The organism is Agrobacterium sp. FDAARGOS_525, from assembly GCF_003938925.1.
GTDB classification, from domain to species: Bacteria; Pseudomonadota; Alphaproteobacteria; order Rhizobiales; family Rhizobiaceae; genus Agrobacterium; species Agrobacterium pusense.
Genome location: NZ_RKIU01000003.1, coordinates 1,596,909 through 1,653,808, shown reverse-complemented (window position 1 = coordinate 1,653,808; position 56,900 = coordinate 1,596,909). Strand labels below are relative to the sequence as shown.

The following is a 56,900-nucleotide window of genomic DNA, read 5'->3' as shown; positions in this document are numbered from 1 at the left end:
CCTGATTGTTGAGGATTTTCTCCTCGATCGGGTAAAGGCCGCGGATGGCCTTCAGCGCTTCGAAAGCCTTGCCGGAGGCAACCAGCCCGTCGATGCGCTTTAGCTCCGCCAGGACCTCGTCATGCTGGAAGCAATTCAAGAGCATGCTCACGGACTTGCGGAACATGTTGGTGGACTGTTCCCGCCCCTCCGGATTGATGAGAATCATCTGCGCGATGAAATAAAGCTGTCTCAGCGGGGTGGTAGCCTGGTCGGGCTGCAATACGTGGTTCTCGAGCAGGAACGTGACATCGTTCAGGAATTCCAGCGCCACCTTGCGATCCACACGCAGAACTGCGCCGTTGATGAAAATCTTTTCGCCCGACTTCAGCGAAATTCGAAGTGTACTTTTCATTTCAGTCCATCCCTGATGATGGTTGTCACGTCAATTATGCCCTGGAAATTCGTCGACTGACGTTTCCGGATCAGTTCGCACTCTTTCAGTATCCAGATCGCGATCGAAATCAGATTGGCCCTCAGTTCCATGGCCAGTTGATTATCCGGCTGCTTGAGATCCTCAATGAAGCGGATCCAGACCCGTCGAGTGTAAAAAAGTGCTTCGATCGTGTGCCGCTGAGAAGAGGAGTCCTTCGCCTCCGCAAGCAGTTCGATCGATTTGGTCAACGCCTGTCGCTCGCGGTCTTTCGCGTTGGCGACACCATCCTCCATGATTTCGGCGTAGGAAAACTGGTACATTCATGTATCCTTTATCTGCCGCCACCCCTGTTCATCAGAGGTAGTTCACCAGACTCATTTTTTGCAGACGCGACGTGAGGCTGTATGCGATCTCAATCTGCTGCTGCAGCAGATCGAGACGGGTCTTGGCCTCGTAGGTATCGATCCCCTCGATATCCAACAGATGTGTTTCGATGATCTTCTTCTGGGCAGCCAGAGAGTCATTCGACTTTTTGACGCGCTCCTGCGAAAGGCCAAGACTGCTTGCCTGCTGGTTCAGCCCACTGATCGCCTTGCCGATAGTCGTCACCGACTGGGTGGCGACCGCCTCGCGGACCGTGCTCGAAACATTGTCCTTGAGGAAGGTCATCGCCGTGATTGCCGTCATCGCGAAGTAACGCATGCCCTGCGAATTGCTGTTGGTCGACGTTTCGACCACTTCGTTCTGGCTGATCCGGCTCGTCATGTTGGTATCGCTGGCGTTGGAACCGAACCTCGTCCAGAAATCGACATTCTGTCCCACAGCGAGACTGCTGTGTGGCGGGTTGGTTACGGTCGTCGTACCGTTGAATACGCCTTCCATATGCGTCATGAAGGCGTTGACCTGATCTTTGGACAGGTCCGAGATACTCCCCACGGCCGGCGTCTGTGTCGCCATGAAATGGTTCAGTTCGGCGTCATAGGCGGCTTTCAACGGCGAACCGTCGGCGAAATAGTCCTGGACCGGCTTCACATCCGTATTCGTACCGGAAAACAGATACTCACCATCCACGGCCGTGTTGGCAAAGCTGGTGAAATTGTTGAAGGCGATCGTGATTTTCTGGTTGACGGTGGCAAGCGTGGGCTGCTCGCTGCTCGTATTCGGCACCAGAACATTGAGGATTTCCTGGGCGGCCTTTGCCATGCCGTCCAACGCGGTCTGCGACGATTCAAGACGCTGTGTGGCGAAGGAGTTGACCGTGACGAGCGAGGAAATCCGCTCCACGTCCCTGTTGAGATCGAGGCTGCGGGCCGTATTGGCACCCAGCGTCACACCAAGATCCGCGTGCTTGCCCGTGGTCAGCTCGGTATTGAGATTCGTCATCTCAAGCTGAGCCTTGAGGATGGTGCTGCGCATGCTGTTCTGCATCGCCAGCGATGAAATGAATGACGTTTTCATCCTTTACCTCACCATGTCCATCAAGGACTTGAGCATTTCATCAACGGTCGTCACCAGTTTCGTGGCCGCCTTGTAAGACTGCTCGATATCCATGAGCAGCGACAGCTCCTCGTCCAGGCTAACCGCCGTATTGTTCGAATAGGATGTCGCAGAGCGCTCATAAAGCGCGCTTTTCGCTTCGTTTGCCGAAGTCGCACCGGACCGTTCCTGTTCGAGCCAACCCATCGAGTTGGTGCCGTATTTCAGGATGCTGGTATTCGTATCGATACGTGTCGACGCGGCGAAATTCATGGGCGCGTCGAATGCGGTCACATAGCTGTCGATCAGAGCGGAAAACCCGGTTCCGCCCGTAGCTGCGGGATTGACTATATAAGCGGTACCGTTGATGCCGCCGTCGCGCAACAATTCCGGATTGCCACCTTGCGAAATAATTAACGCGGAGTTGACGGTAATGGTCGCAGCGAGCCCCGGGACGACGACGCCGGCGGGAGGAATCTCGCTCGTTGCGGTTGCCGTCGACCAGGTGAAAAGGCCGGGCTTCGCCGTCAGAGGCGTCGCAGGCGGCGCCGGCTGGGTAATCGGCTTTTCCGCAAACATCGTGATCAGGCCGCGCGCGATTTCGTCGAGCTGGCTCTGCATGGTCGGCGCAAGTTCATCGCGAACCTGCATCAAACCCTGAAGCGATCCTTCCGCCGTCGTGTTGCTGCCGCTGCCGGCCTTGAGCGCCACACCGTCCACATAAATCGCGTTGCCGGTGGTCGTCGCGTCGTAGCCCGGCTGCGCCTTGAAGGTTACCGGACGCGGTACGATCTCGAACAGCGTGGCGCCGTCGGTCGTGTAAAGCGCGACGTCATTATTCGGGCGGTTGACGACATTGATGCCGATGATGGACGAGATGTCCTTCAGCAAGGTCTCGCGCTGATCGAGTGCGTCACTCGGATCGCCGCCGATCGCCGTCTGCGCCTTGACCTCATTATTGGCTTCCTCGAATTTCGCGAGCAGGCCGTTCAGCTTGTCGACCTGAAGGGAGATTTCTTTGTCGGCACGCAGACGCATCGCCTGCAATTCGGCAGACGCCTTGTTCAATGAGCTGGCGACATCCGCGGCGGACGTCACGGCCGTTGCGGCAAGAGCAGCATTGCTCGGCTTGGCGGCATAGCCGCTAAGGCTCTTGAGCAGTTCCTTCATGTAGGTGGACGGCGCGCTCTCGTAGTCGTTGCCGCCGAAAATGCTCTTCATCTCCTCGAGACCGGTCAGAACAGTGTTCTGCCCGGTGGCCAGCGAGGCGCTGGAAATCGTCTGCCTGAGAAGACTTTCATTCTGGGCACGGCCATTGGAGACGATACTCGCTCCGGCCATGGTCGTGCCGAGAATGGCGGTTCGCTTGACGTAGTTCGCATTGCCGACATTGGCAATGTTTTTCGAGGTAACGTCCGTCTGCTTACCTGTATTATTGAAAATCGACTGCGCAGTATTCATTGCTGACGTGAGCGACATTCATCTGTCCCCGTAGGAATTACTATCTCTTCAGATTGATCAGGACGTCCATCAAATCCGATCCAGTCTGGAAGACCTTCGAATTCGCGGTATAGATGCGCTGGGATTCAATCATGTCGGTGAGTTCGCTGGCGATATCGACGTTCGAGCCTTCCAGCGCGCCCTTCTGGACGTAACCAAAGCTGCCCGATTGCGGGAAGCCGATGGTAACGACACCGGACTCGTTGCTCGGAAGATAAACGTTGCCGTTCTGCGGGCTCAGGTTGTCGACGCTCGGCACGGTGGCCAGCGCCAGCTGGTAAATGTTGCGGCGGCCGCCATCCTGGTAAACTGCCGTCACTACGCCATCCTTGCCGATTTCGACATCCTTGATCTGGCTCGGACCGTTACCGTTCAGGATCGCCGTGCCGGGCGTGAACTTCGACGAAAACTGGGTCATGTCGGACAGGTCGATGTTGATCGCCTGCGCCACGCCGCTGTTGTTGTCGTCGATGGTGATGGATTTGGGAGACGTAGTCGTCAGCTTGTTGGTCGCAGGATCGAAGGTCAGCGTGACGCTTTCCTGCACAAGGGATGCCGGCGCAGTCGCCGTATAGGGGAAGCCACCATTGGTCGACTGATCCTGACGGTAGACCGCCACTTCCCAGGTGTTGTCACCGGTCTTGGTGTAATAGAAGTCGTAGAGTACCTTCGCGCCGCCGCTATCGAATGCGGTCAGCGAAGTCTTGTTGCCGAACTTCGCCGTTGCGGAGTTGGTGCTGGGGAGCGACGCCGCCGCTACGGCCGTATCGTCGCGATTGAGGTTGGCCGGGAAGCTTCCCTGCGTGGAGGGCGATGCCGTCAGGCCGAAATTGTTGACGTTAATGGCTTCAAGACCTGTGAAGCCGTTAACGACGGCAGCCGGCGGGTTGGAACCGTAGGGGTAACCCATCAGCTGGAAGCCAGCGGCGTTTTCCAGATAGCCTTCCGAGTTTTTCACGAAAGAGCCGGCACGGGTGAGATAAGGCGTGCCTGCACCATCCTGAACAACGAAGAAACCGTTGCCCTGAATGGCAAGGTCAGTACCCGAGGTGGTGTAGGAGAGGTTGCCCTGCTCCGAAATGCTGTAGCGAACGTTGGACTGCACACCGCCGGAAGCGTAGCTGCCCGACGAGGAGGGCAGAACGAGCGACGAGAACGACGTCGATGCACGCTTGTAACCGGTGGTGCTTGCGTTGGCGATGTTGTCGCCAACGGTGCCCAGCTTGTTCGCCTGTGCATTCATGCCGGACACGCCGGTTCGCATAGTGCCGAAAATACTCATTCAAAAACCCTCGTGGTCATCTTTCAAGGTGAAGGTAAAGCGTTTGGCTTGCGTGAAGCTGTCTGAAATACCGCGTTTGAAAAAGACCACGCGGGTCAATGAAAATCATTGCCAATCAATGCTGTAGCCGAGGAACCGCTTGGAATCGACCGGGTCGTAGCCAAGTTTCTTGCGCAGCTTCTTGCGCAGCTTGCTGATGTGGCTTTCGACGACGTTTTCTTCGACGTCATCATCGAAGATGCCGTAGATGGCATTGAAAATCTGCGCCTTGGAAACGCGGCGTCCGCGATTGGCGATCAAATATTCAAGAATGCGGCGCTCGCGGCGCGGCAGGGGAAATACCTCGCCGCCCACTTCCGGGTCGCGTCCATCGGAGAAGACCCGGATCGGACCGGCGTCGGTGAAATTCGAAATGACCTGCAGCCGGCGGCGAATAGCCGCCGCACGTGCGAGGATTTCCCGAGGGTGAACGGGCTTGCGCACGACATCATCGACGCCGCTGTCGAACAGCGCGAGTGTCGCTTCCAGCGAGGGCTGGTCGCTCACCGCGATGACAGGCGCCGTCGTGCGATCCCTGATCGCCTTTGGCAAGGAGAAGCTCCGGTCGCCCTGGCCGATCAGGAAGGCTTCCACAGCCGCAAGATCGCTTTCCGCCGCCGTCGAGACCCATTTCCCGAATTCGACCGGATCGAACCCGGTCGAGGGAATGCCCTCACGCCCAAATAGAGATGTATAGCCGTCTTTAACGAGCTCGCGCTCATCAACCACTACGATCATTCGTCCGCCTCCGAATCAGTGTGGTGTTTTCCAATGAGGCATTGGTACGAATCGGGGGATTCAGCGACAACTGTAGGAAATCATCGATAGTTATTAATAATTGATTAACCATTTTGTGCCGATTTGATCTATATATAGTGGGTATTAACCATATATGGCACAAAATTTTTGTGTAAAAATTTCCGAAATCGCTAAAAAACGCTTGAAACGCCTTTTTTCGGGCTTTGTCTCGCCACATTTCCGATAACGAGTCCCAACCCCTGATAAAGCAATTTCAGGTTGTTATCCTTCGCAGAAATTTTTAGCGTTGGGCGTCCATTTCCCGTAGCCCGTCGACACCAGATTGGCGATGACCCGGCAGACATATTTCTTCTGGGCCGGGTCATTATTGGGCCCTGCGTGATAGCGGGCAACCGCCATCGTCCAGGTCTCGTGCCTGTTGTGGAGGTTACGCAGGAACATGGCGGCATATTCGACATTGCGACGCGGATCGAACATTTCGCGCGCAGATGTGAAATTTTCGCCGTGGAAATAATGATTTATCTGCATGCATCCGAGGTCGATGAGCTTGGCGCCATTGCGTTTGGCAGCCTCAAAAGTCATCAAGGCCTCTTCGGTAGAGGCCGCAAATACCGGTTTTCCTTCGATATTCATGGCGTTGGGGTCGAGCCGCCCCTTGCGGCCAGTCTCCGTCAGGCCCACTGAATAGAGAATTCCCTCCGGCACGCCGTACTTGCGTGCCGCAGACTGGATCTCTCTTTCACACACGCCTGACGTTGCCGAGGCCGATGCGTTTTCAGAGATAGACGCCATTGTCAGCAGAAGTGCGGGCAGAGCCAAGAGCGCCGTCCATGCCTTCATTATGCACCCCCAAATTATCGCCATTGCCTTGCCGGCCGCCTCGTGCACCGGACTCGTCACGGTTGCGGCCCGCAGCCGCCTGCTGGCCCTGCTGCTGCGCCTGCTGATTTTGCTGATTGTTGGCTTGTGTGCCCGTTTGGTCACTCTTATCGGAAGAAGCGATGCTGATCGTGATGTTATCGACCGTCAGACCCTGCGCCTTGAGGCCATCAAGGATGCTCTTGCTGTCTTCCTGGAGCTTTTTATAGGCCGCGACGCTCTCCACAGTCATGTGCACGGCGAGTTCGTCACCGGCAAGACGCAGTGACATCGTCACCGATCCAAGCTCGATCGGCGTCATATGCAGCTTCAGCGTATGCACGACCTTGCCGGTGCTGCTCTGGGCGGCTGCGTTGGACAGCGCTGAACCGGGCTGCATGGCGCTGACCCATTCCGGATCATTGGCGATCAGGCCGGTCAGAGCCGAGGCATTGGAGGAGGGCGCCAGACCGATGAAGCGCCGGGAATCGAGAACCGTTATGGTGTCGGCCGCCTTGCCGCTGCTTTCCCGCGTGTCGAACTCCACGCGGCCTTCGCGCTGAACCGTGCTCATATCGAGAGCGCGGGCTGCACCCGAACGCGGAGACGCGAAGCGGAATGACGAGGCATCGCCTTCGTTTTCCGAAGCCGAACCCGCCGCATCATTGGCAGCTGCAACCCCAGTCGGCATGTCCTTGGCCGGATGTTCAGCCTTGCTGCGGACAGGTTCAGCCCTGTCGGACTTAACCGTGTCGGTCTTGCCGGCAATTGCCTGCGCAATTTCTTCCAGCGGCGTCTTGGCCGTGGCCATTGCCCCGGCGCTGGCCGTAACCAGCTGCAGTTCGGCGAGCTTCGGATCGAGAGTATCCGTTATCGCCTCGGCATCCTTATCCGCCTCATCCTTGAGCTTCTTGCCAGGCTTGCCGTCCCCCAATTGTGCCCGCGAGGATTTGACCGCGTTCTGGAACTCGGCAGCTGTGTCGTGAACTCGACCGTCCCCGGCATGCTCGTTGACGATGACATTCAGGAAGGCTGCAGGCCGTTTGACCGGGACATCCATCTTTTCCCCCTCGCCGTCGGCCTGTCCGTGCTGTTGCCCTGCTGAACCAGAATCGTCCGACCGCGAATGCGGCGCCTGCGGCGGTCGCTCGTCACGAACCGTGGAAAGGGCATCGCCAAAGCTGCCGCCTCTCGCCTCGTCACGTGCGGCAGCACTGCCTGCGCGCGGATCGGACGGTGGCGCATTCGTTAGCGCATTGATGGTTGCGTCGATCATGGTGCCCCCTCGCCTTTCTTCAACAGGCTGTCGATTTCATCGAGCTTGCTGCGGCCGCTTGTCACGAGCTGCCGGACATTCTCACCGCCATCGTCGGCCTTGTGGGTTTCAACCCGCCATATGCTTTTTTCCCCGCCAGCCACCGCATCATTTTTGGCTGCGTTCTGTCTGGCGCCCTGCGCCGCCGCGTCGACATCAGCACCTGATAGCGAGGGAGGACGAACCACCTGTTCGGCGATCGCCCTTGCGGCATCTCTGAGGGCCCTGTCCCGGTCCGAAAGCTGCGTTTCGGGAATTTGTCCGATCGTCTCGATCGCGCTCACCACATCGGGTGTTCCAATGTTGGAAAGGCTTTCGTAGAGATTGGCCTGCGCTTCCGGTTGATCCGGCGCGGCGGACGACAGCGTCTTCGCTTTAAGCGCCGCCATGCGGGCCAGCGAATCCTTGCCGCTGATCGCCGCAAGACGCGAAAGACGCAGATAGGCTTCCTTCTGCCTTTCCGCATCCATCATCGCGAAGGTCTCCACTATCGCGTCTTCACCGAGGGAATCAGAGCGTTTGACCACCAGCGAGACCAGAAGATCCGCGAACTGGCTTGCATAGGGCGAATGCAGGAACCGCCGCGCGTAACGCTGTGCGTATTCGACGCCGCGTTTTGCATCGCCGTCTTCAACCGCAATGGCGAGCGAGCGGCGCAATGCCGCCTCCTCAACGATTGTCCCGGGCGCTTCAAGCCGGGCAATGTCGTAGAAGCCGAGCGCGGCCAGAGGATCGCGCGGGATCGTGACATTGCCACCGATCAGCGCCAGATAGGCGCCTATCCGGGTGCCGCGATATTCAGGCACCATTGCCGCGATGCTCTGCGCCACCAGCGTCCCCTTGCCTGACAGATACTTGCGCAGGATATCGGCGACGCGGCTGTCGAAATTGCCGTCCACATCGCGCGCGACCAGCAATTCAAGCGTGGCGGGATTGCCGCCGCTCATCGCATAGATCAGCGCCGCATCGACATTGCGTGGGTCCTTGAAGATCGCCGAGGGCGCGCTTTTCAGCCGCTCGTCAATGGTCTGGAGCAGGAACCGCTGCATTTCCGTTGCCGAATGGTCTCCCTTGGCAACCGAATCCTGCACGAATTGCAGGGAGCGCAGCATGACATAGGGCATGAGATTGTCTTGCGACTGCGAAAACGCCTTGAATGGTCCGGCACCGAGACCACAAAGCGTCGCCGCAAGAAGAAGCCAGCGTTTCGAGGTTTTCGTCACACTCACCCCCGATCAGCCTCAAGCAGGATTTCGATACGGCGGTTGGCATCCGCCAGGGGATCTGCCGGGACCTGCAATCTGCGGTCCGCAAACCCAGAAACCTGCTTTACCCGATCTTCCGACAGGCCGCCGCGCACCAGCATGTAATAGGCACTGTGCGCGCGGTCCATGGAGAGCCGCCAATTGTCGTTGGCCTCGCCCTTGAACTGCCGCCCATCCGTATGGCCGCGGATTACCACGCTGCCACCGCGCTCCTGAAGCAGTTTGCCGATCTTTTCCATGGCGAGAACCATTTCGCGCCGGGGAACGGCCGATCCGATATTGAACATCGGTGTTTCCGTCTGGTCGGAAATGGTCAGCAGCAATCCGCCTTCCGCAGGCGTCACGACCAGCCCTTCCGAGAGCCTGCCGGTTATGCCGGATATCTGTTTCTCGATTTCTTCGCGCAGCGTATCGGCCTTTTCCCATTCAGCATCGCTCGCCTTTTGCTGAACATCCTTCGCCTCTTGCTGCCGCTCGGGCCTGGGCCGTACAAGCGCTGCCTGCTCGGCGGCATCCGGCCGTTGCTGCGGCACAACCGCGGCGACGTCCATGGGCCTGCCGTCTTGCGCCTTGTCTTCCGGCGTCTGAGACGATTTAACCGCAACGGCCTGAGCGCTGTCGGCAGCATTCTCCTGCTTGTTTTCGGCGGCCTGCTGCTCAACGAGTTTTTGTTGCTGATCGGCGCGGGTGATTTTCACCTGTTGCGTCCAGAAATCAGGATCGAAGGGATCGCGATAGGCCTCGCCGCCGCTTGCGCCGGTTGCAGGGCCGGAATCGGCAGCACCGCCCTCGCCCTTGGCGCTGACATTGGCCTGCTGACCGACCTGCTGGGCGATTTCCGCCAGCACGGAATAGGGATTTTCGAAAAAGTCCGCTTCGGAGAAATTCGACTGTTCACCTGTCTGGGACGTCAGGTCTTCGCCCGTCGCCGCGGCGGATCCCTTGGTCACTTTCTCTGCCTGAATGTTGGACTGGTCCTTTTTCTGGACGCCCTCTTCCTTGTCCACGGGCTTTTCCAGCCCCTTGGACGAGGGTTTCTCATCGGACAGTTTTATCGGATTGAAATAGCTCGCGACCGAGGCCTTGGTTTCCTCATTGGCGGCATTGACCAGCCACATGACGAGGAAGAACGCCATCATCGCCGTCATGAAGTCGGCGTAGGCGATCTTCCACGCACCACCATGCGCACCGTCGTGGCCACCTTTATGGCGCTTGACGATGATGATCTCGTTTTTGCCGTGGTGATGGTTTTCGCCTTCACTCATTTCATCACCTTGCGAAGACTGGAGGCCCAGGCGGACATGCGCGTCACGAAGACGCTCTCACCCAGCTCGACTGAAAGATCGATATCGGCGGTCTCGGTAAACTTCATCGTCTCTTCTTCAAAGCCGGGCTGGGTCTTCAACTGCTCGAACAAATCCTTCGGACCTTTCACGACAAGCGTGACGGCGTCACCATCCGGCATGGAAGCGCGCACCACATCCGCCAGCGCCGAGACTGCTTTAAGCGACAGTTCTTCCGTCAAAACCGGAGCAAGGATTGCGGCGGTCTGTTCGCTGAGGGTGGCGGCAATCGCATCAATGCCCTCTCGCAGCCCGCGCGACAGAAAGACCGCGATTTCCTCGAGATAGGCGGATCGCAGCGCCTCCAGCTCAGCCGAATGGGCGGCCAACAGCTCGTCGCGTTCCGCCTGCATCTTTTCGGTGATTTCGCGTGTCGCATCCTCATGGCCACGGGCGTAAGCGGCCTGCCTTTCACTCTCCACGTCGACGGATTCGAATTCATCGAAACCGGATGCAGCGTCGGCAAATGGCGAAACGCCATCGGTATCCGCCAGGGGATCGACGAAGGCCAGTCCTGCCGGCTGAGCGTCACCGAAGTCCTTCAGATATCTTGCGATGGAGGTGGTCATGCACGCCCCCGGCAAAACAGGGGACGAGACATGTTTCGCTGCCTGCGATCTGGAACGTTCTGTCGCATTTCCGGGCGGAAAACCGGAGTCCGCTTTTCCTGGAAATGCTCTAAGCCGTTTGGCGGCACCACCGTCATCCTTGCTACCCTGCCCGTCTCTTCCATGATTGCCGGAGGACCGCGCCATGCGATCCGCCCCATATTGCCCCGACGTTAGGTGTTCAAACTTGTGCGAGGATGAAGGCGGAACTGTTCAGCACGTCTGCGCCACGTTTCCGCGCATGCCCATGCGAGGAAGCTCCATTACTTGAAGAGCTGGAGAATATTTTCTGCGTTGGCGTTGGCGATGGAGAGTGACTGGATACCGAGCTGCTGCTGTGTCTGGAGCGCCTTCAGCTTGGTCGATTCCTCGTTCATGTCAGCATCGACAAGACGACCGATGCCCTTGTCGATCACGTCCATCAGGCTCGACACGAAGTTCTCCTGCATGTCGATACGGCTCTGCAGCGAGCCCAGGCTGGACGCCGCGCTGGTCATCGCTTCGAGCTGACCGTCGACAAAGGACATCATCGCATCCAGCACGTCGGCTTCGGTATATTGCTCTCCCGTCATCGTTCCCATTTTCTGGGCGAGATCGGTGAGCTTGTTGATGTCGAGCGTGGAGACGGAGATTCCGAGTTTACGATTGTCGGGGTCAATTGCCGCAGTGACATCGTAATACCAGTTGGTGCTCGGCGATGTCGTGGTCGCGACGGGGGTCGTGCTGTCGGTCGCCGGAGCGCCCGCCGCTGCCGGGTCGGTGGAGGTGAGCTTTACCCACACACCATCACCGATCTTCAAATAACCCTCCGTATTGGCGGCATTGGTATAGATGCCGGTCGCCTTCACGGAAAAACCTGCCAGTGCCGCCACTTCGCTATCCTTCAGCGTCGGAACGACATAATCCTTGTCGGTGACGGTGGGAGCGGCGGGTGCCGCGGGCGTATCGGTCGTGCGCATCGTCACGATCGTCTCGTTCTTGCGCAGGAATCGCGCTTCGGTATCGAGAATGCCGAACTTGCCGCCGCTCAGATCGAAAAGCACCGTGCTCGAATCGAGTGAATAATCGACCGTCGTCACCCCGACTGCGCCTGCGGCGGTGCGGGTAAATGAAGCGACGATCTTCTTGATGACCGGCTCTTCCGCGGGCGGCGTCTTGCCGTCGCCGATCTTCGCCTGGAGCCAGTTTTCGCCGGAGAAAGACGCCGATTCGGAGATGCTCTTCAGCTGATCCTGAAGCTGCTTGATTTCTTCCTGGATCTTCGTCCGGTTGCTGCCCACACCATAAGCGGCAACCAGCTTCGCCTTCAGCGATTTGACCGTCTCAATAGCACTTTCCACGGCTTCGAAGGCGGTGTCGACCTTGGCGGCGCCGAGACCAAGTGCGTCCTGAACGGCCGAAAGCGCCGCATTGTCCGAGCGCATGGTCGTGGAGATAGACCAATAGGCCGCGTTATCCGCTGCCGTCTCGACGCGGTAACCGGAGGAGACGCGCGCCTGCGTGGTCTCGAGGTTCTTGTCGATCATGCGCAAGGTTTGCAGCGCGGCCATTGCCGCCGCATTGGTCATAATGCTGGTCATGGGTTCCACCCAATTCAAAATGTAAGAAATAATCCGGCGCTGCGCCGGAAACGAGCAGAGGCATCATGCGCATCGGCGGTGGTTGAAATGATCCACCGCGACCTGCCGTTCGTTAACAAATCGTTAATTCGATAGGTACCAAACAACAACGCTGATTTGCAAGGCGTTCCTCGCTTTCCCATAACGGTTTTGCGCGCGGTGGCAGGCTTCGGGCAAGGTCGGGTGAAAAAGCGATCAGGCAAAACCGTCGCGACCGCCGTTTCGGCAGTCGCAACCGGTCATCGGCTGGATATTCGGCGGATGGTTCAGGCCGCTTCGCCCTGGTGGGTCGAAACGAATCGGGCGGCCATCAGGCTATGGCGGAGGAACTCGGTGTTTTCGTCCGGATTTTCCGAAGGGTTCTGAAACGACACATGATTGATTTCGACCGCCGCATGTTCATTGGCCAAGATCAATTGTGCATAGACCGTGGCGCCGATCGGTTTGATTTCGAGATCGAGAACGATCTCCGGCGCGCCTTCCCATTCGAGTTTATATTCGCCGCCGGCGCCGAAATTGATCGTACCGGGATGATAATAAAGCTCCGCAGCCGATGACACGAGATCGGCAATGCTGCCGTAGCACTCGAATCTGAGCAGCGAAATCAGGTCGGCCGGGTCTAGCAATCGTAGTTCTGTAGCGATCGGGTTGATCGCCTCTGCGACGATCATTTCCCGCTGTTCAGAATAGGCGGATTTTTTCATTGGTCTTATTGAACCCGTATTTTCGATGACTTCATGGCGTAAACCCGATGAACAAGCTCAGCCACAGCCTTGTAAAAGGCTGGTGGAATCACACTATCGATCGAGACTTGCGCAAACATGGAGCGCGCAAGCGGCGGGTCCTCAAAAACGGGGATATTATTTTCTTCCGCAATCTCGCGGATTTTCAATGCGATAAGGTCCTGGCCCTTGGCAACGACAACAGGCGCGTCGCTTTCTTCACGCACGTAACGCAACGCCACCGCAAAGTGTGTCGGGTTGGCGATGACGAGGGTCGCGCGAGGCACGTTGTTGATCATGCGGCGGCGGGCACGGTCGCGGGCAATTGATCGCTGACGGGATTTGACAACCGGGTCGCCCTGCGACTGCTTGTACTCTTCCTTCACCTCATGCTTCGTCATTTTCAGCTGGGTGAACCAGTGATGGCGCGTCCATAAAACGTCCACGGCGGCGAGCAATGCGGTCGAAAGCAGGATTACGATCATCATCTTTTTGACGATCTCGACGACCCGGACAAAAATAACCTGCGGATCGGAAAACATCAGATCGATGAGGCTGTAGAACTCGCCGCGCAGAGCGAAGAACATGATGGTCGAGACGATCATGATCTTGAAAACGGACTTTCCGAATTCCACGAAACCCTGCTTGCTATAGATGCGCGTGAAACCCTTGGCGGGCGATACGCGGGACCATTGCGGGCGCACCCGTTCCAGCACCGGCGACGGCAGGTTCTGGAAAAACGAAGAGGCGAGGCCGAAGACGATGAACATGATCATGGCCGGCATGAGCAGATAGGCCATGGACGTGCCGAGGAAGTACAAAAGCGACAGGGCGTCTGGCCTGGTGCTCAGGTCCCATTGTTCGGGCTGGCCGAACAGGTCCTTCAGCGTCTCGCCGATGCGGCTGGCACCGTCGGGCAGAAAGAAAACGAGATAACAGTAAAAGGCCAGTGACGACGCGAAGATCGGCACTTCACGGGAAAAGGGCAGATTGCCCTTTTCCGCCGCATCACGGAGTTTTTTCTCCGTTGGGGCTTCTGTTTTACTGTCCTTGTCCTGATCGTCTGCCAAGGCACGTTCCCGGGATAAAAAAAGGCCCGCCGATCCCGGCAGGCCGTCGTCCCGAAACTAGCGCCGGGGGCTGGCCACCGCAATGGCCGCCTGCAGCAGATGGGCCGGTTATCAACCGGCTTCCACTCAGGCCGCAGCCGATTGTTCTTCCGCGGCAGCGTCCTTCAGCTGGATCTGGCCGGAATTGGCCAGCCGGATCGCCTCCTGCGCAACGGCACGGCGGGCAATCGCCACTTCGCGGGTGTTGATCGAGGCCTGCGGCACCGCAAGGTCCGATTCGATCATGCGGCGCTGGCGCGGGCTGATGCTGGAAAGCACACATTCCTTGATTTCCATCGTGGCGCCGCGCAGCGCCATCGTCAGAACATCGGCAGACACATCGTTCAGCAGCATGACGCGGCTGCGCTGCGGCATGAACATGAGGTCGTCGAAGAGGAAGATCTTCGGCTTGACCTTGTTTGCGGCTTCCTTGCTGAGCGTCTCGAGCGAGCTGAGCAACGTATCGACCTGCGGCTTGTCCAGTTCGTTCATCAGGTCGGCAACCTTCGTGGAACCGCCGGCATTGCGCTCGGCTTCGATTTCGTTGATGAGGTTGACCACACGCTTCTCGATGATCTGGGCAGCCGTCGGGCTCACCTCCGTCATATTCACCGTGCGGTTCATGATATCGGCGCGCTGCTCTTCCGGAATGGTCAAAAGAACCTTGGCACCGAAGGACGAGGGCAGCATGGAGAGAATATAGGCGATGGTCTGCGGATGTTCGCGCAGCAGGAACTTGCCGACGAATTCCGGCTCTGCTTCCTGCAGGCGGTCCCAGATCGATGCTTCATAGGCCTGAAACGCTGCGCGGCGGCCGAGAAGGCTGTCCACTTCTTCAGGGGTCAGGCCTTCTTCGAGAATGCTCTCGATTGCCTTGGCATTGTCCATCAGACCCGTTCCTTCGGTGAACAGGTCCTCGAACTCGGCCACGATCTGCGCAAGTTCATCGGGAGGAATGACGCGAAGGGTCTGGGCCGAGGAAATGATCATCTGCAATTCGTGCTGCGTGAAAAACTTCAGCAGCTTGCCGGCGACGCCCTTGCCCATGGCAAGAAGCACCGCGGCCGCCTTGTCGGCCTGAGACAACGGCTTGCCCGCAATTGGGTTACCGAAATCTTCAAAGTCCATCATGGTCTTTCCTCTCCGTCCCCACAGGGATCAGGCTTTCTTCGTACTCAGTACTTCAATCAATTTTACGCCGAAGCGCGTATCGTCGTCTTCCAGAACCGTTATTTCACCGCGCGCAATACGGCGGCCATTCACCATGATCTCGACCGGCTCGCCGATCTTGCGGTCGAGTGCGATCGTCGCGCCCTCCTCCAGGCTCATCAGCCCCGAGACGAGCATTCGGCTGGTGCCGAGAACGATCTGGACATCGATCGGGATATCCATGATCAGGTCGATGTTTTCGGACAGGCCGCTGCCCAGCGGTGCCTTTACGCCCGCAACCTGCGGGGCGGCGGCAAAATCGTCCATCGCAAAATCGGCCGCTCCGCCACCGAAGGCGGAAAGGTCGGTATCCGTAGAAACCTCGTCCGTACTTCCGAAATCGCCGAAGTCGCCAAAATCGGAGAGCGAGCCTTCCGCATCCGTCTTGAGGACGCCACGCAGATCGCCGATAGCCTGGTCGAGGTCGCCGCCGTCTTCAAACGACGGCAACGCCGCATCATCGGTCACAGGTGTTTTCTTCGTAGCCATGCGCTGATTATTCCCTTTGAAACTTGCGTCAGCCTGCCCAAACCCAAAAAGGTCGGCAGGATTTTAACCCATCAAATGTCGTAAGATCTCGTCGTCCGTGCTGACATTGTTCTTGACCCGAACCATGTAGCGGTCGCCTGACTTGCCGAATTCGCAATTATATAGCTTGGAACCGTTAGCACTGACCTCAACGCCGATATCGTCCTGGTTGAGGGCCTGAAACGGAATGACATCACCGGCCACCAGCTTCGAAATCGTACGGAGTGTCAGCGTTTCGAGCTTGATGCGCGCCTCAAGCGTTACCTGCGATCTCTTCACCTGTTCCGAGATCATCTCCATCCACTCTTCCTGCTTCTTCAGCGCCTGAGCTGATGCCTTGGGAGCGACGATGGATGTCTTGAGCAACGGACGCTGCGGTATGATCAGCGAGAATTCCGACGACACTTTGCCAATGTCGATTTTCATGCGGATGTTAACGCCGTAGAGGCCCGCAATCATCTCGTCGAAGGCACTTTTGCCATTGGAATTGAACGGCGGCTCGATAGCCGCTTCAAAACCGCCCGGCGCATTGACTCCGGAACGGAGCACGCCGCCGATACGTCCAAGGACCATGGCAGCCAGATCGAGCTCGATATGGGAAAGACTGCGCTCATCGGGTTCGCCGATGCTGTCCGGTGCTGCACCGAGCATGCGCTCCATGAGCGCGATGACGAAGCCATTGCCGACCGTCATCATGAAGTTCGGGCACCAGTTGCGCAGGGAACAATCGGCCACCGCGACATTCTGCCCGACATTGGCGATCAGGTCGGTCATGAGCCCCGATTCGGAGCCGATATATTCGACGTCTATCGCAATGCCGGTCTCGCTGTGAAAAATATCCGGCAGGAATTCGCTGTAGAGGTGGCCGATATCGGAACCGATCTTCGCGATCGTCCTGCGGTCGGAGAGCCCGCCGGTGAGTTTCGCGAGCAAGGCGGTGTCGATGGCGGGAGCTTTTTGCGCTGCAGCTTTTGCCATGGTCATGCCGCCTTGTTCTCGCCGCCGGGATTCATCATCTCCTGCTCGACGGCGTCGATGGACGGCCGCTCGTAGTTGGAGATGGTCTTGCGGCCATATTCAAGCGCGACCTGCGGCACCGAACCGTTCATGTAGGCGATCAGCGTCTGCTTGACGATGATGTAGAGGCGATGCTGCTTGGTGCGGACGATCTTGACCTGCGAGGCGAGCGGATTGCAGATCGAATAGGACAGGATGATACCGAGCATGGTGCCGACCAGCGCGGCACCGATGAGGCCGCCCAGCACTTCAGGCGATTCATTGATCTTGCCCATCGCCTTGATGACGCCGAGAACCGCTGCGACGATACCGATGGCAGGGAAGGAATCGCCCATGGTGGTGATCGCGTGGTAAGGCTTCAGCTTGTCGTGGAGGATGGTCTCGATTTCTTCATCCATCAGCGCCTCGATTTCGTGGCTGCGGGCATTGCCGATGATGATGAGGCGGACATAGTCACAAATGAACGAGGTCAGTTCCTTGTTCTTCAGAACCGATGGCGCGCTCTGGAAGATCGAGGATTCCTCGGGATTGTCGATATGAGCCTCGATCTCGTTGCGCGATTTCGTGCGCAGGTCGCGCATCAGCGAATAAAGCACGCCGAGCACGTCGAGATAGTTGCGCTCCTTCGGAACCGAGTGCTTGAAGGCCTCGCCGAGCGCCTTGCCCGAATCCTTCACGACCTTCATCGGGTTCGCCATGATGAAGCCGCCGAGACCGGCGCCGCCGATGATCATCAATTCGAACGGCTGAATCAGCACGTCCAGATGACCGCCCATCGCCATGTAGCCGCCGATGATGCAGCCGAAGGTGATTATAAGTCCAATTACAATATTCATTGATCGACCACGCCCGAACAGTGTTCCATGCCGCCATGTCTAAAAAATGTGGCTTGCGTGAACCTGTCCGCAAAGCCTCTCCGCGCTTCAGCCTCCAGCCAGTTTCGCACAAGCAAGCCGCGGCACTATGCCGGCAAAGGCGGACGTGCGCCTTGAGATCGGGATCAAACGAGAGCGGCGGTTCAGTGACTTCCACCTACACCAGCTACAGACTGATCAGTCAGGATATCGGCAAGTCGCTTGAGCGGGTGTCGAAGCAGCCGGATGTGGCGCGTGAGACCGAATATTACCGCGCAAAGATCGGCGACGTGAAATCCATAGACGATTTCATGGCGGATACCCGCCTTTACAATTACGCGCTCAAGGCGCACGGGCTCGAGGACATGGCCTATGCGAAAGCCTTCATCCGCAAGGTCCTGACAGAAGGCGCGACCGACAAGAATGCCTTCGCCAACAAGCTTTCCGACAGCCGTTATGCGGATTTCGCGAAATCGCTGAATTTCGCGGATCTGGGTGCGGCGGCGACTTCGGTCGATGCAGCCCAGTCGGGCGTCATTACCAAATACACCCGGCAGACGCTGGAACAGGAAGCGGGCGACGACAATAACGGTGTTCGTCTCGCCCTTTATTTCGAGCGCAAGGCGCCGACGATCAAATCCGGTCTTGACTTTCTGGCCGACGATGCGCTCGCGCAGGTGTTTCGCACGGCCTATAACCTGCCCGACGAATTCGCCGGGGCAGATGTCGAGAAACAGGCTGCCCTCATCGAAAAAACCATCGGTGTCAAGGACCTGCAGGATCCTGAAAAGGTCGGCAAGCTGCTCGAGCGTTTCACCATCATGTGGGAAATGCAAAACCCCTCGACGACCTACGATCCCCTCGCCGTCTTCGGCTCCTCCAGCGGCTACGGTATCTCCGCCGATCTGCTGATATCCATCAACTCCCTGAAACTCGGAGGCAAATGATATGCAATCCGGACTATACGTCGCCCTGTCCTCGCAGATCGCGCTGGAGCGCCGTCTCACCACCATTTCCGACAATATGGCGAATGTGAACACCGTCGGCTTCCGCGGTTCCGAAGTGAAATTCGACGAAATGGTCGCCAAGAACCATAATGACATGAATGCCAAGATCGCCTTCGTGTCCCAGGGCAACGACTATCTCTCCACGCGCCAGGGCGCTTTCGAGCAGACCGGCAATTCCTTCGATTTCGCCATCAAGGGCGATGCCTGGTTCTCGCTGGATACGCCCGACGGTCAGATTCTGACCCGTGACGGCCGCTTCACCATGCGGCCTGACGGCGCGCTCATTTCCTCCAGCGGTTACCCGGTTCTCGACGCCGGCGGCGGCCCGATCCAGCTCAATCCGAATGGCGGCCCGATTACCGTGGGTCTTGACGGAGCCATCAGGCAGAACGAAAACATCGTCGCCACGCTTGGCATCTTCCAGGCGGATTTTTCGCAAGGTTTCCTGCGCCACCCCAATAGCGGCGTGAAGCCCGTGGCTCAGCCGGTCCCCGTCGTCAACAATCACGAGGTCGGCGTCGTTCAGGGTTATCTCGAACAGTCGAACGTCAACGGGATTTCCCAGATGACGCAGCTCATCCAGGTCAACCGTGCCTTCGAAAGCATCTCCTCTCTGATGCGCGATACCGAATCGACCTTCGGTGAGGGCATCAAGACGCTTGGTGGCGCGCGCTGAGGAACTGACCAATGACAATGCCGGTATCCATGCTTTCGGCTGAAGCCATTTCACCGAAGCTCGCCCAACTTGCCGGCCTTGCCGGACATTATGCCGATCCGGAATTTTCGGTGGCGCCGGGCGGCCACGTTCGCACCATCGCAGCCGGGCACTATACCGTGTCCGGCCTGTCCCGGCATGTGCGGCTCGGCGAGTTTGTTGCCCATCGCAGCCCGACCGGCATCCATCTCGGCGAAGTGGTGCGCGTTGAGCCGGATATCTGCTACGTGTGCCCTATCGAGCCGGGCGAACCGATCGGCATTCACGATACCGTCATCCGCAAGGGCGCCTTCCGTGTCGCGCCTGATGATAGCTGGTGCGGACGCACCATCAATGCGCTTGGTGAACCTATCGACGGCCATGGACCGCTTGCCGCGGGCCTTGAACGCCGTTCGATTTCCAACAATGCGCCACCCTCAATGACCCGCAAGAGGGTGGAGACCCCGTTCAAGACCGGGGTGCGGGCAATCGATATTTTTTCGCCGCTGTGTCTCGGCCAGCGCCTTGGCATTTTCGCCGGCTCGGGCGTCGGCAAATCCACGCTGCTGTCCATGCTTGCAAAGGCTGACGCCTTCGACAAGGTGGTGATTGCACTGGTCGGCGAGCGCGGACGTGAAGTGCGCGAATTCATCGAAGATACGATGGGCGAGAACATGGGCAAGTCCATCGCCGTTGTCGCGACGAGCGATGAAAGCCCGATGCTGCGCAAGATGGCGCCACTTTCCGCCGTCACCATTGCAGAGCATTTCCGCGATCAGGGCGACAATGTCCTCCTCATCATTGACAGCGTGACGCGATTTGCCCATGCGATCCGCGAAGTGGCCGTTGCTTCGGGTGAACCGCCGGTGGCGCGCGGTTACCCCGCCTCCGTCTTCACCGAGCTGCCGCGTCTTCTGGAGCGGGCGGGACCGGGCGCCGAAGGCACGGGCACCATCACCGCCATCGTTTCCATTCTGGTGGATGGAGACAATCATAACGATCCGATCGCCGATTCGACCCGCGGTATTCTCGATGGTCACATTGTGCTCGACCGCAGCCTTGCAGAAGAAGGCCGCTACCCGCCGATCAATCCGCTCGCCTCGATCTCGCGTCTCGCCAAGAAAGCATGGACGCCGGATCAGGAAAAGCTGGTCTCGCGCCTCAAGGCGCTGGTGCATCGCTTCGAGGAAACGCGGGATCTTCGCCTCATCGGCGGTTACCGGCCGGGCACCGACCCAGACCTCGACATGGCGGTGAAGCAGGTTCCGATCATTTATGAAACGCTGAAACAGCTGCCGAACGAACCGGCGGCACAGGATGCCTATGCTGACCTTGCGACCGCATTGCGCGGCGGCGCGCAGAACGGCCAGCCGCAGGTAACCCCGAGAATGAGAGGCTGACCGTGAAGAAAAAGCGGAATAACGATAGCTACGATGAAGGCGTGCTGCCCAAGCCCGTTTTCTTCACACCCGACCGTATTCTGGCATGGACAGGCATCACGCTTGCCGCTGCAGCGGCCTTCTTCCCCTGGTACGTGTTCTTCAACGAGGAAAAATTCGGCATGAAGGTGGCTGGCGGCGACCGCACCCGCGATCTGCCCCATACCGGCCCGCGGGAAGTCTTCAGTGTTTCTCCGATGGCGATGACCAATCGCAACAAGGAAGACACCCCACCGCCGGCCGAACTGCCCGACATGCTGACGACGGCGACCGTGAACGCAGGCGGCAAGGAAAAACAGAACAATCTCGCAGCCGGGGTCGAGGACCAGCCCTTCCCCGGCCAGACCGCCTTCCGTCTGCTGCATGTCTCCAACGGCCGCGCCCTGATCGAAGACGGTTCGGGCATGTATATGGTGAGGGTCGGCTCGACCCTGCCTGATAATGCGCTGCTGACGAAAATCGAGCAACGCAACGGCGAGTGGTTGATAGAGACATCCTCTGGAAAAACCTATCACCCCGAAAAATAAAAGAAATTTCTTCCGATCAAAAGGCGCGCGGCATCTGCTGGCGCGCCTTTTTTCTTTGTGCAGGCCGCGCATCCATGCGCCTTTTCCCGTCGTCGCAACCCTTCGTCTTCTCCGCAAGTCTGACGCAAGATTAGCCCCGTAGGTTCGGGGCATACGAGATGGAGAAGTCTATGCAACCGATTCAACTGTTCGAACTGGCATCCCGCCAAGCGGAATGGCTGAGCGTGCGGCAGGAAGTCGTGGCGACCAACATCGCCAACGCCAACACACCCAAGTTCCACGCCAAGGATGTCAGCCCATTCGAAGCGGTCATGCAGGCCACCAGCCAGCAGGTCGGCATGGCGAGGACCAACCCTGCCCACTTCGGCGAGAGCACACTCAGCGACAATATCGCGGTGCGCGACAACCCGGTCAACAACGAGATCGGCATGCAGGAATCGGGCAATTCGGTCGCGCTTGCGGAAGAAATGACCAAGACCGGCGAGATCAAGCGGCAGTACGAGCTGAATGCCAATCTCGTCAAATCCTTCCATCGCATGATGCTGATGACGGTTAAGAGGTAAGCCATGGATCCCTTGAGTGCGGCGAGCAAGATCGCCGGCAGCGGCCTGGAAGTGCAGTCCACCCGACTGCGCATCGTGTCTGAAAACATCGCCAATGCCAGATCGACGGGTGACACACCAGGCGCGGACCCTTATCGCCGCAAGACAGTCACCTTCGGTTCGGAACTCGACCGTGTCAGCGGCGTCGAGCGCGTGACGGTGAAAAAGCTCGGCGTCGATCGCGGCGACTTCATCAACGAATACGACCCCGGCAATCCGGCAGCCGACGCAAACGGCATGGTAAAGATGCCAAACGTCAACATCCTGATCGAAATGGCAGACATGCGCGAAGCAAACCGCAGCTACGACGCCAATCTTCAGGTCATCCGCCAGACACGCGACCTCGTCGCCTCCACCATCGACCTTCTGAAGGCATCGCAATGATCGACGGCATCAAACAACTCGGCTCTCTCTCGCTGACGCGCGGCGCCGGCAGTGTTTCCTCGCTCACCGACAATATTTTCGGCAGCGAGCAGACGACACCAGCGCAGCAGACCGGTCAGAGCTTCGCAAGCGTTCTCGGCAATGTTTCCGTTGACGCGATGAACAACCTCAAGAAAGCCGAAGTCGCTTCTTTTGAAGGCATTCAGGGCAAGGCGAATACGCGTGAAGTCGTCGATGCCATGCTTTCGGCCGAGCAGTCGCTGCAAACCGCCATCGCGCTCCGAGACAAGATCGTGTCGGCCTATCTCGACATTACCAAGATGCAGATCTAGCCCAGCAGGAATATTGACATGAGAGCTCTTGCCATCGCTGCCACCGGTATGGACGCCCAGCAGACCAATCTGGAAGTCATCGCCAACAACATCGCCAACATCAACACCACCGGTTACAAGCGCGCGCGGGCGGAGTTCACCGATCTTCTCTATCAGACCGAGCGCATGCAGGGTGTGCCAAACCGCGCCAACCAGGCGATCGTGCCCGAGGGCGCCAATATTGGCCTCGGCGTGCAGACCTCGGCCGTGCGCAACATCCACACCCAGGGCAATCTGATCGAGACCGGCAACAAGCTCGACGTCGCGATCATCGGTCAGGGCTGGTTCCAGATCGAGGCGGCCGATGGTTCGACGCTCTACAGCCGCGCCGGCGCCTTTAACAAGAACGCCGATGGTAATCTCGTGACGGTGGATGGCTATAACGTCATTCCGAATATCAATATCCCGACCGACGCGCAGGACATCACCGTTACCCGCACGGGTCAGGTGACGGCCCGTATCGGCAACGCCGCCGACTTCACCGAGCTTGGCCAGCTGACCATCGCCAACTTCGCCAACGAAGCCGGTCTGAAGCCGCTCGGCGACAACCTCTTCGCCCAGACACCGGCTTCCGGCGACGCCGTCATCGGCGTGCCCGACGATCCGAGCTACGGCTATATCAAGCAATCCTACCTCGAAGGCTCGAACGTCGACGCCGTCAAGGAAATCACCGACCTCATCACGGCGCAGCGCGCCTATGAGATGAATTCCAAGGTCATCACCACCGCTGACGAAATGGCTTCGATTGTCAGCAAGAACCTGAAGTAAGAACGGAAAGGCAGGCGAACATGAGGTTTGGCCGGAAAAATAACAGCTGCAAAAGGGCACTCGCCCGTATGTGCCTGGCGTCTGCCTTTTCAATCGGCGCTTTCGCGCCTGCCTTCTCCCAGGCGCCAATGGCGCTGGTTCCCGTGCGTACCATCTATCCGGGCGAGACGATCACGTCCGAACAGGTGAAGCCGGTGGAGGTGACCAATCCCAATATTTCCGCGGGTTACGCGAGCGACATCAGCGAAGTGGAAGGCATGATCTCCAAGCAGACCCTGCTTCCCGGCCGCACGATCCCCGTTGCCGCCCTGCGCGAACCCTCGCTCGTCACGCGCGGCACCAGCGTCAAGCTCGTCTTCACCATCGGCAATATGACGCTGATGGCTTCGGGAACACCGATGACCGATGGCTCGCTCGGCGAAGTCGTACGGGTACGCAACATCGATTCCGGCGTCATCGTCAACGGCACGGTCATGAAGGACGGAACCATTCAGGTGATGGCGAAATGAGAGTGCTTCGTATCCTGGCCGCGGCCATCCTGTTTTCGGCCCAGCCCTTCCTTTCCGTTCCGGCAGCCCAAGCGGATACGTCCCGCATCAAGGATATCGCATCGCTGCAGGCGGGGCGTGACAACCAGCTAATCGGTTACGGTCTCGTGGTCGGCCTGCAGGGCACGGGCGACAGCCTGCGTTCTTCGCCGTTTACCGAGCAATCCATGCGCGCGATGTTGCAGAATCTCGGCATCACCACGCAGGGCGGCCAGTCGAATGCCAAGAACATCGCCGCCGTGATGGTGACGGCCAATCTGCCGCCCTTCGCGAGCCCCGGCAGCCGCGTCGACGTGACAGTGAGCTCGCTCGGCGATGCCTCTTCGCTGCGCGGCGGCAACCTCATCATGACGTCGCTCTCCGGCGCCGACGGGCAGATTTACGCGGTCGCGCAGGGCGCACTGATCGTCAACGGCTTTTCGGCGCAGGGCGATGCGGCAACGCTGACCCAGGGTGTCACCACGTCGGCGCGCGTGCCAAACGGCGCGATCATCGAACGGGAGCTGCCGTCGAAGTTCAAGGATTCGGTCAATCTGGTCCTTCAGCTGCGCAACCCCGACTTTTCGACGGCCGTGCGCGTCGCAGACGTCGTCAACGCCTTTGCCCGCGCCCGCTATGGCAATCCGATCGCCGAACCGCGCGATTCGCAGGAAATCGCGGTGCAAAAGCCTCGCGTCGCGGATCTCACCCGGCTGATGGCGGAAATCGAAAACCTGACCGTCGAGACGGATACCCCGGCCAAGGTCGTCATCAACGAACGCACCGGCACGATCGTCATCGGTGCCGATGTGCGGATTTCGCGCGTCGCCGTCAGCTACGGCACGCTGACCGTGCAGGTGACCGAATCACCGCAGGTCATTCAGCCGGCACCCTTCTCGCGTGGCCAAACGGCGGTGCAGCCGCAGACGGATATCATGGCCATGCAGGAAGGCAGCAAGGTCGCCATTGTCGAAGGGCCTGACCTTCGCACGCTGGTTGCCGGTCTCAACAGCATCGGGCTCAAGGCGGATGGTATCATCGCCATCCTGCAAGGCATCAAATCCGCCGGCGCCCTTCAGGCGGAGCTTGTGCTGCAATGATGGAACGTCAGACCAAAAATCCGCTTTCGAATGGCCTCGTCCGCTTCGCGGCGGTCGCGTCGCTGCTGTTCCTGCTGCCGGCCGCCGGCGCGGAGAGCCAGCAGAACGTGGTTTCAGAACTCAGTACGCAGGATGAAATCCAGAAATTCTGCACCAACATTGCCGATGCGGCCCGGGATCAGCGTTACCTGATGCAGAAGCAGGAGCTCGAGAAGCTCCAATCCGACGTGAACGAGCGCATTTCCGTGCTGGAAAACCGCAAGGCTGAATATGAAGACTGGCTGGCGCGCCGCGAACATTTCCTCAACCAGGCCAAAAGCAACCTCGTCGACATCTACAAGACGATGAAGGCGGATGCCGCCGCACCGCAGCTCGAGAAGATGCATGTGGAGATTGCTGCTGCCATCATCATGCAGCTGCCGCCGCGTCAATCCGGCCTCATCCTCAGCGAGATGGACGCGCAGAAAGCTGCCACCGTCGCCGGCATCATGTCGCAGGCAATCGACAAAAACACTTCGAAGGATCCTTCATGAGCACGCGTCGTCTTCCGGCCCTCCTCCTGCCGCTCGCTCTCCTGGCAGGCTGCCAGAACAACCAGACCCTGAAGGAAATCGGTAACGCACCGGCGATGAGCCCGATCGGCAGCGGTCTGCAATTCAGCCAGACACCGCAGATGGGCATGTATCCCAAGCAGCCAAAACACATGGCAAGCGGCTATTCACTGTGGAGCGACAGCCAGGGCGCACTTTTCAAAGACCTGCGCGCGCTGAACATCGGCGACATCCTGACCGTCAACATCCAGATCAACGACAAGGCCGATTTCGACAACGAAACCGAGCGTAACCGCACCAACTCCAGCGGCTTGAACTGGAAGGCCAAAGCCCAGATCCTTGGCTGGACGCCGGACGCGGATTCCAACATCAAATACGGCTCCGACACCGATACCCAGGCCAAGGGCAAGACCAAGCGGTCTGAAAAGCTGACGCTGCTCGTGGCCGCCGTCGTGACGGGTATTCTCGAAAACGGCAACCTCATCATCAGCGGCTCGCAGGAAGTGCGCGTGAACCATGAAATCCGCATCCTCAACGTCGGCGGCATCGTGCGGCCGCAGGATGTGGATGCTCAGAACATGATCTCCTACGAGCGCATTGCCGAAGCGCGCATCTCCTATGGCGGTCGCGGCCGTCTGACGGAAGTGCAGCAGCCTCCGGTCGGGCAGCAGGTCGTCGACCTGTTCTCGCCGCTCTGACGCCGCACACGGGGAACGGACTGATCCATGGAAAACGAACAGGCAGAGGGCAAGAAGAAATCCTCCACTCTGATCATGACCATCGCAGGTGTTGTGATCCTCACCCTACTCGGCGTGGGCGGAGGCTGGCTCGTCGGCGGCATGATCGCACCGAAGATTGCCGCAACCGAGGCCCATGCCACCGCTGCGGCCGATGGTCATGGCGAGAAGAAGGAAGAGGGTGTCGAGAAAATCGCGGCCGAACCGAACGGTATCGTCCAGCTCGATCCCATCACCACCAATCTCGCCTACCCCTCGACGAACTGGGTGCGGCTGGAGGTGGCGCTGATGTTCAAGGGGCCGGTGGAAGTCGGACTGGCCGAGGATATCCATCAGGATATCATGGCCTATGTCCGCACCGTTTCCCTTCAGCAGCTGGAAGGGCCGCGCGGCTTTCAATATCTTAAGGATGACATTCAGGAACGAGTTGACCTGCGCTCTCAAGGGCGCGTATCCAAGGTCATGTTCCGGACCTTTGTCATCGAATGATTCGATTTCTTGTAACCATCGCCGTCCTCCTCGCTTTGCCGGGCCTTGCCAATGCCCAGCAATTTCCGTCCGATCTGTTCAACACGCAGATAGACGGGTCTGTCGCGGCATGGATCATCCGCACCTTCGGGCTTTTGACGGTTCTTTCCGTCGCGCCCGGCATCCTGATCATGGTCACGAGCTTTCCGCGCTTCGTGATCGCTTTCTCTATCCTGCGCTCCGGCATGGGGCTCGCTTCTACGCCGTCGAACATGATCCTTCTGTCGATGGCGATGTTCATGACCTTCTACGTCATGTCGCCCACCTTCGACAAAGCCTGGACCGATGGCGTGCAACCGCTGTTGCAGAACCAGATCAACGAGCAGCAGGCCGTGCAGCGCATCGCCGAGCCCTTTCGCACCTTCATGAATGCCAATACGCGTGACAAGGATCTGAAGCTGTTCGTGGATATTGCCCGCGAACGCGGCCAGGAAGTGATGACCGACAACTTCGTCGATTATCGAGTGCTGGTTCCGGCCTTCATGCTGTCGGAAATCCGGCGCGGTTTCGAGATCGGTTTCCTTATCATCCTGCCGTTCCTGGTCATTGATCTGATCGTCGCCACCATCACCATGGCCATGGGCATGATGATGCTGCCGCCGACTTCCATCTCCCTGCCCTTCAAGATCCTGTTTTTCGTGCTGATCGACGGCTGGAACCTGCTTGTCGGCAGCCTCGTCAGATCGTTCAACTGAAGGCGCCTGTGCCTAACTGACACCCATTAACCCTGTTTCTTAACCCCGCGTGCCCAAGGCCGCGGGGTTTTGGCGTTTTAAGACTTTGGTTACCAGCTTCGCTAGCGGATGAATAACTATAATTTTAAATTAAAAACTTACCTTTCATAGAAACAAACCAGTAACCATATGTATTTTCTAATATTTCTTCATTCGTAAATTAATAATTATGCAAGTTTTGACTGCGAAATTCGCCTCACACACAGCGGGTTTGGTTTCCAGAAGCAAGTAATTCTGAACCGAGTGGCATGAAGCCGAAACGTTGTGACCGGTAATACACAGTCCGGAATGTCCCCAACTCCAGTATCTCGTAAACACAAGGGACAAATACTATGGCAAGCATTCTCACCAACGCCTCCTCTATGGCTGCACTCCAGACCCTGCGCTCTATCGGCCAGAACATGGAAACGACGCAGGGCCGCATCTCGACCGGCCAGAAGGTAAGCTCCGCCGCCGACAACGCTGCTTACTGGTCCATCGCAACGACCATGCGCTCGGACAATTCCGCCCTTTCCACCGTTTCCGACGCTCTCGGCATTGGCGCCGCCAAGGTCGACACTGCCTATGCGGGCATGGAAGCCACCATCAAGGTCGTTCAGGAAATCAAGGACAAGCTCATCCTTGCCCAGGACCCGACCGCCGACAAGAAAAAGATCCAGAAGGAAATCGGCCAGCTCCAGAAGCAGCTGACCTCCATCGCCGACTCCGCAACCTTCAACGGCGAAAACTGGCTGAAGACCAAGGCGTCCAACGATGGCGTAGCGTTCGCTGCCGGCACCGACGACGCGGCTATCGCAAACCTGAAGAAGCAGGTTGTCGCATCCTTCACCCGTGACTCCGCTGGCGCCGTTAAGGTTCAGCGCGTTGATGTGCAGCTCAGCGGCTCGAACGTTCTGTTCGACACCGGCGCTGTAACGGACGGTAAGGGCACGGGCATCCTCGACAAGGCTGCAGTCGCAGACGGTGTAAAGCAGTCCATTTCGAACCTCGATATTTCGGACCTGTCGATCTACAAGGGCGCTGGCGCCACGATGCTCGGCACCGCCGCTGCCACGGACAACGACATCCTCGACAAGCTCATCAGCCACGTCGACAAGCAGCTTGAAACCCTCAACAGCGCCGCTGCTGATCTGGGTGCAGTCTCCAACCGCATCTCCATGCAGGAAGACTTCGTTACCAAGCTGTCCGACACGATGGAAAAGGGTATCGGCCGCCTGGTCGACGCCGACATGAACGAAGAGTCCACCCGCCTTAAGGCTCTGCAGACACAGCAGCAGCTGGCAATCCAGGCTCTCTCGATCGCCAACAGCGACTCGCAGAACATCCTGTCGCTCTTCCGTTAATCGGATCGTAAATGACGAAATGCAAGCCGCGCCCGAAAGGGCGCGGTTTTGTTTGTTGCATACTGCCAAATCCCCGGCAGAATTTGTTTACCATCCTTATTTTCGAAGGATTTACCACGATCCCAGCAAGGGCTTTGGTACTCGTCTAAATTAGTGATTTGGAAAGCACCGGCTGTCAGATTTTACCCATGGACAGCGGATAGCCGCGACCAGAATGACATGAATGACGCGATTGCAAGCGGGGGCTGACCGTCTCGCGATCGCGTGAATGGGGCGAGTGCAAGGGAGGCTGACCCGAGCACATCACCTGTCGACAAAGCCGCATCCGGCAACGGGTGCGGCTTCATTTTTTTTTAAACATTTCAGAATACGCGCGCGCACGCGTAAGGGTTGCAGAACAAATCTTCGGAATGCATTTTTTAGAAAATCCTTAGGTGTTCATTAACTATATAAAGGTTAGCTAAAGCCATCGAAACGGTGAGCTAACCTTTAAAAATCAGCCGGTTAGCAGGCATGATGCTGTGCGCCGTTCCCGGTGAGTCCGGAATGTCCCTTTTCTAATCAGCCATTCAAGGGGCAAATCTACCATGACGAGCATTCTTACTAACGTCGCAGCTATGTCTGCACTCCAGACCCTGCGTTCTATCGGCCAGAACATGGAAACGACGCAGGACCGCGTTTCCTCCGGCCAGCGCGTCGGCGAAGCTTCCGATAACGCTGCTTACTGGTCGATCGCGACCACGATGCGTTCCGACAACGGCGCCCTTTCTGCCGTGCAGGATGCCCTCGGCCTCGGCGCTGCCAAGGTTGATACCGCCTATTCCGGTATGGAATCGTCCATTGACGTCGTTAAGGAAATCAAGAACAAGCTGGTCGCTGCTCGCGAACCCGGCGTAGACAAGTCAAAGATCCAGGAAGAAATCTCGCAGCTTCAGGATCAGCTGAAGTCGATCTCCAGCTCCTCTTCCTTCTCCGGTGAAAACTGGTTGCAGGCAACCATCAGCAACGGTGCCGGCGAACTGAAGAACGTCACCAAGCAGATCGTTGGTTCCTTCATTCGCGATGCCGCCGGTAACGTCTCCGTAAAGACCGTTAACGTTGACCTGAGCCGCAACACGGTACTGTTCGACACGTCTTCGGGCGCTGCAAAAGACAAGCAGGGCGTTCTCGACTCCTTTGCCTACTTTTCTTCCACCGGCAGCTACAAGCTGTTCGAAATCACCAATGACTCGGACGGCGCTGGCGCCGCACAGCCGGTAACCAAGGTTGCCGCAGCCAAGGTTTACACCGAAGCTCAGCTGAAGGGCCTGAAGGAAGCAACTGCCGGTACCGCCGTCACCTTCACCACCGCCGCCGCAACGGGTATCGTCACGATCGCTAACGCCGACACGACGGTCCCCAACGTCAACGGCACCTACTTCAATCTTGGCAACGACCAGTACGTGAAAATCAACACGACTGCGCCGACAGCTCCGGCAACCAAGACCAGCATTGCCGTGGGCCTCGATGGCACCACCAAGATCTACCTGGAAGAAGGCGCTGACGCCCAGCTCGCAACGCAGCTCACCTACTCGCTGACGTCGCTGGACATCACCAAGGACCTGACCGGCACGTTCAAGAACAGTGACGGCTCGGCAGTCTCGGAAAACCAGTATCTCGACGCGATGGTTTCCTTCGTCGACAAGCAGCTCCAGAGCATGACATCCGCCGCCGCCGACCTCGGCTCGGTCAAGATGCGCATCGAACTGCAGGAAAACTTCGTCAACAAGCTGACTGACTCGCTCGACAAGGGCATCGGCCGCCTCGTCGACGCGGAAATGAACGAAGAATCCACCAAGCTGAAGGCCCTTCAGACCCAGCAGCAGCTCGCTGTTCAGGCCCTGTCGATCGCCAACAACGACTCCCAGAGCATTCTCTCGCTCTTCCGTTAATTCCGACACTCAATCGTCAAATGCGAACCGCGCCCGAAACGGCGCGGTTTTTTCGTTTTATCGCCCTCGTTTCAAAGCGATGACCGTGAAGGCCGCTCAAGGCAGCCCGTCCGGACACCGATGGCAAATATTACGTTTCAGTTTTTTAGATGGTATGCACGTATAAATTTTATCGAGAGATTTTTACTACTTTAAGTATTTGTTAACCATAAGGCAGTTAGCTAGAGCCATCGAAGCGGTGAGCTAACCTTTTAAAATCAGCAAGTTAGCAGGCATGATGCTGTACGCCGCTCCCGGTGAGCCGGAATGTCCCTTTTCTAATCAGCCATTACAGGGGCAATTTATTATGACGAGCATTTTGACAAACATCGCAGCGATGACTGCACTCCAGACCCTGCGCTCCATCGGCCAGAACATGGAAGCCACGCAGGACCGCGTGTCCTCCGGCCAGCGCGTCCGGGAAGCTTCCGACAATGCCGCTTACTGGTCCATCGCGACCACGATGCGTTCGGATAATGGCGCCCTTTCCGCCGTCCAGGACGCCCTCGGCCTCGGCGCTGCCAAGGTCGACACCGCCTATGCCGGCATGGAATCCTCGATCGAGGTCGTCAAGCAGATCAAGAACAAGCTGGTGGCCGCCCGCGAAGCAGGCGTCGACCGGACCAAGATCCAGGAAGAGATCTCCCAGCTGCAGGACCAGCTGAAGTCCATCTCCAGCTCCTCCTCCTTCTCCGGTGAGAACTGGCTGCAGGCCAAGATCAGCGATGGCACGGGCAACCTCTCCGACATTACCAAGGCGGTCGTCGGCTCCTTCATCCGCGATAACAGCGGCAACGTTTCCGTCAAGACCATCAATGTCGCATTGAGCAACGAGACGGTTCTGTTCGACACCTCGTCCGGCGCGGCAAAAGACAAGCAGGGTATTCTCGATGCCTACGCCGTCTATTCCTCGACGGGTTCATACAAGAACTTCGAAATCACGACAGGCGTCGGCGCCGCAAAGGCCACCACGGTTAAGGCAGCGGTGGTCTTCACCGAAGCACAGCTTAAGGGCCTGACCCCTGCCGCGGCTGCAACCCCGGTCACTGCGATTGCGGATGCGACTACCGGCTTGGTCGTTGTCGCCAACGCTTCGGCCGCAGAGAACGGCGCATACCTGAAAATCGGTGACGATCAGTATGTCAAGGTCATGGGCGACGGCACCGCAGCGACTGCCTCGACGGGCACCGGCGCCATCGACACAGCTCAGAAAGCGCTCGGCACCTCCGCAATCGGCACCACGAAAGATGGCCAAAACGTCTACCTGAGAACGGATGCCAACGGTCAGCTCGCAAAGTCACTGTCCTACTCCCTGACCTCGCTGGACATCACCAAGGATCTCGTCGGCCCCGCCACCGTGACCCTGACGCCCGAGCAGGCGCTCGACGCCATGGTTTCCTTCGTCGACAAGCAGCTCCAGAGCATGACATCCGCCGCCGCCGACCTCGGCTCGGTCAAGATGCGCATCGAATTGCAGGAAAACTTCGTCAACAAGCTGACTGACTCGCTCGACAAGGGCATCGGCCGCCTCGTCGACGCGGAAATGAACGAAGAATCCACCAAGCTGAAGGCCCTTCAGACCCAGCAGCAGCTCGCTGTTCAGGCCCTGTCGATCGCCAACAACGACTCCCAGAGCATTCTCTCGCTCTTCCGTTAATTCCGACACTCAATCGTCAAATGCGAACCGCGCCCGAAACGGCGCGGTTTTTTCGTTTTATCGCCCTCGTTTCAAAGCGATGATCGTGAAGGCCGCTCAAGGCAGCCCGTCCGGACACCGATGGCAAATATTACGTTTCAGTTTTTTAGATGGTAAGCGGCGGGCTGACCTTCAAGAAAGTAGCCGGTCAGCAGGCATGATGCTGTACGCCGCTCCCGGTGAGCCGGAATGTCCCTTTTCTAATCAGCCATTACAGGGGCAATTTATTATGACGAGCATTTTGACAAACATCGCAGCGATGACTGCACTCCAGACCCTGCGCTCCATCGGCCAGAACATGGAAGCCACGCAGGACCGCGTGTCCTCCGGCCAGCGCGTCCGGGAAGCTTCCGACAATGCCGCTTACTGGTCCATCGCGACCACGATGCGTTCGGATAATGGCGCCCTTTCCGCCGTCCAGGACGCCCTCGGCCTCGGCGCTGCCAAGGTCGACACCGCCTATGCCGGCATGGAATCCTCGATCGAGGTCGTCAAGCAGATCAAGAACAAGCTGGTGGCCGCCCGCGAAGCAGGCGTCGACCGGACCAAGATCCAGGAAGAGATCTCCCAGCTGCAGGACCAGCTGAAGTCCATCTCCAGCTCCTCCTCCTTCTCCGGTGAGAACTGGCTGCAGGCCAAGATCAGCGATGGCACGGGCAACCTCTCCGACATTACCAAGGCGGTCGTCGGCTCCTTCATCCGCGATAACAGCGGCAACGTTTCCGTCAAGACCATCAATGTCGCATTGAGCAACGAGACGGTTCTGTTCGACACCTCGTCCGGCGCGGCAAAAGACAAGCAGGGTATTCTCGATGCCTACGCCGTCTATTCCTCGACGGGTTCATACAAGAACTTCGAAATCACGACAGGCGTCGGCGCCGCAAAGGCCACCACGGTTAAGGCAGCGGTGGTCTTCACCGAAGCACAGCTTAAGGGCCTGACCCCTGCCGCGGCTGCAACCCCGGTCACTGCGATTGCGGATGCGACTACCGGCTTGGTCGTTGTCGCCAACGCTTCGGCCGCAGAGAACGGCGCATACCTGAAAATCGGTGACGATCAGTATGTCAAGGTCATGGGCGACGGCACCGCAGCGACTGCCTCGACGGGCACCGGCGCCATCGACACAGCTCAGAAAGCGCTCGGCACCTCCGCAATCGGCACCACGAAAGATGGCCAAAACGTCTACCTGAGAACGGATGCCAACGGTCAGCTCGCAAAGTCACTGTCCTACTCCCTGACCTCGCTGGACATCACCAAGGATCTCGTCGGCCCCGCCACCGTGACCCTGACGCCCGAGCAGGCGCTCGACGCCATGGTTTCCTTCGTCGACAAGCAGCTCCAGAGCATGACATCCGCCGCCGCCGACCTCGGCTCGGTCAAGATGCGCATCGAATTGCAGGAAAACTTCGTCAACAAGCTGACTGACTCGCTCGACAAGGGCATCGGCCGCCTCGTCGACGCGGAAATGAACGAAGAATCCACCAAGCTGAAGGCCCTTCAGACCCAGCAGCAGCTCGCTGTTCAGGCCCTGTCGATCGCCAACAACGACTCCCAGAGCATTCTCTCGCTCTTCCGTTAATTCCGACACTCAATCGTCAAATGCGAACCGCGCCCGAAACGGCGCGGTTTTTTCGTTATCGTTAATAGAAATTATTATTTCCTAATTTTATTAATACAGGTTTAGGCTTTGTTAACCATTCGCGCCCTAAAAACTGGTCATCGAAACGATTGGTTAACCAAGACGAAAAAGAGGTTAACAGGCATCAAGCCGCTCGATCGTTCCCGGCGGCAATCCGGAATGTCCCTTTTCATTTCAGCCAATCAAGGGGCAAATCATTATGACCAGCATTTTGACCAACGTTGCGGCCATGGCCGCCCTCCAGACTCTTCGCGCCATCGGCAGCAACATGGAAGAAACCCAGTCGCGCGTTTCCTCCGGCATGCGCGTCAAGACCGCATCCGACAATGCCGCCTACTGGTCGATCGCGACCACCATGCGTTCTGATAATGGCGCCCTCTCCGCCGTACAGGACGCTCTCGGCCTCGGCGCCGCAAAGGTTGATACCGCCTATTCCGCCATGGAAACCACCGTCGATGTCGTCAAGGAAATCAGCAAGAAGCTGGTTGCCGCCCGCGAAGCCGGCGTCGACAAGGCCAAGATCCAGGAAGAAATCCGCCAGCTTCAGGACCAGTTGAAGAGCATTGGCGAATCCGCCTCCTTCTCCGGTGAAAACTGGCTGAAGGGCAAGATCAGCGACGCCTCCGGCAATCTGACGCCCATCACCAAGCAGGTCGTCGGCTCCTTCATCCGTGACGGTGCAGGTAATGTCGCCGTCAAGACCATCAACATTCAGGTCGACAACAAGACCGCGCTTTTCGATACGACCACCGGCGCGACGAAAAACGGCATTCTCGACAGCGCCGCCTATTACTCCGATACCGGCGCTCTTCGCGATTTCGAGATCACGACAACGACGCCCGCAGGTGTCCCCACAACAACACCCTATACCGCAAAGGTGTTTACCGAAGCGCAGCTTCTCGGTTTCCCCTCGGGCACGACAACCACGGTTTCCGCCGCAGACCCGGTAACCGGCCTCGTTACAGTCGCTGCCGCCACCACTGCACGAAACAACGGCACCTACTTCAAGATCGGTGAAAACGCCGCCGGCGAAGCGCTTTACGTGAAGGCCAACAACACGGCGCCGACACCTGCCGGCACCACGGTAACCGCGATCGGCACCGGCGGAACGTCCGGCAACAATATCTATCTGGAAACCGCCGCAGCGGATTCGCAGATGGCGCAGAAGCTCGACTACTCGCTGATCGACCTCGACATCACGAAGGACCTGGCCGGCCTGACCAATTCAAAGGGACAGCCGCTGACCGAAAACGAAGGTCTCGATAACATGATCCAGTTCGTCAACACCCAGCTGGAATCGCTCATCAGCGCAAGCGCCGATCTCGGCTCGATCAAGATGCGCCTCGATCTGCAGGAAGACTTCGTCTCCAAGCTGACAGACTCCATCGACAAGGGCATCGGCCGCCTCGTCGATGCGGACATGAACGAGGAATCCACCAAGCTCAAGGCTCTCCAGACGCAGCAGCAGCTGGCGATCCAGTCGCTCTCCATCGCCAATACCAGTTCCGAAAATATCCTGTCGCTATTCCGTCAGTAAGCGGCGCCCGTTGGCTACGGGCGGTTTCGTCCCGCTCTGGCAGCAACAGAATATTCGGATGTGGAAACCGCGCTTCGCAAGGGGCGCGGTTTTCGCTTTTGCGAAGCTTTCACCAAGCGGCAACACTCCGGAATGCGGTGAGCAACATGCGGGGTGCAGGGCTTGAGTAAGCGCGCAACTTCTTGAATTGTTAAGGTAAAATGGTGCTGCTAGAGAGATTTGAACTCTCGGCCTCTCCCTTACCAAGGGAGTGCTCTACCCCTGAGCTATAGCAGCATCCGGTGCCGAAGCGATCGCTTCAGCATCAAGCGTGGCGGCCTATTGCCACAGGTTTTTGACGAGCGCAAGTCGCAAAACGATATTCTTCATCAAGCGGCGCAAAAAAGCGCCCCCCCCTGTTGAAAACAGCATTTTTCAGATATTGCTGAATCTATGACCGAACATCACGACAAACAGGTGAAGACAGCGCTCTGCGGGGACTTTTCCGCGGGCGCATCCGACGCGGCGGCCAGCGGCAAGCCGCAGGCGGGGCCCGGCGAAAAGGCGCGCCAGCGCGAGGCGGAACGGAAGGCGCGTGCCGCGAAGAAACTTCGCGAAAATCTTTTGAAGCGCAAACAACAGGTTCGCGCGCGCCGTGCCGGCGACGCAGACGACACCATTGGCCTGCCTGCCGCAAAAACGGACGAATCATCCTCATAGAGAATTCACAGCATAAAATTGAAACGCCGCGGAAATTCGTCTAAGGACGCGCCTTTCCGCAAGGCACGATAAAGAAAGGCGGGCACAGGCCCGTAGGGACGCATGGATCGCATCAGAATTACGGGTGGCAACAAGCTCAACGGCATCATCCCCATCTCCGGCGCCAAAAACGCCGCCTTGCCGCTGATGATCGCATCGCTGCTGACCAGCGATACGCTGACGCTCGAAAACGTGCCGCATCTGGCTGACGTGGAGCAGCTGATCCGTATCCTCGGCAATCACGGCGTGGATATTTCCGTGAATGGCCGCCGCGAAAGCCAGGGCGAAGCTTATTCCCGTACCGTGCATTTCACCTGCCGCACCATTGTCGATACCACCGCTCCGTACGAGCTGGTCTCCAAGATGCGTGCAAGCTTCTGGGTCATCGGCCCGCTTCTGGCGCGTGAGGGCCGCGCCCGCGTCTCCCTGCCTGGCGGCTGCGCCATCGGCACGCGTCCCGTTGACCTGTTCATCGAGGGCCTGCAGGCGCTCGGCGCGACGATGGAGATCGATGGCGGCTACATCAATGCCTCGGCCCCCAAGGGCGGCCTCATCGGCGCGGTCTATACCTTCCCCAAAGTTTCGGTTGGCGCAACGCATGTGATGCTGATGGCTGCAAGCCTTGCCCGCGGCACAACCGTCATCCACAACGCCGCCCGCGAGCCCGAGGTTGTCGATCTGGCGCACTGCCTGATCGCAATGGGCGCGAAGATCGAAGGCGCCGGCACCTCCACCATCACCATCGAAGGCGTCACCTCGCTTTCCGGCGCGCGCCACCGGGTTTTGCCCGATCGTATTGAAACCGGCACCTATGCCATGGCAGTGGCCATGACCGGCGGTGATGTGGTGCTGGAAGGCACGCGCGCATCGCTGCTCGACAATGCACTCGATACGCTCCGGCTCGCGGGCGCCACGATCAGCGAGACGGAAACCGGCCTGCGCGTGGTGCGCAACGGCAATGGCATTCAGCCGGTCGATGTCGTCACTGAACCGTTCCCCGGCTTCCCGACAGACCTGCAGGCGCAGTTCATGGCGCTGATGACCCGTTCCCAGGGCGTTTCCCACATCACCGAAACGATCTTCGAAAACCGCTTCATGCATGTGCAGGAGCTTGCCCGGCTCGGTGCGAAGATTTCGCTTTCCGGTCAGATGGCCCGCATCGAAGGCGTTTCCCGCCTCAAGGGTGCGCCTGTGATGGCGACCGATCTGCGCGCTTCCGTGTCGCTGGTCATTGCCGGCCTCGTGGCCGAGGGCGAGACCATGGTGTCGCGCGTCTATCATCTAGACCGCGGCTTCGAACGCCTCGAGGAAAAGCTCACCCGCTGCGGCGCGTTGGTCGAGCGCGTCAGCGATTGATCCATTCATAGCCGCTCATCCGTTTTCTACCCGTTGCACAGCGGGCCGGGACTGCCTATTTCCATTGTAAGTCATGGAAATAGCGGTCCGCACCGCACAAGAAGGAAGAAAAAGATGAGCGGCCTGAAATTGCTCGCGCTGGATACTGAAGATCTCTCCGTCATCTCGACCCATATGCAGGACAGTGTCTTCAAGCTGAAGGATGTTGCCTTCGAGCCGAAACACGGCCAGTTCACCTTTTCCGCCAACCGTTTCGTCTGGGAAAGCGCCGATAAAAAGCACCTGCCGCCGGAACGCTGCCGCACAGTTGTTTTCCTGAAGCGTGTCTCCGCCGTTCGTTCGCAGTCCATCAACCTGGCCGACAGGGAGCAGGTTCTTTCGCTTCTGGCGATACGTTTCACACCGAATGGCGAAGGCCCGGATGGCCTTGTGGAACTGGCCCTTTCCGGCGGCGGCACCATCGCGCTTGATGTCGAATGCATCGAGGCGCAGTTGACTGATGTGAGCGGTGCGTGGGAAACCGCCACCAAACCGCATCATCCCGACAGCGAATAAGCTTTCCGGACTGTCGGGACGGTTGCCTTTCCGTCCCGTTTCGATTTATGCCACATACCAGAGCCGCAATCGTTCTGCGGTAAGTCGTGCACCCCGTGGGGACAATGAAAGGGTAATGGCGTGGCAATCTGGCTGGAGCAGGCATCGGCTGATTTCGAAAAGAAATTCGCTGCCTTCCTGACAACCAAGAGAGAAGTTTCCGAAGACGTCAATGCGACCGTTCGCGACATCATCAATGATGTCCGACATCGCGGCGATGCGGCCCTTGCCCATTATTCCCGGAAATTCGACGGCATCGATTTTGCCGCGGTGCCGATGCGGGTAACGACTGATGAAATCGATGCGGCGATTGCCACCGTCGACACGAGCGTGATCGAAGCGCTTGAACTCGCAGCCCGGCGTATCGAAAAACACCATGCGCGACAGATGCCGAAGGACGATATCTACGAGGACGATATCGGCGTCGGCCTCGGCTCGCGCTGGACCGCAATCGAGGCCGTGGGCCTTTATGTGCCAGGCGGCACGGCCAGCTATCCAAGCTCAGTGCTGATGAATGCCGTGCCCGCCAAGGTTGCCGGTGTGGAGCGCATCGTCATGGTCGTGCCCGCGAATGGCGGCGCGGTCAATCCGGCCGTTCTGGCTGCCGCGCGTATTGCGGGCGTCGAGGAAATCTATCGCATCGGTGGCGCGCAGGCCGTGGCGGCACTGGCTTATGGCACTGAAACCATCGCGCCGGTCGCCAAGATCGTCGGCCCGGGCAATGCTTATGTGGCGGCCGCCAAGCGTCAGGTCTTCGGCACTGTCGGCATCGACATGATCGCCGGCCCTTCCGAAGTGCTTGTTATCGCCGACAGGGATAACGACCCCGACTGGCTTGCTGCCGATCTTCTGGCACAGGCGGAGCATGATCGTGGTGCACAATCCATCCTGATCACCGATGATGCCGAGCTCGGCAAGGCGGTGGAAGCAGCCGTCGAGCGGCAGCTGAAGCGTCTCTCGCGTTCCGAAACAGCAGCGGCGAGCTGGGCGGATTTCGGCGCGATCATTCTGGTCGAAAAGCTCACCGATGCCATTCCGTTGGCCAATCGGATCGCCGCCGAACACCTGGAACTTGCCATCGATGACCCGGATGCGCTAATGGCCCACATCCGCAATGCCGGGGCGATTTTTGTCGGGCGCCACACCCCCGAAGTGATCGGCGATTATGTGGGCGGTTCCAACCATGTTCTGCCGACGGCGCGCTCGGCCCGTTTTTCCTCAGGCCTTTCGGTGCTGGATTTCGTCAAGCGCACGTCCATCCTGCGCCTTGGTCCCGAGCAGCTGCGCCAGCTTGCGCCGGCAGCCATCACCCTTGCCCGTTCCGAGGGGCTGGACGCGCATGCGCGCTCCGTCTCCATCCGCCTCAACCCGGAAAGTTAAACGATGGCGTCAGGCGACTTCCGGCTCTGCGACGTGGTACTGGACGACAGCATCGGCCGGTCCACCCCCGACGTGGAGCATGAACGCGCCGTCGCCATTTTCGACCTGATCGAAGAAAATACCTTTGAGCCTGCCGGACATGACGGCGGGCCGTACCGGCTTTATATATCGCTCGTCGATTCCAAACTGGTTTTCTCCATCAAGACCGAGGACGACAGGGATGTCTCCACCCATATCCTGTCGCTGACGCCGTTCCGTCGCATCATCAAGGATTATTTCCTGATCTGCGAAAGCTATTACGAGGCGATCCGCTCTTCCACGCCGAGCCAGATCGAGGCGATCGACATGGGCCGGCGCGGCATCCACAATGACGGATCGCAGACGCTGATGGACCGGCTGTCCGGCAAGATAAAGGTGGATTTCGACACGGCGCGCCGGCTCTTCACCCTTGTCTGTGTGCTTTATTGGCGGGGTTAGAGATGAGCGATCCTGCCGCAGCGCCAAACGAGGGACGAGCGCCGAAATCGGTCCTGTTCATGTGCGGCATGAATTCCATCCGCTCCCCCATGGCCGAGGTGATCGCCAAACGATTGGTCGCGCCCGGCATCTACATCCAGTCGGCAGGTGTGCGGGCGGGCGAGCGCGACCCCTTCGTGGATGCGGTGCTGGAGGAGCAGGGTTTTTCGCTCGGCAAGCACAAACCGCGTACTCTGGACGAGATCGAGGATGATTTTTTCGATCTGATCATTACATTAACACCAGAAGCTCATCACGCCGCACTGGAACTGACGCGCTCGAACTCTCTCGATGTGGTCTATTGGCCCACCATGGATCCGACGGTGGTCACTGGCACGCGGGAGCAAATACTCGACGCCTATCGTGAGGTGCGGGACCATCTTGCAAAACTGATTGCCGAACGCCTGCCGAAGCGGCAACAGCCGGTGGCGGATACGCTTTCAAAAGACTGAAAACTGCCTCGGCCTGTTAAAATCGATCGCGATTTTCAAGCCGATGCTTTAGAGGTTCACAAATGTGCCGGGATTGTGTAGTTTCCGCGCAATTTTCCCGGACAGGACACGGTCCGGCACTATCAACAGGAAGAAAACCCTTACATGACAAAAGAAGAAGTCCTTGAATTCCCGGGCATCGTAACCGAATTGCTGCCGAACGCAACATTCCGCGTGAAGCTTGAGAACGACCATGAAATCATCGCCCATACGGCGGGCCGCATGCGCAAGAACCGCATCCGTGTTCTCGCAGGCGACAAGGTTCTGGTCGAAATGACGCCTTACGACCTGACCAAGGGCCGCATCACCTATCGCTTCAAGTAATCCGTTTCCGCATCCTACGCCCGGCAGCGCAATGACGAATTCAAAACAAAAGCTCGTTCTGGCTTCTGGATCGCCGCGGCGTCTGGAGCTGCTGCATCAGATCGGCATCGAGCCGGCTCGCCTGATGCCGATGGATATTGACGAGACGCCTGTCAAGCTCGAGCATCCGCGAACGCTCTGCCGCCGTCTTTCCTTGCAGAAAGCGGAAGCGGCACAGGCGGCGCTGAAAAACGAGCAGGCCTGGAAGGACGCCTATGTTCTGGGGTCCGACACGGTCGTTGCTGTCGGTCGACGTATCGTGGGCAAGGCCGAATATACGGAAGAGGCTTCAGCAGCCCTGCATCTTCTTTCCGGGCGCAGCCATTGGGTCTATACCGGCATCTGCCTCGTAACCCCGGGCGGCAAGATCCGGCAGAAGGTGGCGGAGACCAAGGTACGCTTCAAACGCCTGTCGACCCGTGAGATCGATGCCTATATCGCTTCCGGGCAATGGCGCGGCAAAGCGGGCGCTTATGGCATTCAGGGCATCGCCGGTGCGTTCGTGCAGAAATTGACGGGCTCTTACACCAATGTCGTCGGTCTGCCGCTCTATGAGACCATGTCGCTTCTTGCCGGTGAAGGGTTCGAGGTGACGTCTGGCTGGCTGGAGGGATAGGCTGTGGCAAAATCCTCCACCGAAGGCGCTGGAAACGTTACGCCGCTCCGCAAATCCCAACCGTGCCCGGAATGCGGCCGACCATCGACACGGGAAGACTACCCGTTCTGCTCGGATCGCTGCCGCTCGCTCGATCTCGCCCGCTGGCTGAACGGTTCCTACGCCATTCCCGTAGCGGATGATGAGAGCAGCGCCGGCGGACGGGATGGTGACAAGAATTCCTCCGACTGAGGACATCCGCCGGACATTCCGGCGGAACCAGATATTTTAGAACTTTTACTCGCAATTGATATTCGCCGGACCGCCAATGGTCCGATAATTCGCTCCAAACCGGCTGATGCCTATAACAGACAGCCAGCAAGGTCCCATGATGGACGCAGGCCCGCAAAAGAGAGTCAGTCTCCGCGCGCTGCTTGTTGCGGTGCTCGTCGTCTGTTCCGCCATATCGGCAACGGTTCTGCTCGCCAATGACAAAAAGCATCTGAGAAGCCTGCTCACCTATCTCAATCTGGCGCCCGCTCCTCTTTCCGCCGTACCATCTGCCAGGGCAAAACCCGTCAAACGGCAGAAGCCTGCCGCGAGAACCATTTATCTGCCACCTCACCTGCTGAAATTCGAGCGCAATGGCGCCAGAGCGTCTTTCGCCCGCGATTTCATCATCTCCGGTAAAGACCTTTGCGACCGGTTCACGGCCGAAGGCTTCTCCAGCCCGAAAGGCTGGCACCCTAGTCCGGTGAATAACCGCAGCTTCGAATGTATGGCCGATCTGGGCGAGGCAACGACGGCGGACGCGGCATCGCTTTTCCTGGAAATCCGCGGCGAGGTTTCCGGGGAAATCCGGTCCGTCAGGCTGAAGGCAGTTGCGCCGCAGACATCGGCCGGGCGCGCTGTCAACGCGAAGCTTGCGGCAGCACTTGTCATGATTATCGAGCAGACCCGTTGGAGAGATATTGGCTCGGTGCTTGAACCGGCGCAGAAGATGCAACAGTATCAGGCGCGACACTTCGGCATTTCGGCTTCCGTGAAGCCGGAACCCACCGCGCCGCACCGCGTGAATGTGATTTTGCTCGCGACCGAAACTTCGGCCGGACTGAAGCTGACACGCAGCTTCTTCGATCGCGATCGATGGCTTCGCCCCGCCAGCGCGTCAGACCGCCCGACTGACTATCGTTCAGTCAAGAAAAACAGGGCAAGGTGATAAGCAGCCGGTTCATCCTATCGCCGCCAGTTTACGCCGTATTGGAGGAATCATCTCGTTTTTCTGGGCCTGGCGCTTGGCCTCCCATTGCAACGCGGTGCGGACGATGGTCGAAAGATCGTTGAAGCGCGGACGCCAACCAAATTCTGACTGGATCCGTCCCGAATCCGCCAACATGGTGGCGATGTCGCCGGCCCGGCGCGGACAGTGGATGACCGGAAAATCATGTCCGGATTCCCGCTGCACGGCATGCAGGACGTCAAGCACCGAATAACCGACGCCATAACCGCAGTTGAGCGTTCTTGTGCCGCCGCCGGCGCGCAAATGGGCCATGGCCAGCATGTGCGCTTCGATGAGGTCGCTGACATGGATATAGTCGCGAACGCCGGTGCCATCGGCTGTCGGATAATCCGTCCCGTAAACCTCCACGTGATCCCGGCGCCCGGTTGCAGCTTCGCATGCCACCTTTATGAGATTAGCGACGCCTGTTGGCGAAGGTCCGGCGCGACCCTGGGGGTCGGCTCCGGCCACGTTGAAGTAACGCAACGCCACGTAGTTGAAGTCATGTGCGCGCACGACATCGCGCAGCATGATTTCAGAAGCGAGTTTCGACAGACCGTAGGGATTTTCGGGGCTGAGGACCGCCGTTTCCGGCACCGGGCCTTCGAAAGGCTGGTTTCCATACACAGCGGCTGTGGAGGAGAAGATGAAATTGCGGATATCATTCCGCACCGCGGCAGCGACAAGCGCGCGGGTGGTGCCGGTGTTGTTTTCGTAATATTCGAGCGGCCGGCTGATGGATTCGGGAACGCTGACGGAGCCGGCGAAATGGAAAATGGTCTCGATCTGATTTTCTTCGAAAATCTGGTCGAGCAACGCGGGATCCGCCGCATCGCCGAGATAAAAACGCGCCGCTGGCGCGACGGCCCAGCGCGATCCGGTCGAAAGCCGATCGACAACGACGACTTCTTCCCCGGCATCGAGCAAAGCCCTCACCATGTGGCTTCCTATATAACCGGCCCCACCCGTGACCAGAACAGCCATGACACTACTTCCCTGTTTGCTTTTCTTGAGCTCATCAAAGCCAATAATTCTTCATCATTGATTACTTGCACAGCGAATACCCAACCAATCCTCCGCCTCTGTGAAAAGGTGGCTTACGATTGGTTAGTGCGATGCAAGGCATTTTATTTATTGTATGAAAATGTTCTCATAGACGGAACGAGGGCGCATTAGCACAAAAAAACCCGCACGTCGATGGCTACGCCGTGGGGTTGTAATTTTCGCGCTTCGGCGTGATGCCCAAAGGCGAGCCGGACAGAGGCGTGCCGATGCTATGTAGGCGCCGCGAAAGGGCAGAGATGCCGGCGAGCGAGGCTTACCGACTAAGGATGTAAGAGGCCAGCCTGTCGGCCGCGTCTTCTATCTGCCTGGGGTTGCGCAGGAAGCAGGCGCGGAGGAACAATTCTCCCCCCGGGCCGAAGGCGGTTCCGGGCGCAAGGCCGACGCCGGTCTTATCGACGATATCAATCGCGGTTGCGCGGCTGTCCGTCACTCCATCGATCTTGAGGAAGGCATAAAGAGCGCCATCCGGTTTCAGAGTTTCGACGCGGTTCGTTGCAATCAAGGCGTCACAGAGAATATCGCGTGAGGTCAAAGCGCGCTCGTAATTCTCGCGAATGAAACCATCGCCCTTGTCGAGGGCCGCGACCGCGCCGCGCTGCATGAATTGCGCCACGCCTGACGTGGAATATTGGATAAGGTTTTCGATCACCTGGCCGATGACTGGCGGAGCGACAAGCCAGCCGACCCGCCAGCCGGTCATCGACCAGTTCTTCGAGAAGGAATTGGCGAAGACGATCTTGTCGTCCGGCTCCATCACATCGAGGAAGGACGGCGCGCGGCTGCCGGAATAATGATAAAGCGCATAAATCTCGTCGGCGACGATCCAAAGATCATGTTTGCGGGCAAGCGCCAGAACATCACGGAGATTGTCTGCCGTCGCCGTCCATCCAGTCGGGTTGGAAGGCGTATTGATGAAAAGCGCCTTCGTCTTGCGGGTAATCGCGCTTTCCAGCCTGTCGATATCGAGATCCCAGCGGCCATCACGAAAATCGATGCCGACCGGAACCGCCTTCGCCCCTGCCACACCGATGGCGGCAACGATATTCGGCCATGTGGGTGAAAGATACACCATCTCGTCGCCCGGTGACGTCAATGCCTGAACGGCAAGCACAATCGCCTGCATACCTGAACCGGTCGCATAAAAATGCTCCGGCGGCAGCGATGCCGCGAAATGGCGTTCGTAATAACGGCTCAGCGCCTGGCGCAGTTCTGGAATACCGCGCTGCCAGGTATAGAAGGTCTCGCCATTGTTCAGACCATCGATGGCGGCCTGATTGATGAAGTCGGGGCTTGGCAGATCGCCTTCGCCAACCCACAGCGGCAGGAGGTTGTCCCGCCCCCGGGCGTAATTCACGACTTCGACAATACCGCTCTCGGGAGCCGCCAGAGAGCGTGCACTCAGACTGTTCAAAATGGACATTAAAGACACTCCGTTTGGTGCCTTCTTATCGCATCGCACCCGCCATGTGCATGATAATCCGTGAGGCGGCCATGGATTTTCTTTATGGATCATCCCGGCAGGAGATCGCCGGCCGCATGGGCCGGCGGTTAAACCAGATTTATCTGGCTCAGCGCGTCTTCAGCAGATCGCGAATTTCGGTAAGCAGCCTCACGTCCTCCGGCGGCGGGGCAGCTGCCGGCTTTTCCTCGACCTTCTTGCGTTCGACGGAATCGCGAAGCTTATTGACGCCCTTCACCATCAAGAAAATGATCCAGGCGAGGATGAGGAAGTTGATGAGAACGGTCAGAAAGTTACCGTAAGCGAAAACGGCGCCCTGCTCGCGGGCTGCGGCGAGCGAGGTGGCATTGACGTTAGAGCTCAGTGGCAGGAAGTAGTTCGAGAAGTCGAACCCGCCGAAGATTGCGCCGACGATAGGCATGATAAGATCGTTGACGACGGAGTCGACGATCTTGCTGAAAGCGGCACCGATAATAACACCCACGGCAAGGTCCATGACATTGCCGCGGGCAATGAAGGTTTTAAATTCGTTAAGCATTCAGATTGTCCCTCTCGTGCTTTGCGAGCTGAAGCTATGTGACTGTCCCTACACCTTCAACCATACAGATTCCCTTACACTTTTGGAATTCGTCAAGATTGCATTTATCGGGTTTTTTGCGCGCTGATCTTGAACTTTATGATCAGACCGCGCTCATTCTCAATGGCGCGGATTTCGCCTATGCTTGATATCAGGAAACTCTTGCATGGGAGGATGCGTGCTTCCTGGGTGGATCATATTCGGTTCGGCTTTCGCCTATATCCTGCTGCTGTTTGCTGTTGCGAGCTACGGGGACAGGAAGAGCCGTAAGAGAAACGCGCCGAAAAAGGGGCGTCCGTTCGTCTATGCGCTCAGCCTTGCGATCTATTGCACCTCCTGGACCTATTTTGGTGGTGTTGGGCTTGCAGCCGACAAGGGACTGGAATTTCTTGGCATCTATACCGGGCCTATCCTTGCCTTCACCCTTGGCATGCCAATCATCCGACGCATCGTTGAGCTTGCCAAAACGGAAAAACTGACCTCGGTTGCAGACTTCATTGCCGCCCGTTATGGCAAGAATTCCACCGTGGCGATGATTGTCGCCATCATCGCGCTCGTCGGCGCCATTCCCTATATCGCGCTGCAGCTGAAAGCGGTTTCCAGCTCGGTGGCGACGATGGTCGACCCCGGTGATTATGGCATCGGCAGCGGCAACCTCTACTTCCTCGATCTGCCGCTTGTTGTCACCATTGTCATGGCGGGCTTCGCCGTCATGTTCGGCACCCGCCACACGGATGCAACCGAACATCAGGACGGGCTCATACTGGCGATCTCGATGGAATCGCTGGTCAAGCTCGTCGCCATGTGCACCGTCGGCTTCTATGTGCTCTTCGTGCTCTTCGATGGTCCCGCGCATCTATGGCAGCTCGCCTCCGCCAATGAACAGGCGATGCAGGCCATCTCCTATCACACGCCCGTCAGCCGCTGGATCGTCATGACCCTGCTTTCCGGCTTCGCCATCATCCTGCTGCCGCGTCAGTTCCATGTCACAGTCGTGGAAAACCGGACGCCGGAAGAGTTGCGCATGGCGGGGTTCCTGCTACCGCTCTATCTCATCGCCATCAACATCTTCGTACTGCCGATCGCTCTTGCCGGCATTCTGACGCTCGGCGCCAATGGCGACGCCGATCTCTACGTGCTGCAATTGCCGCTCAACCATCAGATGCCGGTCGTGTCCCTGATCACCTTCATCGGCGGTTTTTCGGCCGCGACCGCGATGGTGATCGTCGCGTCGGTCGCGCTGTCGATCATGATTTCCAATGACATTGTCATGCCGATCTTCCTGCGACAGAAGCTGTTGAATCGCTCACCGCACCGGGACAACTTCGCCAAGACCCTGCTCAACATCCGCAGAACGGCGATCTTTGCCGTTATGCTGCTGGGTTATGGTTATTACCGCGCCGCCGACAGCGCCACGGGTCTCGCCTCCATCGGCCTGCTGGCCTTCGCTGCGATTGCCCAGATGGCCCCTGCCCTTTTCGGCGGCCTCTTCTGGCGGCGGGCCAATGCGCGCGGCGCAATCGCGGGGTTGAGTTCCGGCTTCTTCGTCTGGGCCTATCTGCTTTTCCTGCCGAGCTTCGGCGGGCCTGACAATTCCGAGGTTGCGGCGAATATTCTCGGTTTCCTGTTTTCCGGCAGCACCGTGTTCAACGGGCCTGAAGCCGATCCATTCGTGAATGCAGTCATTCTCAGTCTTCTCGTCAACAGCATGGCGCTTGTACTCGGCTCGCTTTCGCGCAATCCAAGACCGGTAGAACGAATTCAGTCCGGCATCTTCGTCAAGCGTCATTCAAAATCGCAATTCGCCACCCGCGGCTGGAAAACGCGTGTCAGCGTCGGCGATCTGAAAAGCGCGATCGCCCGCTATCTCGGCGAAGAGCGCATGCTCCGTTCATTGGCCACCTATGAAAAAACGGCCGGCAGAAAGCTGAATGACGACCAGCCGGCGGACATGGCGCTGATCCACTTCTCCGAACAGTTACTCGGCAGCGCCATCGGCTCTTCCTCCGCCCGCCTGGTGCTCTCGATCATTCTGCAGAAGGCGGAAGACACCAGCGCAGACACGGCGTGGCTGCTCGACCAGGCAAGCGAAGCGCTGCAGTATAATCAGGACATGTTGCAGACGGCGCTGGCGCAGATGGACCAGGGTATCGCCGTTTTCGATAGCTCCCAGCAACTGACGATCTGGAACCGGCGCTTTCGCACTCTTCTGGACCTGCCCGAGCAGTTCGGCCAGGTGGGCGTACCACTAACCGACATCGTCTCCATGCTGCAGGAACGAGGCGACATGCCGGCCGGTGATACGGAACAGTTGATCACCAGCTTTCTGACCATGGACCTGCCATTCCCTCTGGTGCTGGCGGGCGGCGAACGCATCATCGAGGTGCGCTCCAACACGATGCCGGACAAGGGCATTGTCGCAACCTTCACCGACATTACCCAGAGGGTGGCAAGCGATCAGGCGCTGAAACAGGCTAATGAAACGCTGGAACAGCGCGTGGTGGAGCGGACCGCCGAACTGACCCGCGTCAACCGCGCGCTGGCTGAGGCGAGAGCGGCAGCCGACGAGGCGAATATCGGCAAGACGCGGTTTTTCGCCGCCGCCGGCCACGATATTCTCCAGCCACTGAATGCCGCCCGTCTCTATTCATCCTCGCTGGTCGAACGGCTCGGAGAATCGGGAGAAAGCGAACTCGTGCAGAATATCGATTCGGCGCTGGAATCGGTCGAGACCATCCTTGGTGCGGTGCTCGATATTTCCCGTCTGGACACCGGCTCGATGAAGGCGCGCATGACGTCCGTTCCGCTGAACGACTTGCTGAAGCGGATCGAGACCGATTTTGCGCCGATGGCGCAGGAGAAGAACCTCGACCTCGTGGTCATGCCGACTTCGCTGACGGTACGGTCTGATCCCAACCTCCTGCGGCGTCTGATACAGAACCTGGTTTCCAACGCCATCAAATACACGTTGAAGGGCAAAGTGGTTGTCGGCGCGCGCCGCCGGGGCGGCGAAGTGGTCATTCAGGTGACGGACTCCGGCATCGGCATACCCGCCTCCAAATTCCGCACGGTTTTCAAGGAATTCGCCCGGCTGGACGAAGGTGCAAAAACGGCCTCGGGGCTCGGCCTTGGCCTTTCCATCGTCGACCGGTTGTCGCGCATGCTGCACCATCCGGTTCAACTGATTTCCACGCCGGGCAAGGGCACGACGTTCCGTATTCACCTCACGCGTGAGGAAGATCGTGTCGCACCCGCGAAGTCGGGCGGCCCCATCGCCAATCCTGCTGCGAGCGATCGCCTCCAGGGCGTGCGGGTGCTGTGCATCGATAACGAGCCGAAAATCCTTGAGGGCATGACGCTGTTGCTGACGGGATGGGGCTGCGACGTTTTACCAGCGGGATCCGTGGCGGTGCTGGAAGAACCATTTCTTTCTCTGACCGCAGCACCCGACGTCATCGTCGCTGATTATCATCTTGATGATGGCGATGGCATTAGCGCCATCCGCCTCATCAGGACATTTTATGGCAGAACGATCCCGGCTCTGCTGGTAACGGCGGATCGCAGCCCGGAAGTGCGCAGCGATGCCGAAAAATACGGAATTGCCGTCCAGCACAAACCGGTGAAACCGGCGGCGCTGCGCGCCTATATCAACCAGATATCCAGTACCGTGCGGGCAGCGGCCGAGTAAAAACTCCCGGACCTTGCGATCCGGGAGCGGTATCTATCTTCAAAAACCGGCGTATCAGGCCGCTTGATTGTACCGGTCTCGGCCTGTCGCCGAACCCTGCTCCATCTGGAACCGCTGCACGAGTTCGAGAAGCGCTTTTACTTCACCGGACAGTATCATGCTGGCCGCGCTTGACTGTTCGGCAAGCGCTGCGTTCTGCTGGGTCATCTGGTCCATCTGGTTGACGGAACTGTTGACGTTGTGAAGTGCGGAAGACTGATCCTGCGTTGCCGTCGCAATGGTTTCGACATGCTGGCTGACGGTAACGATCTGCTGGCTGATGGCGGAAAGAACCGTGCCCGCCTCCTGCACCAGCTTCGACCCGGAACTGACCTCATGCGTCGACTGGTTGATGAGCTGCTTGATCTCGCGGGCTGCGTCGGCGGAGCGCTGGGCAAGCTCGCGCACTTCCTGCGCCACGACGGCGAAGCCCTTGCCGGCCTCACCAGCACGTGCGGCCTCGATACCGGCATTGAGCGCCAGAAGATTGGTCTGGAAAGCAATGTCGTCGATGACCTCGATGATCTGTTCGATCTTGCGCGAGGCATCTTCGATGCGGCCCATGGCGTCGACGGCATTGCTGACGACCGAACCGGAGCTGTCGGCGCTCTGCTTGGTAATGCGAACGGCCTCATTGGCCTCGCGCGCCCTTTCAGCCGATGACTTGACGGTAGCGGTGATTTCCTCGACAGCGGCAGCGGTCTCCTCCAGCGAGGCGGCCTGGTTTTCGGTCCGCTTCGACAGATCGACCGAAGATTGCTCGATTTCGATACCGCTGTGCTGAATGATGAGCGTGCGCTCCCGGATCTGGCCCAGCGCATCCCGCAGGTTGAGCAGGGAACTGTTGAAGTCCGTGCGCAGCCGGTCGAGGCGACCTGAGAAGGGCGTATCAATCGTACGGCTGAGATCGCCACGCGATAGCCTGCCGAGACCGGACGCAATCTCGTCGACCGCGAATTCGATCTGGCCGTCCAGCTCCCGTTTCTCGGCGTCATTGCGGTAACGTTCGGATTCGGCCGCAGCACGTTCCTCGGCGCTCTTGCCCTCAATCGCCAGTTTCTCAAGTGCATTTTCGCGGAAAATCACCAAAGCGCGGGCAATGTTGCCAAACTCATTGGTGTTGGTGGCATAGGGGATCGGTGTATCGAGATTGCCGTCCGAAAGGGACTTCACTGCATCGGTCAGCTTGCCCAGGGGCTGAAGCGTACGCTTGATGACGAAATAGGCGAGCAAACCGACGCCAAGCATGGCGAGCCCGCCACAGATCAGCATCATGTCGCGCAGGCTGTATATCTGCGCATCGTAGACATCCATGGGAACACCCACGAACAGAATGCCGACGGTTGCGCCGGTTTTGTTCGTAACGGGCATATAACCCGTCATGTAGCTGGTGCCGAACAGCGTCGCGGTGCCAAAATAGGATTCACCCTTGGAGACTTTTTCGAAAGCGGGATGATCGGTCGCAAGCTTGGTTCCTGCTGCTCTCTCGCCCTTTTCGTTCTTCAGATTGGTGGTCATGCGAATGAATTCGCCGCCTCTGGCTTCAAAAACAGTGGAGATGCCACCGTTTCCGGCTGCGGTGCGGTCGACGAGATCATTATCGCGCATCGTTCCGATGCTGGCGCGGCCCACGCTCTTGAGGTCGCCATCCACCAATTCGAGGGCAACACCGCCAACTTTCAGTTCGTAAAGGATCGCCATGCTGCGCATTGCGCTGTGCGTATCACGCAGCGCGGTGGTGATGATATTGTCCTTCAAGCGAATGTAAGTCGAAAAACCAACCGCCGCCACGCTGAGCGCGATCAGACCGATCGTCAAAGCTACGACCTTGCCAGCAACGGACTTAAAGAGCCGGTTGTGCATGAAACAGTTCCCCAAAGCCAAACTTATAAAAGTTCTAATGGGCAACTGTTAAAAAAACGCGAAGTGCCGGCGAAGGGGGCGGTAGACCCGCCCGCCGTTAATGGATGTAGCCGAGCCGGATGGCTTTCGCGATCGCCTGGATACGGTTGACGGAATCAAGCTTGATCGTCGCCGAACCGAGATAGGCGTTGACGGTGTGGACCGACAGCCCGAGCTTGACCGCGATTTCTTCGCTGATACGGCCATCGCCCGCCAGTTGCAGGCAGGCGATTTCCCTCTCGCTCAACGCTTCCGAGGGCGCCGCCTTGCGCTCGTCCAGCGCCAGCATATCGACCATGATCTCGCAGCACTTGATGTGCTGTTCGATCACCACTTCATTGTCGAGAACGAGATTGGTGCCGCAGAAGACGATATAGCCGTTACCGATGGTGCCGAGGCGCACCGGTAGCGCCAGACCCGCATAGGGCAACGTATCGTTCTCGATCCGGCGCAGAAGCGCAGGCACGTCGGGGAGATCGGCAAAACCGCCGGCATTCTTGTTGCGCCAGATGACCGGCAGAAGCGACGTCTCGATGTGATCGAGAAGAATATCGCCGACAGCGCGAATGAACTGCGTGCTCTGCTCCGCGGCATTCATGCCCCAGTTTTCCAGCTCGCAGGTCAGCTTCTTCTTGTTGGGGAAACCGGAAGCGGCCGCCTTCGTCACCACGAAATTGCGCGCGCCGACCAGCTTCTGCATGGCGACAAGCTTCGGAAACAGATCCGACCGGCTCGTCACGACAGGGCTGCGGTAAAACATGCCCGTTTGACCAGTACCCTCATTGTCTTTCGTCTGTACCATCCGTCCGACCATTATACGAGGTTGTTGCGCACGGCGTAGGCAATTGCCTCCGAGCGGGTTTTTGTCGCAGTTTTACGCATCACGCTTGTGATGTAATTATTGATCGTATTGCGTGAAATGCCAAGGATCATCGCAATTTCGTCACTCGTCTTGCCTTCCGCGATCCAGAAAAGGCACTCCAGCTCGCGCTCGGTGAGGTCGATATCGCGCACGGCTTTTGCCTCGCTGGCAATGCCGAAACTGACGCAATAGCCCGTCAGAAGCGCGATTTCACGCAGGCGTTCCGGCGACGGAACCGCTTCCTCGGGGAACAGCAGCAGGAGAGAAAGGCGAATGCGCCCCACGCAGAAAGAGAGCGCAGAATACTGCCGGTCTATGCCATAGGGAACCGAAACGTCCTCTGGAAGCAAGAGCAGCCGCGGCTGCAGAAGCGAAAGGCATTTTTCCATTTCGCTCGAACGGTTCTGGCTATTGGCAAGCTCAACGCCCAACCGGCGCACCAGATCGAAAGGCCAATCGGATGTGACGATGAATTTAAGCCCGGTTTCTTCGAGAAGGTCATCCCGCGCCAGCAGGTAGTGCGAGGCGCCAGCGTAAGTCACGAGCAAATCAAGCGCGCCTGCAACGTTACCGGCAGCAGCCGTGGCTGCGACGTTCTTGGCAAGCTGATCACGCGGCAGGGGCTTACCCATGCCCTCCATAGGCTTGGCAGACAGCCTGCGGATATCAACATCGACTTTCAATCGCCTACGCCCTCTTGCTCCCAGTGGGAGATTATACCTCGGGATGGAATCATTCCATTCGAGAAGCTTACCAAAATGGGACGGCAAGCCCCCGGAGACCGAATCATTTCATTTTATGGAACGGACTGGGATTTGCCATTACCTGACACCAGCCTTTCCACGTATTTCACCGTTCGTCTATTGCTAAAAAAACATACTGAAAAGCTGTTCAATCCATAAACGGCATTCTCAGCCAATTCCCAGCAAACTGTATCGTTGCTGAATTTTTTGTAAACACTGTCCTAAAACGAGATTGCCACGATGCGTCCGCCAAGGATAGCGAAAAGCCCAAAAACGGAAAAAAGGCCGGGTAAAACTCCGGCCTTTTCGATATTACGCTGCTTTTTCCACTGCCCATTTGCGCAGAATCTTGGCGGCTCTTTCCTCGCTGATTTCCACCATGCGGGAGAGCCTGCGTTCGGGCCCTTCGCGTACCCGGCGGTTGAAGGTGCCTTCGCCATCGCCGCCCGCCAGAAGATCGTCGGTGCTGTCGAAGCCGAAATCCGCCCCGAACCCTTCCATGAGACCGCTCGCGCCCGCATCCATGCCGGGAGAGAAGTCCGGCAGTTCGAGACCGGCGGCTTCCTGGCTGAGCTGGCCTGCGGCCGCGCCGTTGCCGGTAACCGTGCGGACCAGCGGGCGTACACCGAGCCAGACGACAAGGAAGGCGACGGCGACAAAGGCGAGGGAATTGATAATGCCGGCGGAATTGCGGCTCAGCACTTCCATGACACCCGGTCCGCTGGCGGCCTCGTCAAGCAATTGGGTTTCGAGGAAATCCATTGCAGTCAGGGTGACCATGTCGCCACGGTCGGACGAAATGCCGGCGGCGGAGGTGACGATCTTCTGCATTTCGGCGAGGTAGGCGTCGATCTTGGCCTGATCGGCGGGTTCACCGACCATCTTTGCGATACGCCCCTTGTTGACGACCACCGCGACGGAAATCTTTTCGACCGTATAGCCGTTCTTCACCGTGGCGACCGTCTTCGAGTTGATCTCGTAGTTGGTCTGTTCTTCTTTCTTCGCCGATTCGTCCGACGATTGCGGCGTGCTGCCGCCGCCCTGAGGTGCGGCCTGCGGAACATTCTGCTCCACCGTCGCGGCCGTGTCGGGCTGCGTTTCCTGCGACTTCTGGTCTTCTTTCACGGTCCGCACCGACCGTTCGACACGCGATTCTGGATCGTAGACGGTTTCCTGAATCTGGCGGCTGTCGGTATTGAGCTGCGCCGTCACGCTCGAGCGGAAATTGTCCATGCCGAGGAAAGGCGCCAGTGCCTTGTCGATATTGGTCTCGATTTCCTGCTGAACGTTCTGCGCCAGCGTCAGCGAACGGTTCATGGCGGCATTGGTGACGTCGTCACCGGACGCCAGAAGCTGGCCCGTGGAATCGAGCAGGGTCACATCATCGACTTCAAGGCCGGGAACGGCCGAGGCAACGAGGTGACGAATGGAAGCGGAGGCCTTGCGGCCGGCGGAGGCGCTCGCACGGATCATGACAGATGCGGTGGGCTTCTGTTCGCCGCGGCGGAAATTGCCGACGTCGGGCATGACGATATGCACGCGTGCGGCTGCGATGCCATCGATCTGCTGGATGGAGCGGCCGATCTCACCCTCAAGGGCGCGAACGCGCGTCACTTCCTGCATGAAGGAGGTCAGGCCGAGAGAACCGACATTGTCGAAAAGTTCATAACCGGCATTGGCGCTGTCGGGCAGGCCACGTTCAGCCAGAAGCAGCCGCGCCTTGCTGGTAAGCCCGACCGGGACCTGAAGGCTGGAACCATCGGTCCCCACTTGAAAGTCCAGACCCGACTCGGCGAGCGCAATGCTGATCTTGTTGAGGTCGCTCTTTTCAAGCCCCACATAAAGGGTCTCGTAAGCGGGACGGTTCACATAAAGCGCTGCAGCGAGGATAATGGCCATGGACACAACGCCCACGCCGCCCAACATCAGCAGCCGCGTCTGCCCCAGCGCCGCGACATTCTTCAAGACCTGAGGGATTTGATTTAACAGATTCATTCTGTTCCGCACCGTCATTCATAGAGTCCGAGACCTTTTGGCCCCGTGATGACAATAGGGTGCGAAGCTTGCGCGAGCGTTACCTTTCTCCGCATTCTGCGAAGAGGCAGGCGCCGCTGGAAACAGCGCTAGAAGAGGTCGAAGTCGCCAGAGGCCTTGTCGAGCGGCTGGGAATGGCCGTGGCGGAAGGCCGCGCCGAGCGCCTTCTGCATTTCAGCAAGCTTGACGAGGCTGAGCGCGGTGGAGACATCCACGATCCAGTCACCCGGGATGGAGCCGGTGATGGTGTCTATGAACTCGGCCAGGCCACGCGTCTTCTGGACCGCAAGGTCGATGCCCTGCAGCAGCTTGACGCCTTCGCTCGACAATTGGCCGCTGGTCACCTCAAGCAATTGCGGCTCGATGCGCTCGATGAGATAGGCGACATCGTGCAGTTCCGATACCACACGCATCAGAACATCCGGCAGGGCTTCTTCGAACGGAGTGGTGGCGGTGTGCTCTGCAAGCTGCATTGGAAACTCCGTACTAGAAAAATTCGATATCGTTGGCGACGGGTTTGGGCGCCGGCACCGGACGCGTTTCCATGGCCACCGTCTTCTGTGTTTCCGCGCCGCTGAGCGGATGCTGGCGGGCGCGGCCCGAGACCGGCCAGAATTCGATCTTGCGGCCATGTTCCCCGCCCGTGGAGGAGCTTATGACTGGAATGCCTTCATCCTTGAGAAACTTCATGGCGAATATGGCATTCTGCTCACCGACATTGGAGAAGCTGGCGATCGTCTTCGCGCCGCCGAAAATCTTGGCCTCCAGCCGGTCACGACGGGCGCCCTGCTTCAGCAGGCCGTTGATCAGAAGTTCCATGAGATGCACGCCATAACGCGTCGCATCTCCGCCGGTCACGCTACCGGTTCCCGGCAGCAGGAAGTGGTTCATTCCTCCAACGCCGGAAACGGGGTCTCTCAGACAGGCAGCCACGCACGAACCGAGTATCGTCGTCAGCACCACATCGGGATCGCTGACGACCTTATACTCGCCCTGAATGATATGTACGCGCTTGGCTGCAGCTTCAATCATTTCAGCGATCCGAAAACCGCTTCGATGGCAGCGCGCATCTTGTCGATGGTGAAGGGCTTGGCCAGCACGTTGTTGGCGCCGAGCTGGGCAGCCTTCTGCACCAGCGCGCGGTCGC

57 protein-coding genes, 1 tRNA gene and 1 pseudogene (2 of these 59 cut by a window edge) are annotated in these 56,900 nt (G+C 58.4%); 30 read left to right on the top strand and 29 right to left on the bottom strand.

What is annotated here, in order from left to right; all coding sequences use genetic code 11:
* The 18 genes from flbT to motA form a co-directional block, all read right to left on the bottom strand.
* Positions 1-394, bottom strand: partial view of a flagellar biosynthesis repressor FlbT gene (flbT, locus tag EGT36_RS09405; RefSeq protein WP_004432543.1) — the 5' portion only. It extends 56 nt beyond the left edge of the window; only the first 394 of its 450 coding nucleotides appear in the window; it begins with the start codon at positions 392-394; its stop codon lies beyond the left edge, outside the window.
* Entirely contained in the window at positions 391-735 is a 345-nt protein-coding gene (gene flaF / locus EGT36_RS09400) for a flagellar biosynthesis regulator FlaF (RefSeq protein WP_004440020.1), read from the bottom strand. The genes flbT and flaF overlap by 4 nt, the downstream gene beginning before the upstream one ends.
* Positions 736-769: 34 nt before the next feature.
* Positions 770-1,873, bottom strand: coding sequence for a flagellar hook-associated family protein (locus tag EGT36_RS09395; RefSeq protein WP_006698186.1), 1,104 nt, complete (start codon positions 1,871-1,873; stop codon positions 770-772).
* Positions 1,874-1,876: 3 nt separating this feature from the next.
* A complete protein-coding gene (flgK, locus tag EGT36_RS09390) occupies positions 1,877-3,370 on the bottom strand; it encodes a flagellar hook-associated protein FlgK (RefSeq protein WP_004440016.1) in 1,494 nt (497 codons plus the stop codon).
* Positions 3,371-3,392: 22 nt separating this feature from the next.
* Positions 3,393-4,673, bottom strand: a complete 1,281-nt coding sequence (locus EGT36_RS09385; RefSeq protein ID WP_004440014.1) for a flagellar hook protein FlgE — start codon at positions 4,671-4,673, stop codon at positions 3,393-3,395.
* 105 nt (positions 4,674-4,778) lie between these two features.
* Complete coding sequence (locus tag EGT36_RS09380; RefSeq protein ID WP_125270329.1) at positions 4,779-5,450, bottom strand: response regulator transcription factor; 672 nt, start codon at positions 5,448-5,450, stop codon at positions 4,779-4,781.
* Between the two features lie 282 nt (positions 5,451-5,732).
* Entirely contained in the window at positions 5,733-6,263 is a 531-nt protein-coding gene (locus EGT36_RS09375) for a lytic transglycosylase domain-containing protein (protein WP_479829482.1), read from the bottom strand.
* Positions 6,247-7,605: a flagellar hook-length control protein FliK gene (fliK, locus tag EGT36_RS09370; protein WP_037090901.1), complete on the bottom strand. Its 1,359-nt coding sequence runs from the start codon at positions 7,603-7,605 to the stop codon at positions 6,247-6,249. Before fliK ends, EGT36_RS09375 begins: the two co-directional genes overlap by 17 nt.
* Positions 7,602-8,873 (bottom strand): chemotaxis protein MotC, encoded by a 1,272-nt coding sequence (gene motC, locus EGT36_RS09365; protein ID WP_037090903.1) that lies wholly within the window; start codon positions 8,871-8,873, stop codon positions 7,602-7,604. The genes fliK and motC overlap by 4 nt, the downstream gene beginning before the upstream one ends.
* On the bottom strand, positions 8,870-10,174 hold the full coding sequence (locus EGT36_RS09360) for a MotB family protein (protein ID WP_037090905.1): 1,305 nt from the start codon (positions 10,172-10,174) through the stop codon (positions 8,870-8,872). The genes motC and EGT36_RS09360 overlap by 4 nt, the downstream gene beginning before the upstream one ends.
* The gene (locus tag EGT36_RS09355) at positions 10,171-10,821 is read right to left on the bottom strand and encodes a hypothetical protein (RefSeq protein WP_037090907.1); all 651 of its coding nucleotides are present in this window, start codon (positions 10,819-10,821) and stop codon (positions 10,171-10,173) included. Before EGT36_RS09355 ends, EGT36_RS09360 begins: the two co-directional genes overlap by 4 nt.
* Before the next feature lie 302 nt (positions 10,822-11,123).
* On the bottom strand, positions 11,124-12,440 hold the full coding sequence (locus tag EGT36_RS09350) for a flagellin N-terminal helical domain-containing protein (RefSeq protein ID WP_037090909.1): 1,317 nt from the start codon (positions 12,438-12,440) through the stop codon (positions 11,124-11,126).
* A 305-nt stretch (positions 12,441-12,745) separates the two neighbouring features.
* The gene (locus EGT36_RS09340) at positions 12,746-13,183 is read right to left on the bottom strand and encodes a BspJ family T4SS effector nucleomodulin (RefSeq protein ID WP_004439999.1); all 438 of its coding nucleotides are present in this window, start codon (positions 13,181-13,183) and stop codon (positions 12,746-12,748) included.
* 5 nt (positions 13,184-13,188) lie between these two features.
* On the bottom strand, positions 13,189-14,271 hold the full coding sequence (flhB, locus tag EGT36_RS09335; RefSeq protein WP_004439997.1) for a flagellar biosynthesis protein FlhB: 1,083 nt from the start codon (positions 14,269-14,271) through the stop codon (positions 13,189-13,191).
* A 126-nt stretch (positions 14,272-14,397) separates the two neighbouring features.
* Complete coding sequence (gene fliG, locus EGT36_RS09330) at positions 14,398-15,441, bottom strand: flagellar motor switch protein FliG (protein WP_125270324.1); 1,044 nt, start codon at positions 15,439-15,441, stop codon at positions 14,398-14,400.
* A 27-nt stretch (positions 15,442-15,468) separates the two neighbouring features.
* Complete coding sequence (gene fliN, locus EGT36_RS09325; RefSeq protein ID WP_022555619.1) at positions 15,469-16,008, bottom strand: flagellar motor switch protein FliN; 540 nt, start codon at positions 16,006-16,008, stop codon at positions 15,469-15,471.
* A gap of 63 nt (positions 16,009-16,071) precedes the next feature.
* The gene (locus EGT36_RS09320) at positions 16,072-17,031 is read right to left on the bottom strand and encodes a FliM/FliN family flagellar motor switch protein (protein ID WP_022555618.1); all 960 of its coding nucleotides are present in this window, start codon (positions 17,029-17,031) and stop codon (positions 16,072-16,074) included.
* Positions 17,028-17,900 carry a flagellar motor stator protein MotA gene (motA, locus tag EGT36_RS09315; RefSeq protein ID WP_004439982.1) on the bottom strand — a complete coding sequence of 291 codons (873 nt, stop codon included), beginning with the start codon at positions 17,898-17,900 and terminating at the stop codon, positions 17,028-17,030. Before motA ends, EGT36_RS09320 begins: the two co-directional genes overlap by 4 nt.
* Before the next feature lie 185 nt (positions 17,901-18,085).
* Here motA and EGT36_RS09310 point away from each other — a divergent pair, with 185 nt between their 5' ends.
* The 19 genes and pseudogenes from EGT36_RS09310 to EGT36_RS09215 all read left to right on the top strand — a co-directional run bounded on the left by EGT36_RS09310 (position 18,086) and on the right by EGT36_RS09215 (position 36,072).
* Positions 18,086-18,865, top strand: a complete 780-nt coding sequence (locus tag EGT36_RS09310; RefSeq protein ID WP_125270579.1) for a DUF1217 domain-containing protein — start codon at positions 18,086-18,088, stop codon at positions 18,863-18,865.
* A gap of 1 nt (position 18,866) precedes the next feature.
* A complete protein-coding gene (gene flgF / locus EGT36_RS09305) occupies positions 18,867-19,601 on the top strand; it encodes a flagellar basal-body rod protein FlgF (RefSeq protein ID WP_004439975.1) in 735 nt (244 codons plus the stop codon).
* 11 nt (positions 19,602-19,612) lie between these two features.
* Positions 19,613-21,019 (top strand): flagellar protein export ATPase FliI, encoded by a 1,407-nt coding sequence (fliI, locus tag EGT36_RS09300; RefSeq protein WP_112636814.1) that lies wholly within the window; start codon positions 19,613-19,615, stop codon positions 21,017-21,019.
* Between the two features lie 41 nt (positions 21,020-21,060).
* Positions 21,061-21,585, top strand: coding sequence for a hypothetical protein (locus EGT36_RS09295; RefSeq protein ID WP_373969202.1), 525 nt, complete (start codon positions 21,061-21,063; stop codon positions 21,583-21,585).
* 170 nt (positions 21,586-21,755) lie between these two features.
* Positions 21,756-22,148: a flagellar basal body rod protein FlgB gene (flgB, locus tag EGT36_RS09290; protein WP_004439967.1), complete on the top strand. Its 393-nt coding sequence runs from the start codon at positions 21,756-21,758 to the stop codon at positions 22,146-22,148.
* Between the two features lie 3 nt (positions 22,149-22,151).
* Positions 22,152-22,571: a flagellar basal body rod protein FlgC gene (flgC, locus tag EGT36_RS09285; RefSeq protein ID WP_004439964.1), complete on the top strand. Its 420-nt coding sequence runs from the start codon at positions 22,152-22,154 to the stop codon at positions 22,569-22,571.
* Positions 22,568-22,903, top strand: coding sequence for a flagellar hook-basal body complex protein FliE (fliE, locus tag EGT36_RS09280; RefSeq protein ID WP_006698199.1), 336 nt, complete (start codon positions 22,568-22,570; stop codon positions 22,901-22,903). Before flgC ends, fliE begins: the two co-directional genes overlap by 4 nt.
* Positions 22,904-22,921: 18 nt before the next feature.
* Complete coding sequence (flgG, locus tag EGT36_RS09275) at positions 22,922-23,710, top strand: flagellar basal-body rod protein FlgG (RefSeq protein WP_003503427.1); 789 nt, start codon at positions 22,922-22,924, stop codon at positions 23,708-23,710.
* Between the two features lie 20 nt (positions 23,711-23,730).
* Positions 23,731-24,219, top strand: coding sequence for a flagellar basal body P-ring formation chaperone FlgA (flgA, locus tag EGT36_RS09270; protein ID WP_004439958.1), 489 nt, complete (start codon positions 23,731-23,733; stop codon positions 24,217-24,219).
* Positions 24,220-24,281: 62 nt separating this feature from the next.
* Positions 24,282-25,337 (top strand): annotated as a pseudogene (locus EGT36_RS09265) (flagellar basal body P-ring protein FlgI); the annotation flags it as partial.
* The gene (locus tag EGT36_RS09260; RefSeq protein WP_004439951.1) at positions 25,334-25,870 is read left to right on the top strand and encodes a MotE family protein; all 537 of its coding nucleotides are present in this window, start codon (positions 25,334-25,336) and stop codon (positions 25,868-25,870) included. The pseudogene EGT36_RS09265 and the gene EGT36_RS09260, both read left to right, overlap by 4 nt.
* Complete coding sequence (gene flgH / locus EGT36_RS09255; RefSeq protein ID WP_004439948.1) at positions 25,867-26,586, top strand: flagellar basal body L-ring protein FlgH; 720 nt, start codon at positions 25,867-25,869, stop codon at positions 26,584-26,586. The genes EGT36_RS09260 and flgH overlap by 4 nt, the downstream gene beginning before the upstream one ends.
* Positions 26,587-26,613: 27 nt before the next feature.
* The gene (locus EGT36_RS09250) at positions 26,614-27,114 is read left to right on the top strand and encodes a flagellar basal body-associated FliL family protein (protein ID WP_125270321.1); all 501 of its coding nucleotides are present in this window, start codon (positions 26,614-26,616) and stop codon (positions 27,112-27,114) included.
* Complete coding sequence (gene fliP, locus EGT36_RS09245; RefSeq protein ID WP_037090918.1) at positions 27,111-27,848, top strand: flagellar type III secretion system pore protein FliP; 738 nt, start codon at positions 27,111-27,113, stop codon at positions 27,846-27,848. Before EGT36_RS09250 ends, fliP begins: the two co-directional genes overlap by 4 nt.
* Before the next feature lie 371 nt (positions 27,849-28,219).
* Positions 28,220-29,230: a flagellin N-terminal helical domain-containing protein gene (locus EGT36_RS09240; RefSeq protein ID WP_006698203.1), complete on the top strand. Its 1,011-nt coding sequence runs from the start codon at positions 28,220-28,222 to the stop codon at positions 29,228-29,230.
* Positions 29,231-29,817: 587 nt separating this feature from the next.
* Positions 29,818-31,161, top strand: a complete 1,344-nt coding sequence (locus EGT36_RS09230; protein ID WP_107340470.1) for a flagellin N-terminal helical domain-containing protein — start codon at positions 29,818-29,820, stop codon at positions 31,159-31,161.
* A gap of 346 nt (positions 31,162-31,507) precedes the next feature.
* On the top strand, positions 31,508-32,857 hold the full coding sequence (locus tag EGT36_RS09225; protein WP_125270319.1) for a flagellin N-terminal helical domain-containing protein: 1,350 nt from the start codon (positions 31,508-31,510) through the stop codon (positions 32,855-32,857).
* A gap of 268 nt (positions 32,858-33,125) precedes the next feature.
* On the top strand, positions 33,126-34,475 hold the full coding sequence (locus EGT36_RS09220) for a flagellin N-terminal helical domain-containing protein (protein WP_125270319.1): 1,350 nt from the start codon (positions 33,126-33,128) through the stop codon (positions 34,473-34,475).
* A 259-nt stretch (positions 34,476-34,734) separates the two neighbouring features.
* Positions 34,735-36,072, top strand: a complete 1,338-nt coding sequence (locus tag EGT36_RS09215; protein ID WP_004439930.1) for a flagellin N-terminal helical domain-containing protein — start codon at positions 34,735-34,737, stop codon at positions 36,070-36,072.
* Positions 36,073-36,273: 201 nt separating this feature from the next.
* On the opposite strand, the gene EGT36_RS09210 is transcribed toward EGT36_RS09215, so the two are convergent.
* Positions 36,274-36,348, bottom strand: a tRNA-Thr gene (locus EGT36_RS09210).
* Between the two features lie 156 nt (positions 36,349-36,504).
* Here EGT36_RS09210 and EGT36_RS09205 point away from each other — a divergent pair.
* From EGT36_RS09205 to EGT36_RS09160, 10 genes are all read left to right on the top strand, one after another.
* On the top strand, positions 36,505-36,771 hold the full coding sequence (locus EGT36_RS09205; protein ID WP_004439927.1) for a hypothetical protein: 267 nt from the start codon (positions 36,505-36,507) through the stop codon (positions 36,769-36,771).
* Between the two features lie 102 nt (positions 36,772-36,873).
* A complete protein-coding gene (gene murA / locus EGT36_RS09200; RefSeq protein ID WP_004439925.1) occupies positions 36,874-38,166 on the top strand; it encodes a UDP-N-acetylglucosamine 1-carboxyvinyltransferase in 1,293 nt (430 codons plus the stop codon).
* Positions 38,167-38,280: 114 nt separating this feature from the next.
* Positions 38,281-38,721 carry a DUF2948 family protein gene (locus EGT36_RS09195; protein ID WP_004439923.1) on the top strand — a complete coding sequence of 147 codons (441 nt, stop codon included), beginning with the start codon at positions 38,281-38,283 and terminating at the stop codon, positions 38,719-38,721.
* 120 nt (positions 38,722-38,841) lie between these two features.
* Complete coding sequence (gene hisD, locus EGT36_RS09190) at positions 38,842-40,140, top strand: histidinol dehydrogenase (RefSeq protein WP_037092356.1); 1,299 nt, start codon at positions 38,842-38,844, stop codon at positions 40,138-40,140.
* A 3-nt stretch (positions 40,141-40,143) separates the two neighbouring features.
* Complete coding sequence (locus tag EGT36_RS09185; RefSeq protein WP_004439916.1) at positions 40,144-40,617, top strand: UPF0262 family protein; 474 nt, start codon at positions 40,144-40,146, stop codon at positions 40,615-40,617.
* A 2-nt stretch (positions 40,618-40,619) separates the two neighbouring features.
* A complete protein-coding gene (locus EGT36_RS09180; RefSeq protein ID WP_022555605.1) occupies positions 40,620-41,108 on the top strand; it encodes an arsenate-mycothiol transferase ArsC in 489 nt (162 codons plus the stop codon).
* Positions 41,109-41,252: 144 nt separating this feature from the next.
* Complete coding sequence (gene infA, locus EGT36_RS09175; protein WP_003503453.1) at positions 41,253-41,471, top strand: translation initiation factor IF-1; 219 nt, start codon at positions 41,253-41,255, stop codon at positions 41,469-41,471.
* A gap of 31 nt (positions 41,472-41,502) precedes the next feature.
* On the top strand, positions 41,503-42,126 hold the full coding sequence (locus EGT36_RS09170; protein WP_004439909.1) for a Maf-like protein: 624 nt from the start codon (positions 41,503-41,505) through the stop codon (positions 42,124-42,126).
* Between the two features lie 3 nt (positions 42,127-42,129).
* Positions 42,130-42,357 (top strand): DNA gyrase inhibitor YacG, encoded by a 228-nt coding sequence (gene yacG / locus EGT36_RS09165; protein ID WP_004439907.1) that lies wholly within the window; start codon positions 42,130-42,132, stop codon positions 42,355-42,357.
* A gap of 139 nt (positions 42,358-42,496) precedes the next feature.
* On the top strand, positions 42,497-43,324 hold the full coding sequence (locus EGT36_RS09160) for a DUF6030 family protein (RefSeq protein ID WP_037092426.1): 828 nt from the start codon (positions 42,497-42,499) through the stop codon (positions 43,322-43,324).
* A 12-nt stretch (positions 43,325-43,336) separates the two neighbouring features.
* Here EGT36_RS09160 and galE read toward each other — a convergent pair whose 3' ends face one another.
* The 3 genes from galE to mscL all read right to left on the bottom strand — a co-directional run bounded on the left by galE (position 43,337) and on the right by mscL (position 46,446).
* Positions 43,337-44,368, bottom strand: a complete 1,032-nt coding sequence (gene galE / locus EGT36_RS09155) for a UDP-glucose 4-epimerase GalE (RefSeq protein ID WP_125270318.1) — start codon at positions 44,366-44,368, stop codon at positions 43,337-43,339.
* Between the two features lie 334 nt (positions 44,369-44,702).
* Positions 44,703-45,869, bottom strand: coding sequence for a pyridoxal phosphate-dependent aminotransferase (locus EGT36_RS09150; RefSeq protein ID WP_006697663.1), 1,167 nt, complete (start codon positions 45,867-45,869; stop codon positions 44,703-44,705).
* Positions 45,870-46,017: 148 nt separating this feature from the next.
* A complete protein-coding gene (gene mscL / locus EGT36_RS09145) occupies positions 46,018-46,446 on the bottom strand; it encodes a large conductance mechanosensitive channel protein MscL (protein WP_004439896.1) in 429 nt (142 codons plus the stop codon).
* A gap of 217 nt (positions 46,447-46,663) precedes the next feature.
* Here mscL and EGT36_RS09140 point away from each other — a divergent pair, with 217 nt between their 5' ends.
* Positions 46,664-50,173: a PAS domain-containing hybrid sensor histidine kinase/response regulator gene (locus EGT36_RS09140; RefSeq protein WP_125270578.1), complete on the top strand. Its 3,510-nt coding sequence runs from the start codon at positions 46,664-46,666 to the stop codon at positions 50,171-50,173.
* Between the two features lie 54 nt (positions 50,174-50,227).
* On the opposite strand, the gene EGT36_RS09135 is transcribed toward EGT36_RS09140, so the two are convergent.
* From EGT36_RS09135 to cheY2, 7 genes are all read right to left on the bottom strand, one after another.
* The gene (locus tag EGT36_RS09135) at positions 50,228-52,075 is read right to left on the bottom strand and encodes a methyl-accepting chemotaxis protein (protein WP_006697661.1); all 1,848 of its coding nucleotides are present in this window, start codon (positions 52,073-52,075) and stop codon (positions 50,228-50,230) included.
* Positions 52,076-52,172: 97 nt separating this feature from the next.
* Positions 52,173-52,874 (bottom strand): transcriptional regulator VisR, encoded by a 702-nt coding sequence (gene visR, locus EGT36_RS09130; RefSeq protein WP_034496317.1) that lies wholly within the window; start codon positions 52,872-52,874, stop codon positions 52,173-52,175.
* A gap of 53 nt (positions 52,875-52,927) precedes the next feature.
* Positions 52,928-53,659, bottom strand: coding sequence for a transcriptional regulator VisN (visN, locus tag EGT36_RS09125; RefSeq protein ID WP_004439885.1), 732 nt, complete (start codon positions 53,657-53,659; stop codon positions 52,928-52,930).
* Positions 53,660-54,031: 372 nt separating this feature from the next.
* Positions 54,032-55,714, bottom strand: a complete 1,683-nt coding sequence (gene fliF / locus EGT36_RS09120) for a flagellar basal-body MS-ring/collar protein FliF (RefSeq protein WP_037092353.1) — start codon at positions 55,712-55,714, stop codon at positions 54,032-54,034.
* A gap of 128 nt (positions 55,715-55,842) precedes the next feature.
* Positions 55,843-56,226, bottom strand: coding sequence for a chemotaxis protein CheT (gene cheT, locus EGT36_RS09115; RefSeq protein WP_004439880.1), 384 nt, complete (start codon positions 56,224-56,226; stop codon positions 55,843-55,845).
* Positions 56,227-56,239: 13 nt separating this feature from the next.
* Complete coding sequence (gene cheD, locus EGT36_RS09110) at positions 56,240-56,785, bottom strand: chemoreceptor glutamine deamidase CheD (RefSeq protein ID WP_004439878.1); 546 nt, start codon at positions 56,783-56,785, stop codon at positions 56,240-56,242.
* Positions 56,782-56,900 carry the 3' end of a chemotaxis response regulator CheY2 gene (gene cheY2, locus EGT36_RS09105; RefSeq protein ID WP_003503467.1) on the bottom strand. 271 nt of this gene lie beyond the right edge of the window, so the window shows 119 of its 390 coding nt (coding positions 272-390); the start codon falls outside the window, past its right edge — the gene reads right to left on this strand; the stop codon is at positions 56,782-56,784. Before cheY2 ends, cheD begins: the two co-directional genes overlap by 4 nt.

Excerpts from the sequence above, each read along its gene's own strand:
- flaF (WP_004440020.1), bottom strand. The coding sequence starts at position 735 with ATGTACCAGTTTTCCTACGCCGAAATCATGGAGGATGGTGTCGCCAAC.
- EGT36_RS09395 (WP_006698186.1), bottom strand. The coding sequence starts at position 1,873 with ATGAAAACGTCATTCATTTCATCGCTGGCGATGCAGAACAGCATGCGC.
- flgK (WP_004440016.1), bottom strand. The coding sequence starts at position 3,370 with ATGTCGCTCACGTCAGCAATGAATACTGCGCAGTCGATTTTCAATAAT.
- EGT36_RS09385 (WP_004440014.1), bottom strand. The coding sequence starts at position 4,673 with ATGAGTATTTTCGGCACTATGCGAACCGGCGTGTCCGGCATGAATGCA.
- EGT36_RS09380 (WP_125270329.1), bottom strand. The coding sequence starts at position 5,450 with ATGATCGTAGTGGTTGATGAGCGCGAGCTCGTTAAAGACGGCTATACA.
- EGT36_RS09375 (WP_479829482.1), bottom strand. The coding sequence starts at position 6,263 with ATGGCGTCTATCTCTGAAAACGCATCGGCCTCGGCAACGTCAGGCGTG.
- fliK (WP_037090901.1), bottom strand. The coding sequence starts at position 7,605 with ATGATCGACGCAACCATCAATGCGCTAACGAATGCGCCACCGTCCGAT.
- EGT36_RS09360 (WP_037090905.1), bottom strand. The coding sequence starts at position 10,174 with ATGAGTGAAGGCGAAAACCATCACCACGGCAAAAACGAGATCATCATC.
- EGT36_RS09355 (WP_037090907.1), bottom strand. The coding sequence starts at position 10,821 with ATGACCACCTCCATCGCAAGATATCTGAAGGACTTCGGTGACGCTCAG.
- EGT36_RS09350 (WP_037090909.1), bottom strand. The coding sequence starts at position 12,440 with ATGACCAGCATTATGACCAATGCGGCGGCAATGGCCGCGCTGCAAACC.
- EGT36_RS09340 (WP_004439999.1), bottom strand. The coding sequence starts at position 13,183 with ATGAAAAAATCCGCCTATTCTGAACAGCGGGAAATGATCGTCGCAGAG.
- fliG (WP_125270324.1), bottom strand. The coding sequence starts at position 15,441 with ATGATGGACTTTGAAGATTTCGGTAACCCAATTGCGGGCAAGCCGTTG.
- fliN (WP_022555619.1), bottom strand. The coding sequence starts at position 16,008 with ATGGCTACGAAGAAAACACCTGTGACCGATGATGCGGCGTTGCCGTCG.
- EGT36_RS09320 (WP_022555618.1), bottom strand. The coding sequence starts at position 17,031 with ATGACCATGGCAAAAGCTGCAGCGCAAAAAGCTCCCGCCATCGACACC.
- motA (WP_004439982.1), bottom strand. The coding sequence starts at position 17,900 with ATGAATATTGTAATTGGACTTATAATCACCTTCGGCTGCATCATCGGC.
- flgF (WP_004439975.1), top strand. The coding sequence starts at position 18,867 with ATGCAATCCGGACTATACGTCGCCCTGTCCTCGCAGATCGCGCTGGAG.
- fliI (WP_112636814.1), top strand. The coding sequence starts at position 19,613 with ATGACAATGCCGGTATCCATGCTTTCGGCTGAAGCCATTTCACCGAAG.
- flgB (WP_004439967.1), top strand. The coding sequence starts at position 21,756 with ATGCAACCGATTCAACTGTTCGAACTGGCATCCCGCCAAGCGGAATGG.
- flgC (WP_004439964.1), top strand. The coding sequence starts at position 22,152 with ATGGATCCCTTGAGTGCGGCGAGCAAGATCGCCGGCAGCGGCCTGGAA.
- fliE (WP_006698199.1), top strand. The coding sequence starts at position 22,568 with ATGATCGACGGCATCAAACAACTCGGCTCTCTCTCGCTGACGCGCGGC.
- flgG (WP_003503427.1), top strand. The coding sequence starts at position 22,922 with ATGAGAGCTCTTGCCATCGCTGCCACCGGTATGGACGCCCAGCAGACC.
- flgA (WP_004439958.1), top strand. The coding sequence starts at position 23,731 with ATGAGGTTTGGCCGGAAAAATAACAGCTGCAAAAGGGCACTCGCCCGT.
- EGT36_RS09260 (WP_004439951.1), top strand. The coding sequence starts at position 25,334 with ATGATGGAACGTCAGACCAAAAATCCGCTTTCGAATGGCCTCGTCCGC.
- flgH (WP_004439948.1), top strand. The coding sequence starts at position 25,867 with ATGAGCACGCGTCGTCTTCCGGCCCTCCTCCTGCCGCTCGCTCTCCTG.
- EGT36_RS09250 (WP_125270321.1), top strand. The coding sequence starts at position 26,614 with ATGGAAAACGAACAGGCAGAGGGCAAGAAGAAATCCTCCACTCTGATC.
- fliP (WP_037090918.1), top strand. The coding sequence starts at position 27,111 with ATGATTCGATTTCTTGTAACCATCGCCGTCCTCCTCGCTTTGCCGGGC.
- EGT36_RS09240 (WP_006698203.1), top strand. The coding sequence starts at position 28,220 with ATGGCAAGCATTCTCACCAACGCCTCCTCTATGGCTGCACTCCAGACC.
- EGT36_RS09230 (WP_107340470.1), top strand. The coding sequence starts at position 29,818 with ATGACGAGCATTCTTACTAACGTCGCAGCTATGTCTGCACTCCAGACC.
- EGT36_RS09225 (WP_125270319.1), top strand. The coding sequence starts at position 31,508 with ATGACGAGCATTTTGACAAACATCGCAGCGATGACTGCACTCCAGACC.
- EGT36_RS09220 (WP_125270319.1), top strand. The coding sequence starts at position 33,126 with ATGACGAGCATTTTGACAAACATCGCAGCGATGACTGCACTCCAGACC.
- EGT36_RS09215 (WP_004439930.1), top strand. The coding sequence starts at position 34,735 with ATGACCAGCATTTTGACCAACGTTGCGGCCATGGCCGCCCTCCAGACT.
- EGT36_RS09205 (WP_004439927.1), top strand. The coding sequence starts at position 36,505 with ATGACCGAACATCACGACAAACAGGTGAAGACAGCGCTCTGCGGGGAC.
- murA (WP_004439925.1), top strand. The coding sequence starts at position 36,874 with ATGGATCGCATCAGAATTACGGGTGGCAACAAGCTCAACGGCATCATC.
- EGT36_RS09195 (WP_004439923.1), top strand. The coding sequence starts at position 38,281 with ATGAGCGGCCTGAAATTGCTCGCGCTGGATACTGAAGATCTCTCCGTC.
- EGT36_RS09185 (WP_004439916.1), top strand. The coding sequence starts at position 40,144 with ATGGCGTCAGGCGACTTCCGGCTCTGCGACGTGGTACTGGACGACAGC.
- EGT36_RS09180 (WP_022555605.1), top strand. The coding sequence starts at position 40,620 with ATGAGCGATCCTGCCGCAGCGCCAAACGAGGGACGAGCGCCGAAATCG.
- infA (WP_003503453.1), top strand. The coding sequence starts at position 41,253 with ATGACAAAAGAAGAAGTCCTTGAATTCCCGGGCATCGTAACCGAATTG.
- EGT36_RS09170 (WP_004439909.1), top strand. The coding sequence starts at position 41,503 with ATGACGAATTCAAAACAAAAGCTCGTTCTGGCTTCTGGATCGCCGCGG.
- EGT36_RS09160 (WP_037092426.1), top strand. The coding sequence starts at position 42,497 with ATGGACGCAGGCCCGCAAAAGAGAGTCAGTCTCCGCGCGCTGCTTGTT.
- galE (WP_125270318.1), bottom strand. The coding sequence starts at position 44,368 with ATGGCTGTTCTGGTCACGGGTGGGGCCGGTTATATAGGAAGCCACATG.
- EGT36_RS09150 (WP_006697663.1), bottom strand. The coding sequence starts at position 45,869 with ATGTCCATTTTGAACAGTCTGAGTGCACGCTCTCTGGCGGCTCCCGAG.
- mscL (WP_004439896.1), bottom strand. The coding sequence starts at position 46,446 with ATGCTTAACGAATTTAAAACCTTCATTGCCCGCGGCAATGTCATGGAC.
- EGT36_RS09135 (WP_006697661.1), bottom strand. The coding sequence starts at position 52,075 with ATGCACAACCGGCTCTTTAAGTCCGTTGCTGGCAAGGTCGTAGCTTTG.
- visR (WP_034496317.1), bottom strand. The coding sequence starts at position 52,874 with ATGTTTTACCGCAGCCCTGTCGTGACGAGCCGGTCGGATCTGTTTCCG.
- fliF (WP_037092353.1), bottom strand. The coding sequence starts at position 55,714 with ATGAATCTGTTAAATCAAATCCCTCAGGTCTTGAAGAATGTCGCGGCG.
- cheT (WP_004439880.1), bottom strand. The coding sequence starts at position 56,226 with ATGCAGCTTGCAGAGCACACCGCCACCACTCCGTTCGAAGAAGCCCTG.
- cheD (WP_004439878.1), bottom strand. The coding sequence starts at position 56,785 with ATGATTGAAGCTGCAGCCAAGCGCGTACATATCATTCAGGGCGAGTAT.